Source organism: Microbacterium sp. Cr-K20, assembly GCF_000708325.1.
GTDB lineage: Bacteria > Actinomycetota > Actinomycetes > Actinomycetales > Microbacteriaceae > Microbacterium.
The window spans coordinates 1-44,004 of record NZ_JARE01000013.1 but is presented as its reverse complement, the minus strand read 5'-3'; the positions used below and the strand labels follow the sequence as shown (position 1 = coordinate 44,004).

The 44,004-nt window shown below is 69.5% G+C and carries 39 protein-coding genes and 1 pseudogene; 23 read left to right on the top strand and 17 right to left on the bottom strand.

What is annotated here, in order from left to right:
• The 5 genes and pseudogenes from GZ67_RS0102395 to GZ67_RS0102375 all read left to right on the top strand — a co-directional run.
• The coding region (locus tag GZ67_RS0102395) for a BadF/BadG/BcrA/BcrD ATPase family protein (RefSeq protein WP_029273748.1) at window positions 1-568 on the top strand (568 nt) is incomplete at its 5' end.
• Window positions 558-1,493: an N-acetylmuramic acid 6-phosphate etherase gene (gene murQ, locus GZ67_RS0102390; RefSeq protein WP_029263042.1), complete on the top strand. Its 936-nt coding sequence runs from the start codon at window positions 558-560 to the stop codon at window positions 1,491-1,493. The genes GZ67_RS0102395 and murQ, both read left to right, overlap by 11 nt.
• Window positions 1,494-1,578: 85 nt before the next feature.
• A pseudogene (locus GZ67_RS0102385) lies at window positions 1,579-2,136 on the top strand (SDR family oxidoreductase); the annotation flags it as partial.
• A 205-nt stretch (window positions 2,137-2,341) separates the two neighbouring features.
• Window positions 2,342-3,790 (top strand): glyceraldehyde-3-phosphate dehydrogenase, encoded by a 1,449-nt coding sequence (locus GZ67_RS0102380; RefSeq protein WP_029263040.1) that lies wholly within the window; start codon window positions 2,342-2,344, stop codon window positions 3,788-3,790.
• A gap of 43 nt (window positions 3,791-3,833) precedes the next feature.
• Window positions 3,834-4,880, top strand: coding sequence for a winged helix DNA-binding domain-containing protein (locus GZ67_RS0102375; protein WP_029263039.1), 1,047 nt, complete (start codon window positions 3,834-3,836; stop codon window positions 4,878-4,880).
• A gap of 24 nt (window positions 4,881-4,904) precedes the next feature.
• Here the strand turns inward: GZ67_RS0102375 and hisC are convergent, their stop codons facing one another.
• Window positions 4,905-6,014: a histidinol-phosphate transaminase gene (gene hisC / locus GZ67_RS0102370; protein ID WP_036303823.1), complete on the bottom strand. Its 1,110-nt coding sequence runs from the start codon at window positions 6,012-6,014 to the stop codon at window positions 4,905-4,907.
• Window positions 6,015-6,161: 147 nt separating this feature from the next.
• On the opposite strand from hisC, the gene GZ67_RS0102365 reads away from it, so the two are divergent.
• From GZ67_RS0102365 to GZ67_RS0102345, 5 genes are read left to right on the top strand one after another with little or no spacing between them, the layout of a single operon-like run.
• A complete protein-coding gene (locus GZ67_RS0102365) occupies window positions 6,162-7,130 on the top strand; it encodes a PDR/VanB family oxidoreductase (protein WP_231481673.1) in 969 nt (322 codons plus the stop codon).
• 22 nt (window positions 7,131-7,152) lie between these two features.
• Window positions 7,153-8,355: an aromatic ring-hydroxylating dioxygenase subunit alpha gene (locus GZ67_RS0102360; protein WP_051662281.1), complete on the top strand. Its 1,203-nt coding sequence runs from the start codon at window positions 7,153-7,155 to the stop codon at window positions 8,353-8,355.
• A 1-nt stretch (window position 8,356) separates the two neighbouring features.
• Window positions 8,357-8,893, top strand: coding sequence for a hypothetical protein (locus tag GZ67_RS0102355; protein ID WP_029263035.1), 537 nt, complete (start codon window positions 8,357-8,359; stop codon window positions 8,891-8,893).
• The gene (locus GZ67_RS0102350; protein ID WP_029263034.1) at window positions 8,890-10,071 is read left to right on the top strand and encodes an amidohydrolase; all 1,182 of its coding nucleotides are present in this window, start codon (window positions 8,890-8,892) and stop codon (window positions 10,069-10,071) included. The genes GZ67_RS0102355 and GZ67_RS0102350 overlap by 4 nt, the downstream gene beginning before the upstream one ends.
• The gene (locus GZ67_RS0102345) at window positions 10,068-11,249 is read left to right on the top strand and encodes a M20 metallopeptidase family protein (RefSeq protein ID WP_029263033.1); all 1,182 of its coding nucleotides are present in this window, start codon (window positions 10,068-10,070) and stop codon (window positions 11,247-11,249) included. The genes GZ67_RS0102350 and GZ67_RS0102345 overlap by 4 nt, the downstream gene beginning before the upstream one ends.
• Before the next feature lie 37 nt (window positions 11,250-11,286).
• Here the strand turns inward: GZ67_RS0102345 and GZ67_RS0102340 are convergent, their stop codons facing one another.
• Window positions 11,287-12,015 (bottom strand): FadR/GntR family transcriptional regulator, encoded by a 729-nt coding sequence (locus tag GZ67_RS0102340; protein ID WP_051662280.1) that lies wholly within the window; start codon window positions 12,013-12,015, stop codon window positions 11,287-11,289.
• A gap of 159 nt (window positions 12,016-12,174) precedes the next feature.
• On the opposite strand from GZ67_RS0102340, the gene GZ67_RS0102335 reads away from it, so the two are divergent.
• The 7 genes from GZ67_RS0102335 to GZ67_RS0102305 all read left to right on the top strand — a co-directional run bounded on the left by GZ67_RS0102335 (window position 12,175) and on the right by GZ67_RS0102305 (window position 21,894).
• A complete protein-coding gene (locus GZ67_RS0102335) occupies window positions 12,175-13,842 on the top strand; it encodes a thiamine pyrophosphate-dependent enzyme (RefSeq protein WP_036303820.1) in 1,668 nt (555 codons plus the stop codon).
• A 1-nt stretch (window position 13,843) separates the two neighbouring features.
• Window positions 13,844-15,283 carry an aldehyde dehydrogenase family protein gene (locus GZ67_RS0102330; protein WP_051662279.1) on the top strand — a complete coding sequence of 480 codons (1,440 nt, stop codon included), beginning with the start codon at window positions 13,844-13,846 and terminating at the stop codon, window positions 15,281-15,283.
• A 102-nt stretch (window positions 15,284-15,385) separates the two neighbouring features.
• Window positions 15,386-16,960: an ABC transporter substrate-binding protein gene (locus tag GZ67_RS0102325; protein ID WP_029263029.1), complete on the top strand. Its 1,575-nt coding sequence runs from the start codon at window positions 15,386-15,388 to the stop codon at window positions 16,958-16,960.
• Between the two features lie 4 nt (window positions 16,961-16,964).
• Entirely contained in the window at window positions 16,965-17,987 is a 1,023-nt protein-coding gene (locus GZ67_RS0102320) for an ABC transporter permease (protein WP_081859849.1), read from the top strand.
• Window positions 17,984-19,909 carry a dipeptide/oligopeptide/nickel ABC transporter permease/ATP-binding protein gene (locus tag GZ67_RS0102315; RefSeq protein ID WP_029263027.1) on the top strand — a complete coding sequence of 642 codons (1,926 nt, stop codon included), beginning with the start codon at window positions 17,984-17,986 and terminating at the stop codon, window positions 19,907-19,909. Before GZ67_RS0102320 ends, GZ67_RS0102315 begins: the two co-directional genes overlap by 4 nt.
• The gene (locus GZ67_RS0102310) at window positions 19,906-20,709 is read left to right on the top strand and encodes an ABC transporter ATP-binding protein (protein ID WP_197021063.1); all 804 of its coding nucleotides are present in this window, start codon (window positions 19,906-19,908) and stop codon (window positions 20,707-20,709) included. The genes GZ67_RS0102315 and GZ67_RS0102310 overlap by 4 nt, the downstream gene beginning before the upstream one ends.
• The gene (locus GZ67_RS0102305; protein ID WP_029263025.1) at window positions 20,710-21,894 is read left to right on the top strand and encodes a M20 metallopeptidase family protein; all 1,185 of its coding nucleotides are present in this window, start codon (window positions 20,710-20,712) and stop codon (window positions 21,892-21,894) included.
• 21 nt (window positions 21,895-21,915) lie between these two features.
• On the opposite strand, the gene GZ67_RS0102300 is transcribed toward GZ67_RS0102305, so the two are convergent.
• From GZ67_RS0102300 to GZ67_RS0102290, 3 genes are read right to left on the bottom strand one after another with little or no spacing between them, the layout of a single operon-like run.
• Window positions 21,916-23,307 (bottom strand): S10 family serine carboxypeptidase-like protein, encoded by a 1,392-nt coding sequence (locus GZ67_RS0102300; protein ID WP_029263024.1) that lies wholly within the window; start codon window positions 23,305-23,307, stop codon window positions 21,916-21,918.
• A complete protein-coding gene (locus GZ67_RS0102295) occupies window positions 23,304-24,770 on the bottom strand; it encodes a S10 family peptidase (protein WP_051662278.1) in 1,467 nt (488 codons plus the stop codon). Before GZ67_RS0102295 ends, GZ67_RS0102300 begins: the two co-directional genes overlap by 4 nt.
• A 45-nt stretch (window positions 24,771-24,815) precedes the next feature.
• Window positions 24,816-26,258, bottom strand: a complete 1,443-nt coding sequence (locus GZ67_RS0102290; RefSeq protein WP_029263022.1) for an XRE family transcriptional regulator — start codon at window positions 26,256-26,258, stop codon at window positions 24,816-24,818.
• 112 nt (window positions 26,259-26,370) lie between these two features.
• Here GZ67_RS0102290 and GZ67_RS0102285 point away from each other — a divergent pair, with 112 nt between their 5' ends.
• Window positions 26,371-28,233: a phosphoenolpyruvate carboxykinase (GTP) gene (locus GZ67_RS0102285; RefSeq protein ID WP_029263021.1), complete on the top strand. Its 1,863-nt coding sequence runs from the start codon at window positions 26,371-26,373 to the stop codon at window positions 28,231-28,233.
• 127 nt (window positions 28,234-28,360) lie between these two features.
• On the opposite strand, the gene GZ67_RS0102280 is transcribed toward GZ67_RS0102285, so the two are convergent.
• Together GZ67_RS0102280 and GZ67_RS0102275 are read right to left on the bottom strand one after the other, a co-directional pair.
• Window positions 28,361-30,247, bottom strand: a complete 1,887-nt coding sequence (locus GZ67_RS0102280; RefSeq protein ID WP_029263020.1) for an ABC transporter ATP-binding protein — start codon at window positions 30,245-30,247, stop codon at window positions 28,361-28,363.
• 97 nt (window positions 30,248-30,344) lie between these two features.
• Window positions 30,345-30,551, bottom strand: a complete 207-nt coding sequence (locus tag GZ67_RS0102275; RefSeq protein ID WP_029263019.1) for a hypothetical protein — start codon at window positions 30,549-30,551, stop codon at window positions 30,345-30,347.
• Between the two features lie 74 nt (window positions 30,552-30,625).
• Here GZ67_RS0102275 and GZ67_RS0102270 point away from each other — a divergent pair, with 74 nt between their 5' ends.
• From GZ67_RS0102270 to GZ67_RS0102260, 3 genes are all read left to right on the top strand, one after another.
• The gene (locus GZ67_RS0102270) at window positions 30,626-31,657 is read left to right on the top strand and encodes an LD-carboxypeptidase (protein WP_029263018.1); all 1,032 of its coding nucleotides are present in this window, start codon (window positions 30,626-30,628) and stop codon (window positions 31,655-31,657) included.
• Between the two features lie 81 nt (window positions 31,658-31,738).
• Window positions 31,739-31,990 carry a FitA-like ribbon-helix-helix domain-containing protein gene (locus GZ67_RS0102265; RefSeq protein ID WP_029263017.1) on the top strand — a complete coding sequence of 84 codons (252 nt, stop codon included), beginning with the start codon at window positions 31,739-31,741 and terminating at the stop codon, window positions 31,988-31,990.
• Complete coding sequence (locus tag GZ67_RS0102260) at window positions 31,987-32,364, top strand: type II toxin-antitoxin system VapC family toxin (RefSeq protein ID WP_029263016.1); 378 nt, start codon at window positions 31,987-31,989, stop codon at window positions 32,362-32,364. The genes GZ67_RS0102265 and GZ67_RS0102260 overlap by 4 nt, the downstream gene beginning before the upstream one ends.
• Window positions 32,365-32,419: 55 nt before the next feature.
• Here the strand turns inward: GZ67_RS0102260 and GZ67_RS0102255 are convergent, their stop codons facing one another.
• Window positions 32,420-33,880, bottom strand: coding sequence for an MFS transporter (locus GZ67_RS0102255; RefSeq protein WP_029263015.1), 1,461 nt, complete (start codon window positions 33,878-33,880; stop codon window positions 32,420-32,422).
• Between the two features lie 146 nt (window positions 33,881-34,026).
• Between GZ67_RS0102255 and GZ67_RS0102250 the strand changes: the two genes are divergently transcribed.
• Complete coding sequence (locus tag GZ67_RS0102250; RefSeq protein ID WP_029263014.1) at window positions 34,027-34,524, top strand: metallophosphoesterase family protein; 498 nt, start codon at window positions 34,027-34,029, stop codon at window positions 34,522-34,524.
• 39 nt (window positions 34,525-34,563) lie between these two features.
• On the opposite strand, the gene GZ67_RS0102245 is transcribed toward GZ67_RS0102250, so the two are convergent.
• The 4 genes from GZ67_RS0102245 to GZ67_RS0102230 all read right to left on the bottom strand — a co-directional run bounded on the left by GZ67_RS0102245 (window position 34,564) and on the right by GZ67_RS0102230 (window position 39,606).
• On the bottom strand, window positions 34,564-36,303 hold the full coding sequence (locus GZ67_RS0102245) for a glycoside hydrolase family 35 protein (RefSeq protein ID WP_029263013.1): 1,740 nt from the start codon (window positions 36,301-36,303) through the stop codon (window positions 34,564-34,566).
• Between the two features lie 66 nt (window positions 36,304-36,369).
• A complete protein-coding gene (locus GZ67_RS0102240; protein ID WP_029263012.1) occupies window positions 36,370-37,731 on the bottom strand; it encodes an ABC transporter substrate-binding protein in 1,362 nt (453 codons plus the stop codon).
• A gap of 65 nt (window positions 37,732-37,796) precedes the next feature.
• Window positions 37,797-38,687, bottom strand: a complete 891-nt coding sequence (locus GZ67_RS0102235; protein ID WP_051662277.1) for a carbohydrate ABC transporter permease — start codon at window positions 38,685-38,687, stop codon at window positions 37,797-37,799.
• 1 nt (window position 38,688) lies between these two features.
• Window positions 38,689-39,606, bottom strand: a complete 918-nt coding sequence (locus tag GZ67_RS0102230; RefSeq protein WP_029263010.1) for a carbohydrate ABC transporter permease — start codon at window positions 39,604-39,606, stop codon at window positions 38,689-38,691.
• Window positions 39,607-39,765: 159 nt separating this feature from the next.
• Between GZ67_RS0102230 and GZ67_RS0102225 the strand changes: the two genes are divergently transcribed.
• Window positions 39,766-40,752: a LacI family DNA-binding transcriptional regulator gene (locus GZ67_RS0102225; RefSeq protein ID WP_029263009.1), complete on the top strand. Its 987-nt coding sequence runs from the start codon at window positions 39,766-39,768 to the stop codon at window positions 40,750-40,752.
• Window positions 40,753-40,762: 10 nt separating this feature from the next.
• On the opposite strand, the gene GZ67_RS0102220 is transcribed toward GZ67_RS0102225, so the two are convergent.
• The 5 genes from GZ67_RS0102220 to GZ67_RS0102200 form a co-directional block, all read right to left on the bottom strand.
• Window positions 40,763-41,116 (bottom strand): hypothetical protein, encoded by a 354-nt coding sequence (locus tag GZ67_RS0102220; RefSeq protein ID WP_029263008.1) that lies wholly within the window; start codon window positions 41,114-41,116, stop codon window positions 40,763-40,765.
• 71 nt (window positions 41,117-41,187) lie between these two features.
• Window positions 41,188-41,661: a 6,7-dimethyl-8-ribityllumazine synthase gene (ribH, locus tag GZ67_RS0102215; RefSeq protein WP_029263007.1), complete on the bottom strand. Its 474-nt coding sequence runs from the start codon at window positions 41,659-41,661 to the stop codon at window positions 41,188-41,190.
• A complete protein-coding gene (locus GZ67_RS0102210) occupies window positions 41,658-42,926 on the bottom strand; it encodes a bifunctional 3,4-dihydroxy-2-butanone-4-phosphate synthase/GTP cyclohydrolase II (protein ID WP_029263006.1) in 1,269 nt (422 codons plus the stop codon). Before GZ67_RS0102210 ends, ribH begins: the two co-directional genes overlap by 4 nt.
• Window positions 42,923-43,552, bottom strand: a complete 630-nt coding sequence (locus GZ67_RS0102205; RefSeq protein WP_029263005.1) for a riboflavin synthase — start codon at window positions 43,550-43,552, stop codon at window positions 42,923-42,925. The genes GZ67_RS0102210 and GZ67_RS0102205 overlap by 4 nt, the downstream gene beginning before the upstream one ends.
• A partial coding sequence (locus GZ67_RS0102200) for a RibD family protein (protein WP_036330061.1) occupies window positions 43,552-44,004 on the bottom strand: 453 nt, incomplete at its 5' end. The genes GZ67_RS0102200 and GZ67_RS0102205, both read right to left, overlap by 1 nt.

The window sequence follows — 44,004 nt, the reverse complement described above, 5'->3', positions numbered from 1 at the left end:
CGGAGTGCTGCTGATCGCGGGCACCGGCGCTGCGGCACTCGGCGCCGACGCGGACGGCATCCGTCTGATCGACGGCTGGGGGCCCGACATCGGCGACCTCGGCAGCGGATCCTGGCTCGGCCGCGAAGCGGCCAGGGCCGTGCAGCGGGCGACCGCCGGGCTCGGACCCGATACGCGACTGAGTGAAACAGTCGCCGCGAGCATCCTTCCTGCCGACGACGTGGTCACCTGGCTCGCCGAGGAGGGATCGGTCGCTCGGCGTCTCGGCTCCCTGGCGCCTCTCGTGCTCGACGCCGCGGAGACCGGTGACGACGTCGCCCACCGGATCGCGACGGAAGGTATCCGCCTGCTCACCGCCACGGCCGTCGCCGCCTCGTCACTGACTCGCGACATCGCACTGCACGGCGGCCTCACGGATCACGCCTGGTTCCGTGACAGCCTCATCTCCTCGCTGCACGCTGCCGGACGCCGGGTGATCCCCGCCGCCGGCGACGCCCTCGACGGCGCGCTGCTGATCGCACGCCGCACCGATCTCCCTCACGAAAGGTTCGTCCACCGTGCCGAATGACGATTCCCGCCTCGCCTCCCTCCTCTCCGTACTGGAAGGCCTCGGCACCGAGGCGTCCACGACCGAGCGCGGGGATCTCGACCTGTTGAGCACGACCGAGCTCGTGCATCGGATGAACGACGAGGACCGGCGGGTCCCCGAGGCGGTCGCCGAACGGGCGGACGAGATCGCGGCGGTCGTCGACGCGATCACGGAGCGGTTCCGGCGCGGCGGTCGGCTCATCTACATCGGGGCCGGCACGGCCGGCCGCATCGGCGTGCTGGATGCCAGCGAGTGCCCGCCCACCTTCGGCACGGACCCCTCGATGGTGGTCGGGCTGATCGCCGGCGGCGAGATCGCGATCCGCTCGGCCGTGGAGAATGCGGAGGACGACGCGGAGGCGGCAGGTGGATCCCTGCGTGAACTCGGACTCTCGGCCGACGACACGGTGGTCGGCATCTCGGCTTCCGGCCGGACGCCGTATGTCGTCGGCGGGCTGAACTACGCCCGCAGCGTCGGCGCGTTCACGGCGGCGATCGCCTCGAACGCGGACTCCGAGATCGGTGCCGCCGCGGAGGTCGCCATCGAGGTCGTGACCGGACCGGAGTTCATCTCCGGATCGACGCGCCTCAAGGCCGGCACCGCGCAGAAGCTCGTCGTGAACATGCTCACGACCCTGTCGATGATCAAGCTCGGCAAGACCTACCGCGGGGTGATGGTCGATCTCCTCGCCACGAACGAGAAGCTCCACGCGCGCTCCATCCGTACCGTGTCGCAGCTCGCCGGCGTCGACATCGACGTCGCGGCCGCCGCGCTGCAGGGGGCGGACGGCTCGGTCAAGCGCGCCCTGCTGATGCTGGCGGTCGACGCCACACCGCAGGCCGCGGCATCCGCGCTCGATGAGGCCGACGGGGTGCTCCGCGACGCGATCGCCGCTCTCGCCTGAGGGGAGTGGCCGGTGCCGTCGTGACGTGCCTCGGCCCCTGCGCGGGCCGCGCCGAGCCCGGGAGTCGGTCCGGTAGCGTGGCCGGATGCCCCTCGCCCTGATCACCGGCGCCGCGCGCGCGAACAGCATCGCCGCCGGCATCGTTCCCCGCCTGCGCGCGGCCGGATGGACCGTCGTGACCAGCGACCTCCGCGACGCCGACCACCCCGCTGACCTGTCGACCGCGGGTGGACCGGAGGCCCTGATCGCCGAGGTGGTGGCGGCGCACGGTCCGATCTCCGCGCTCATCCTCAGCCATGCGCACGACGTGCAATCCGGCATCCTCGACACCACGGCCGAGAGCTTCGACCTGCACGTCGCCGTGAACGCACGGGCGAGCCTGCTGCTGATCGCGGCGTTCGCGCGACAGGTCGGCGACGACGGGGGAGCGATCCTCGCCCTCACCAGCGACCACGTGACCGGAAACCTCCCCTACGGCGCATCCAAGGGCGCTCTCGACCGGTTGGTCATCTCGGCTGCCCGCGAGCTCGGTCCGCGGGGCATCTCGGCGAACGTGCTGAACCCCGGACCCATCGACACCGGCTGGATGGACGACGAGACGCGCACGGAACTGGCCGGGATGACGCCGCTCGGGCGACTCGGACGGGGCGTTCTCGGCGCAGTACTGACCGAGCGTGGCGGGGTGCGGATCTCCAGGACGAGGGGAGACCGCCGGCGATCCGAAGCCGGTGCGCGCCACCGATTCGGCTCGCCATCTCGCGGCTTGTACGCTGGTGGCATCCCCCGATCCACCCGGCACATTCGCGCGCCGGCGATCTCGGCGCGCGCTCACACATGCAAGGACGCAGATGAACGATTCCGCGGCACACCGCGACGACTGGGCTGAGAGCGAAGAGCTGGCGGAGCGGATGATCCCGCTCATCGGGGCGCTTCGACGCGAACACGATGTGGTCACCTCGCTGCACGGGCACCGACTGCTCGGGCTCTCGGCGACGGGACTGGTCGAGGTGCACGAGCGCGTCGCCCAACTCGGGCACGAGCGGCTCCCGATCGAAGACACGCTCGCCGTGCTCGAGGCGATCCACGCCCTCGCTCCCGGCGCCTCGTCGCTCGACGTCGCGCGCCTGGTCGCGGGGCACGCCGAGAGCGGCCGGCCTCTGGACGACTACCTCGCCGAGGAACTCGCACCCGCCATGGGGGCCGTCGCCGCCGAGCCCACCGACGTGGTGCTCTACGGCTTCGGGCGCATCGGTCGCCTGCTCGCCCGCATCCTCATCGCCCACACCGGCGGCGGCAGCGGACTGCGGCTGCGCGCCATCGTCGTCCGCCGCGGGGCGGAGAACGACCTCGCCAAGCGCGCCTCTCTGCTGCTGCGCGATTCGGTGCACGGCCGCTTCGCCGGCTCCGTCACCGTCGACGAGGAGGCCAAGCAGATCATCGCGAACGGCACCCGCATCCAGGTGATCTACTCCGACGACCCGGCATCCATCGACTACACCGCCCACGGAATCCACGACGCGATCGTCGTCGACAACACCGGACGCTGGCGCGACGAGGAAGGCCTCTCCCAGCACCTGCGCTCGACGGGCGTCGCGCGCGTGCTGCTCACCGCACCGGGAAAGAGCCCGCTCAAGAACATCGTGCACGGCATCAACGACGAGACGATCGCCGCCTCCGACCGCATCCTCTCCGCGGCCTCCTGCACCACGAACGCCATCACCCCGGTGCTGGCGGCGATCGACGAGGCGTACGGCGTCGTCAAGGGGCATGTCGAGACCGTGCACTCGTTCACGAACGACCAGAACCTGATCGACAACTTCCACAAGGGCGACCGCCGCGGTCGCTCGGCGGTGCTCAACATGGTCATCACCGAGACCGGAGCCGCGAAGGCCGTCGCCAAGGCGCTCCCGCAGCTGGAGGGCAAGCTCACCGGCAGCTCGATCCGTGTGCCCACGCCCGATGTGTCGCTCGCGGTGCTGCACCTCACCATCGAGCGCCCGGCCACCAAGGAGCAGGTCAACGACTACCTGCGCCGCGTCTCGCTGCACTCCAAGCTGCGCCAGCAGATCGACTACGTCGAGAGCCCCGACGTCGTCTCCACCGACTTCGTCGGCTCGCACCGCGCCGGCATCGTCGACGGCCTCGCCACGATCGCCGACGAGGACACCCTGATCCTCTACGTCTGGTACGACAACGAGTTCGGCTACTCGTGCCAGGTGATCCGCGTGCTCGAGGTCATGGCGGGGTCGCACCCGATCGTGCTGCCCGAGCGCCGCGAAGTGACGCTGCAGGGCTGAGCGTCTCCTGCGCCGCGTCGGTGGCGCCCGGCATGATGGGGGCATGAAGACCGCGACCCTGCTCACCGAGCGTCTCCGATCGCATCGGCTGAGCGCGCCGGCGCGCACGGTGACGGATGCCGCGCACCACATGCTCGCGGTGCAGAGCCAGGACTTCACCGCGGGGCGCTGGGCGCTCGCCGCGCGTACCCGCGGGCCGGTGCGTCTGCGCGACGTCGACCGTGCGTTCGACCGCGGCGACCTCGTGCGGGCGTGGACCATGCGCGGCACGCTGCACACCGTGCCGGCACGCGACCTGGGCTGGATGCTCGAGGTCACCGCCGCCCGACAGCGGCAGCAGGCGGTCTCCCGTCACCGTCAGCTGGGCATCGACGACAGCATGGTCGCGACGGCGGTGCGCGCGCTGACGCCGCAGCTGCGCGACGGTGGCCGCACCCGCGCCGAGGTGTTCGAGATCCTCGAGGGCGTCGGCATCGACCCGACGGGGCAGCGCGGCATCCATCTGCTCTTCACCCTCACGGTCGACGGCCTCATCTGCCAGGGGCCGGTCGCCGCGCGGGCGGGCATCACCAGAGACCAGCGGTTCGTGCTGGCCGAGGAGCACATCCGCGAGCACACCCGCCCGGCAGACCCACTCGCCGAGCTGTTCGTGCGCTACATCGACGGGCACGGACCGGCGGGCGTCGCCGACTTCGCGTGGTGGTCGGGACTCACGCTCGGACAGTCACGCGAGGCGGTCGAGCGCGCGGCAGGGCGGGTCGACGAGGTGGACGAAGGGCTGTTCGTGTCGCTCCAGCGTCCGCGGCGCGCGACGGACGCGACGACGGTCCACGCCCTCCCCGCTTTCGACGAGTACTACATCTCCTACGCCGACCGCACGACCGTGTGCGCGCCCGAGCACCTGGCCACCGTCGGCCCGGGCAAGAACGGCATGGTGCGCGCCACGCTCATCGAGCAGGGACGCGTCATCGGATGCTGGACGCACGCGAGCGCGACCCGCGACGCGCCGCCGGAGCTGTTCGCGGAACCCGCCGAACCGGCAGCCGTGGAGGCCGCGCTGGCGCGATTCGCGCACTTCGCCGGCGACTGAGCGCGTCGCCGGCGAAGAAAACGGTCACCGCGAGGCGAGCACAGCCTCCGCGGGGGCGACGAGTGCGGCGATCTCGGGTGCCAGCGCGATGAGCCGTTCGTTGGCCTCGGGCTCGGCGACGGTCGCCCGGAGCCCTTCGCCCGGGAACGGCCGCACGAGCAGGCCGTGACGTTCCAACAGCTCGGCGGCAGCGGCCGTGGCATCACCGAGGGGAAGCCAGACGAAGTTGCCCTTGCTCTCGGGAAGCGCGAGGCCGGCGGTGGTGAAGGCGGCGACGACGCGCTCCCGCTCGACGACGAGCTCGGCGACCCTGGCCTCGAGCTCGTCCTCGGCGGCGAGGGAGGCGATCGCGGCCGTCTGCGCCAGGTCGGTCACGCCGAACGGGATGGCGACCTTGCGCAGCGCGATGCCCAACTGCTCGGGGGCGATCGCGTACCCGATGCGCATGCCGGCCAGGCCGTAGGCCTTCGAGAAGGTGTGCGCGACGGCGACGTTCGGGTAGCGGCGGAAGCACTCGATGCCGACGGGGGAGTCGTCGCGGTCGTTGAACTGCACGTACGCCTCGTCGATCACGACGACGATGTGCGGCGGGACCTGGGCGAGGAATCGATCGAGCTCGGCGTCGCCGATGGTGGTCCCGGTCGGATTGTTGGGGTTGCACACCAGGATCAGGCGCGTGCGGTCGGTGATGGCCGCCCGCATCGCGTCGAGGTCGTGCCGGTGGTCGTCCGTGAGGGGGACCATGACGGGCACGGCTCCGGCCGCGCGAGCGAGCATCGGATACGCCTCGAACGACCGCCAGGCGAACAGGACCTCATCGCCCTCACCGGCCGTCGCGCGCATCAGCTGCGACACGACCTCGACCGATCCGCTGCCGAGCACGACGTTCACCGGCTCGACGCCGAACCGCTCACATAGCACCGCGGTGAGGGCCGTCGCCGCGGTCTCGGGGTAGCGGTTGATGTGCGCGAGCCGGTCGGCGATGGCAACGGTCACCGACGGGAGCGGGGGATAGGGGTTCTCGTTCGACGACACCTTGAAGACCGGCCCGGTGGTCTCCGCCTGCGGCGCGGCCTTTCCCGGCGTGTATCCGGGGATCGCGTCCAGGTCCTCCCGCAGTCTCAGCTCCGACATCCGTTCCGCCTCTCTCATCATCCGCTCGTGCGGCACCCGTCCGTCCGTTTGACAGTGCCGGGCATCATCCATACTATCGCAATTGAATATATCGAATGTGGTCAATTCGGTCGGTGCGGCCGGAAGGACGGAAGGAGCGGAGCGACGGTGCCCCAGTCTGCGGTGGATTCCCCGGAAGCGCCGCTCGCCCTGCGCGTGCGGGCGATGCGGTGGGAGGCGCGGGACGTGCTGTCCCTCGAGCTCGACGACCCGACGGGTGCGCCCCTGCCCGCGTGGGAGCCCGGTGCGCACATCGACCTCCGCTTCGCGAACGGAGTGGAGCGCCAGTACTCGCTGTGCTCCGACCCCGCCGACCGCACTGCCTGGCGCGTCGCGATCCTGGCCGAGAGCCCGAGTCGCGGCGGCTCCCGCTATGTGCACCAGAGTCTCCGGGTCGGCGAACTCGTGACCGTCTCCGCCCCGATCAACCACTTCGCGCTCGCCCCCGCAACGGAGTACGTGTTCGTCGCGGGCGGCATCGGCATCACGCCGATCCTGCCGATGCTGTCCGAGGCCGTCCGCCGCGGGATCCCGTGGCGCCTGGCGTATCTCGGCTCGACGGAGGAACGGATGGCGTTCCTCCGCCACCCCCAGCTGGCCGGGGGCGAGACGCTCCTGGTCCGTGGCGACGCCGACGAGCGACTCGACCTCGCCGCGTGGATCGGCGTCCCCTCCGCTGGGACCGCCGTGTACGCGTGCGGCCCCGAACGCATGCTGGATGCCCTCGAGCAACTCAGCCTCGACTGGCCGCACGGCGCGCTGCACCTCGAGCGCTTCCAGCCGAAGACGTTCGGCGAGTCGCAGGGCGCCGACACCTTCGAGGTCGTGGCGGCCAGGTCCGACCTCGTCGTCACGGTCGACCGCGGCTGCAGCATCCTCGAGATGCTCGAGAACGCCGGGATCGGGGTGCCGAGTTCCTGCCTCGAGGGCGTCTGCGGCACCTGCGAGACGACCGTGATCGACGGCGCCCCCGAGCACCGGGACTCGATCCTCACCCCCGACGAGCGCGAGAGCAACGAGGCGATGATGATCTGCGTGTCCCGCTCTCTCGGCGAGCGTCTCGTCCTCGACATCTGACCCCCGCACGAACGGAGCGAACATGGACACCGGAACCGCATACGGCCTACGCCTCGGGCAGCCGCTCAACGAGCTCGCCCAGGTCGGCCCCGGCACCCCCTACGGCGAGGTGCTTCGCCGCTACTGGCACCCGGTCGCGAAGGTCGAGGATGCGACGACGCGCCCGATCTCGCTGCGGGTGCTGGGCGAGGAGCTCGTGCTCTTCCGCACCCGCAAGGGCAAGGCCGGCCTGCTGCACCCGCGGTGCATCCATCGCGGCGCCTCGTTGTTCTACGGCGGCGTCGAAGAGGAGGGCATCCGCTGCTGCTACCACGGGTGGGTGTTCGACACCGAGGGGCACTGCCTCGAGCAGCCGTGCGAGCCCGAACTGGGCCTGCACCGCGATCGTGTGCGCCAGCCCTGGTATCCGGTCGAGGAGCAGTACGGCCTGATCTGGGCGTACCTGGGCCCGCCCGAGAAGAAGCCCGTGCTTCCGCGCTACGACACCCTCGAGGAGCTCGCCGACGACGAGCAGCTGATCGTCAACGACCAGGGCGTGGGCGGCGGCGGACCAGCCCAGCTCGACTTCAACTGGCTGCAGCACTGGGAGAACGTGATGGACCCGTTCCACGTGCCGATCCTGCACGCGCGCTTCAGCGGCAACCAGTTCACTCCCGAGATGGCGCTCATCCCCGAGGTCAGCTACGAGTACACGCCGCTCGGCGTGCGCAGCATCCAGATGCGCGAGCTCGGCGACGGTCGTCAGCTGCGCCGCGTCACCGAGGTCATCTTCCCGAACCTGCGGGTCGTGGCCAGCCCGAAGCTCAGCTCGGGGCAGACGAACATGATCGGCTGGGTCGTGCCGATGGATGACACGAACTTCCGCATCTTCACCGTGGCGCGCGATGCCGATCCCGACTTCCTCGCGAAGCTCCGCTCCACGCACGAGGGCAAGCCGTGGAAGGAGCTCACCGACCTCGAGCATCAGCGCCTGCCCGGTGACTACGAGGCGCAGAAGTCGCAGGGTGCCATCTCGCTGCACTCCGAGGATCACCTCACGACCACCGATCAGGGCATCGCGATGATCCGGCGGATGATGGCCAAGCAGCACCGCGCGGTCGCAGCCGGCGACGACCCGGTGGGCGTGAGCTTCGATGAGGCGGAGCGGCTGGTGCGCATCGAGGGCGGCAACTACTTCGAGGGTGCCGCAGACGCGCCGCTGCTCGCCGACGCGGTGGACGACTGACATGGCGAAGTACACGGCGCGACCGCCGCGCGGAGACCGCCCGGTCCTCGTGCTCGGGATCAGCGACGTGTTCGTGATCGAGGGCGAGCCCTCGGTCCCGGTGAGCATGCACCACCTCTCCGCCTGGGGCCGGTGGGTTCGCGACGTCGCCATCCCGGACTCGGCGGCCCGACGCCTGCACGAGCTGGCCGAGCACTTCGACATCGTCTGGGCATCCGAGTGGGGACACAACGCGCACACGGCGTTCCGCGGGCCGCTCGAGTTGCCGGAGGAGCCCTGGCCCTTCTTGCCCGTGCAGTTCGACAAGCTCGCGCACATCCGCCGCTATGCCGATGGTCTGCCGTGGGTCTGGGTCGACGATCCTCTCGTGGATCTCAGCGGAGAGCCGCCGGAGTGCGAGGACGGGATCGTCGTGCGGGTCGACCCCGCTGCCGGCATCCTGAGCCTCGATCTCGATGATCTGCTGACACGGACGCGCGCGCTCGTCGAACGGCGCACGGGAGGGAACACGATGCACACGAGCGAGGAGCAGGGATGAGCGCTGACGTCGCGATCGTCGGCGGACGCGTGGTCACCGGCCTCGGTGAGGAGCTCGACGGCGGCACGGTGCTCGTGGCGGGCGGCCGCATCGAGGCGGTCGGTGTCGGCATCGCGGTGCCGGACGGTGCGCGGGTGATCGATGCGACGGGATGCTGGGTCCTGCCCGGACTCATCGACCCGCACAGCCACATCGGCGTGCACGAAGAAGCCAACGGCCCCGCGGGCTTCGACGGCAGCGAGGTGTCGTCGCCCGTGACCGCCGGCGTGCGGGCGATCGACGCGATCAACATCGAGGATATGGCGTTCGCCGACGCGTTGGCAGGCGGCATCACGGCGGTCGTCGTGAAACCGGGATCGGGGAATCCGATCGGCGGGCAGAGCGTGGCGATCAAGACCGCCGGTGGACGCTCGGTCGACGAGCAGGTCATCCGCGCGGCGCTCGGCATGAAGTCGGCGCTCGGCGAGAATCCGAAGCAGGCCTATGGGGAGCGCAAGCAGCTGCCGTCGACCCGTCTCGGCATCGCGCTCGTCATCCGGCAGGCGCTCCTGGATGCGCGCGACTACGCCGAACGGCGGGATCGCGCCCGCGCCGAGGGCACACCGTTCGCGGTCGACCTGGGAAAGCAGGCGCTCACCGAGGCCCTCGACGGCGCGCTCTCCTGGGAGCAGCACGCGCATCGGCACGACGACATCGCGACGGCGCTGCGCATCGCCGAGGAGTTCGGGCTGCGTCTCGTGCTCAACCACGGAACCGAGGCCCACAAGCTCGCCGACGTGCTCGCGGAGCGCGATGTGCCCGTCATCTTCGGCCCCATCCTGTCGAGCCGATCCAAGATCGAGGTGCGCGAGGCCGATCCTGCGAACCTCGCGACCCTCGCCGCGGCGGGAGTGCGCGTCGCCCTGACCACCGATCATCCGGTGGTTCCCATCGGGCTCCTCGCTCTGCAGGCTGCCGTCGCCGTGCGTGCCGGCCTTCCCCGCGAGACCGCCATCGCCGCCATGACCTCCGCCGCGGCCGACATCGCCGGCATCGGCGACCGCGTCGGTGCGCTGGAGGTCGGCCGCGACGCGGATGTGGTTCTGTGGACCGGAGACCCGCTCGACGTCGCCTCGACCGTGCGGGAGGTGCTCATCGACGGACGGACCGTCTACACCACGAAGAAGGAGAACTTGTGACGCTGCGCGACGATGCCGCCCGCCTGCTGCCCGAGCTGGTCGATCTGCGACGCCGCCTGCACCGCATCCCCGAGGTCGGTTTCGACCTGCCGCAGACGCAGGCCGTCGTGCTCGCAGAACTCGCCGACCTCGGCCTCGAGATCACGACCGGCACCGACCTGAGCTCGGTCACCGCGGTGCTGCGCGGGGCGGGGGACGGCCCGTCGGTGCTGCTGCGGGGCGACATGGACGCGCTGGCGATCGTCGAGGAGACCGGGCTCGAGTACGCGTCCTCCAACGGCGCCATGCACGCGTGCGGTCATGACCTCCATGTGGCCGGACTCGTCGGCGCCGCCCGGCTTCTGGCGGCACGGCGGGAGAGCATCGCGGGGTCCGTCGTCTTCATGTTCCAGCCGGGCGAGGAGGCCGGCGGAGGCGCGCCGCTGATGATCCGCGACGGCGTGCTCGAGGCGTCAGGCGCGAGGGTCGAAGCGGCATATGGCATCCATGTCGGTCCGGGGGAGTGCGGCACGTTCCAACTCAAACCGGGCACGATCATGGCCGGTGCGAACGTGCTGAAGGTCAGCGTGCACGGCCGGGGCGGCCACGGCTCCCGCCCGCATCAGGCGGTCGATCCGGTGCCCGCGGTCGCCGAGATCGTGCTGGCGCTGCAGAGTTGGGTCACCCGGCGCGTCGACGTGTTCGACCCCGTGGTGCTCTCGGTGACGAAGCTGTTCGCGAGCGAGGTCGTGAACGTGATCCCCGAGCAGGCCGGGCTCGCCGCGACGCTGCGCACGCTGTCCGAGGCCTCGATCGCACAGGCCAAGGCGGAACTTCCGCCCCTCATCGAGCGCATCGCGGACGCGCACGGGTGCACGGCCGATGTCGAGGTGATCATCGGCTATCCGGTGACCGTCAACACGGCCCCGGAGACCGCGGCGGCGACGGCGGTGCTGCGCGAGGAGTTCGGCGACGAGCGGGTCGAAGAGCTCGCCGTGCCGTGGATGGCCTCGGAGGACTTCTCGTTCGTGCTCCGCGAGGTTCCCGGGACGTTCCTGTTCCTCTGTGCCACGCCGCCGCACGTCGATCCGGACGACATCCCGATGAACCATTCACCGCACGCGGTCTTCGACGATGCGGTGCTCGGCGATCAGGCCGCGGCGCTGGCCGCGCTCGCTCTCCGGCACGTGTCCCGCTAGGCGCGGGCGCCGTTCGGTCGCGGTGCCGAGACCGCGGTCAGCGGCCGAGCGTGCGGTGGTCCAGCACGGCCTTGCGCCCGGCCTCGACGTCGCTGCTGCGGATCGCATCGATGAGTGCCTCGTGGATGTGCAGGCGCTCGTCCGTGTCCTGGCGGAATCCGGGGACGGCCAGTGCGTCCTCATCCGCCGCGCCGGCGGTCTCGCCCTCGATGTAGTCGACGAGGTTGAGGTAGAACGTCCGCAGCACCGCGTTCGGCGAGATCTCGGCGATGCGGCGATGCAGCCGCCAGTTGCCGTGCAGCCCCTCGATCGGGTCGTGCCAGTGGTCGGCGAGGTCGGACATGACCGCGTCGAGGTCGGCGATGTCCGCATCGGTGCGGTTCAGGACGGCGTCATGCATGACCGCCTCGTCGAGCGCATCGAGCACCTTGATCACGTCGTTGACCGGAGCGCCGGTCTGGCGCAGACGGAGCACGCTGTGGGCGAGGCGGATGAGCGGCGACTGGTCGGCGACGAAGATGCCGCCGCCCGGGCCCGGGCGCAGGTCGACGGAGCCGCGGGCGCGCAGCACGCGCAGCGCTTCGCCGAGTGTGGCCGGCGCGACGCCGAACTGCTCGCACAGGTCCTGTCGCGTGCCGATGCGGTGGCCGGGGGCGAGGCCCTCGGACTTGATCATCGCTTCGACCTCGGTCACGACCCGGTCGGCGACGGACTGTGCGGGCGCGACACGCTGGAAGGTGCGCGCGTCATCCTGGGTGCTGGCCACGGGAATCCTTCGGTCGGGGCAGTGTTGTGCAGCGGATCTCTCACATCCTAGGGACGCCCCGCCGCCGGGGAGCGGCGGCTCAGGGCGATTCTCCTATTTGCAGTAATTGAATGTATCTAATACAGTCAATCACGCAATGCTGCTCACGAGAGGAAACAGATGACCGACCACACCGGTGGCGATCTGCTCGCCGACTCCCTCATCAACCAGGGAGTCTCACGGATCTTCGGCATTCCGGGCGTTCAGCTCGATGCCGCCGCAGACGCCCTCCATGCCCGCGCCGACCAGGTCGACTTCATCTGCGCTCGCAACGAGCAGGCAACGACCTACATGGCCGACGGGTATGCGCGCAGCACCGGAGACGTCGGTGTCGCCATGGTCGTTCCCGGCCCGGGAGTGCTCAACGCCCTCTCCGGTGTGGCGACGGGCTACTCCGCGAACTCGCCGATGCTGCTCATCGCCGGACAGATCGATTCGAAGGCCATCGGCCGCGGACTCGGCGCCCTGCATGAGATCCCGGACCAGACGGGCATCCTCGAACGGCTCACCAAGTGGACCGGCATCGCCCGCTCCGCCGACGAGATCCCCGGACTCGTGCGCGAGGCCTTCGTGCAGCTGCGCAGCGGCCGCCCGCGTCCCGTCGCGATCGAGGTGCCGCCGGACGTGCTCGCCGCCACCTCGCGCATGGCGGCGGCCGAGATGGTCGCCGACGCCCCGCTCGTTCCCGACGAGCAGCAGATCCGCGACGTGGCGGCCCGGCTCCTCGCGGCTCAGCGCCCGATGATCGTCGTCGGCGGTGGAGTGCTCGCCTCGAACGCGTCCGTCGCGCTGCAGGCGCTCGCCGAGGCACTGGAGATTCCCGTGCTGATGACCGAGAACGGCCGGGGAGCGCTCGACGCCCGGCACCGCCTCGCGTTCGACTCGCTCGCGCTCCGCGCCTTCCGTGAGGACGCCGATCTCGTACTGGCGGTCGGAACCCGCTTCGTCTCCACCTTCGGAACCCAGGTGGACACCCATGGTGCACCGGTGATCCTCGTGAACGCGGAAGAGGCGGACCTCGGCGGCCCGCGCGCCGCTGTGCAGACCCTCCACGCCGACGCCCGGCTGGCGCTCGCCGCGCTCGCCGCCGAGGTGGGGTCCCCGCAGCGGGACTCCAGAGAGAGCGAGTTCGTCCGCGTCCGCTCCTGGCTCGCCGAGCAGTTCGACGACATCGCCCCGCAGCGCGAGTACCTCGCGGCGATCCGCGGCGCGCTGCCCGAGGATGGTGTCTTCGTGAGCGAGTTCACCCAGGTCGGCTACGCGGCCAGTGCCTGCTACCCCGCGTATCAGCCGCGCACCTACATCGGCCCCGGTTACCAGGGCACGCTGGGCTACGGCTTCGCGACGGCTCTGGGCGTGAAGGCCGCGGATCCGGCCCGCTCGGTGGTCTCGGTCAACGGCGACGGCGGATTCTCCTGGACGCTGCAGGAGCTGTCGACGGCGAAGCGCTACGGCCTCGGACTGGTGACGATCGTCTTCCACGACGGGTTCTACGGGAACGTGCGCCGCATCCAGAAGAACCGCTACGGCGCGCGCTACTTCGCCAGCGACCTGACGAACCCCGACTACGGCAAGCTGGCCGACGCGTACGGCATCCGCTCCGCGCGGGCGTACACGCCGCAGGAACTGGCGGGTGTGCTCGCCGATGCGGTCCCCGCGAACGAGCCGATCCTCATCGACGTGCCGGTGGGGGAGTTCCCCTCGCCGTGGCACCTCATCCATGAGGGCGTCCCGCGTCCCGTGCCGCTCGCGCCCGACGCGCACCTCGTGCAGCGGGCAGGGGTCTGACATGACCATCGGGCACGACATCGCAGGCATCAGGGAAGATGTCGATGGCCTCAGGGCGATCGATGTCGTCAGCCCGGCCGACGGCACCGTCATCGGCGCCGTCGTCGCAGGCGGCCCCGCGGACGTCGATCGCGCGGTGGCCGCGGCCGCGGACGCGTTCGGCAGCTGGTCCACGACGCCGATGGCGCAGCGGATTGCTTACGTAGAGGCGCTCGCCGAGGGGTTGGCGCGCCACCGTGAGCTTCTCGCCGCGACCCTCAGCGCCGAGATGGGCTCGCCGATCGCGTTCGCGCGTTCCGCTCAGGTCGGGGTCGCGATCGCCGACCTGAACATGCTCGCCGATGCTGCCCGCGCGCACGTCGAGCGGGAGGCGGTGTCGAACTCCCTCGTCGTCTCGGAGCCGGTCGGCGTCGTCGCCGCGATCACCCCGTGGAACTTCCCGCTGCACCAGATCGTGCTCAAGGTCGGCGCCGCCCTTCTCGCGGGCTGCACGGTGGTGCTCAAGCCCAGCGAGGTCGCCCCTCTCAACGCCGCGATCATCGGGGACATCCTCCGCGAGATCGGATTGCCGGGCGGTGTCGTGAACATCGTGCACGGCGACGGCGCAGGAGTCGGCTCGCCCCTCGTCGCCCACCCGGGCGTCGACATGGTCACCTTCACCGGCTCACGCCAGGTGGGGGAGCAGGTGGCTCGCGCCGCGGCGGCGACCATCAAGAAGGTCGCTCTCGAGCTGGGCGGCAAGTCCGCCGCGATCGTGCTCGACGACGCACCGCTCGACGAATCGGTGCGGGGAGTGCTCGCCTCGTGCTTCGCGAATGCCGGCCAGACCTGCGCCGCGCAGACCCGCGTCCTGGTGCCCGAGAGCATGCGGGATGCCTGGCAGAATGCCGCGCTCGAGGTCGCCGCAGGCTGGGCCCCCGGGGATCCGCGCGAGGAGGGGACCGCGACCGGACCCCTGGCCTCCGCTCTGCAGCGCGACCGCGTCCGCGCGCACATCGCCACGGCGATCGACGAGGGCGCGCAGGTGCTGACCGGCGGTCTCGATATCGTCGAACCGACGGCAGGCGGCGCCTACGTGCAGCCCACGATCTTCACCGATGTGACGCCGGACATGCGGATCTTCCACGAGGAGGTCTTCGGTCCGGTGCTCACGATCACCCCCTACGGCACGGTCGATGAGGCTGTCGACCTGGCGAACGACAGCGTCTACGGACTGTCGGGCGGCGTGTGGTCGAGCGACCCTCGACGCGCCCTCGACATCGCTCTGCGCATGCGCACCGGGACCGTCGGCATCAACGGCGCAGGCCTCGATGTCGGTGCGCCCTTCGGCGGATACAAGCAGTCGGGCGTCGGTCGGGAGTGCGGTGTCCACGGGTTCGAGGAGTTCCTCGAGCTCAAGTCGGTGATGGGCGCCGCTGCCCTCATCGACGATCGCTCGTGAAGTTACATACCCGAAACACCGGCGACACGAGCCAATAAAGAGTAATTCATAACATTCAATTGGGTTGACCCGCACCGTGCGGAACCCGTGAGAGAGGACACCATGAGACGCAGCATTGTCGCCGCGGCCGCCGTCGGCGTGACGGCCCTCGCCCTGTCCGGCTGCGCCGGTACGGCGGAGCCCGGGGGAGGAGAAGCACAGACGATCAAGATCGCCGTGCAATCGGATCCCGGAACGCTCAACCCGATCACGAACGCGACGAACGCGAGTGAGTCCGTATCCACGTTCGGGTACGAGTCGCTGCTCTTCTACCCGACCGGGGAGGAGCCCCGAGGGCTGCTCGCGGATTCGTGGGAGTCGACCACGACCGGCGTGGAGTTCACGCTCAAGGACGGCATCCTCTGCGCCGACGGCACGCCGTTGACCGCGACCGATGTCAAGTCCACATTCGAGTACGCCGCGGCCGACGAGACGGGCTCGCCGTACAAGGGCGTGTACTTCCCGGCCGAGGGCCTCACGATCGAGGCGGACGACGATGCCCGCACGGTCACCTTCACCAGCGCGAACGCCCAGAGCTTCCTCGCCGAGACGATCGGCGCCCTGCCGATCGTGTGCGCGTCCGGTCTCGCCGACCCGGCCGTTCTCGACACCGAGTTCCACGGCACCGGCGCCTACGCGTTGAAGGCGTCCTCCCCGGGGCAGTCGTACACGTTCACGCTGCGTGACGACTACACCTGGGGTCCCGACGACACGACCAGCGAGACGGCAGGGCTGCCCGGCACGGTGGAGGTCTCGATCATCGAGAGCGATTCGACCGCCGCCAACATGCTCCAGACCGGCGAGGCCAACGTCGCCGAGGTCGGCGGCAGCGAGCGCGACCGGCTCGACAAGACCGAGTTCGCGAAAGAACTCGAGGTGCCGCTGCGCCCGGGACTGATCTTCTTCAACCAGGCGGAGGGCCGGGTCGGCCACGATCTCGCCGTCCGTGAAGCTCTCGCCCAGGCTGTGGACCGCGAAGCCGTCGGGCCTGTCGCCTCCGCCGGTCGCGGCGAGCAGATCACGACACTCGTGTCCGAATTCGGCGCCGCGTGCACCGCCATGGACAGCTCCGGCGCCATCCCCGACTACGACGTGGATGCTGCTGCTGCCGCACTCGACGCCGCGGGCTGGGTCGAGGGTGCCGACGGCATCCGCGCGAAGGACGGCAAGCCGCTGTCCATCCTGATGCTCTACCCGGCATCCGAGAGCCAGGGCGTCACCGCCGCGATCGAACTGCTGCAGACCGAGTTCAAGAAGATCGGTGTGGATGCTGTGCCCACCCCGTCCGCGTCCTACACCGACGTGATCTTCTCCGGCGGCGACTGGGACATCGTGTGGGCCCCGATCTTCACGAGCCTCCCGAGCGACTGGGCCGGCATCCTGGGCGGCGAGTTCCCGCCCAACGGCGGTAACTGGACCTACAACAGCAACCAGGAGTACTTCGACCTGGTGGGCGAGGCGCAGGCGCTGGCCGGAGCCGACTCGTGTGACGCCTGGCAGGCTGCTCAGGACTCCCTGTTCCGCAACCTCGAGGTGCTGCCCGTCTACTCGTCGACGTCGACTTTCTACGGTGTCGGTGTGGAGTTCGGCATGTCGAAGAGCATCCTCGCTCCGACCACGATCCGCGTGACAGAGTGACAGGATGACGTCGCAGATCGTGACGCGGCCGAAGACCGTCGTGGTGGCCACCCCTCGGGGTGGTCGCCACGGCGGCGGCCGCTGGATCCCCTTCCTCCTCCGGCGCATCGGCCGGATGCTCATCGCGATGTTCGTGATCGTGACGGCGGCATTCGTCGTCCTCCGCGCCGCCGGGGGAGACCCGGTCCGTGCGGCTCTCGGACCGACCGCACCGGCATCCGTGGTGGCGGAGCGCCGGGCGCAGCTCGGGCTCGATGATCCGCTCATCGTGCAGTTCTGGAACTATCTGACGGGCATCGTGTTCCGCGGTGATCTCGGCGTCTCCCTGATCACCGGACGATCGGTGAACGAGCTGGTGGAATACCGGCTCCCCGCCACCGTGCAGCTCGCCGGCATCGCGTTCGTCGTGATCCTCCTCATCGCGATCTCCCTCGGGCTCGCCATCGCGATCCTCACCGCCGGTAACCGCCGTCGCCCCGTCGAGGTCGCCTTCACCTCGGTGACGGGCTTCTTCGCCGCCGTGCCGGAGTACCTGATCGGTGTCGCACTGCTGACGCTGTTCGCGATCACGATCCCGCTCCTTCCGGTCGCCGGCATCAGCGGCCCGCAGTCGTACATCCTGCCCGTCCTCGCGCTCGCACTCGGTGCGTCGGCGTCGCTGTCGCGCATCGCCCGCGTCGAGGCGCTCAACGTGCTCAGCGACGACTACATCCGCACCGCGCGCTCCAAGCGGCTCCCGGCCGCGATGGTGTACTTCCGGCATGCCCTGCCGAACATGCTCACCGCCACCCTGACCCTCGGCGGCGCCCTGCTCGCGACGATGATCGCCGGCAGCGTCCTGGTCGAGCGGGTCTTCAACTGGCCGGGCATGGGCAGTGCCTTCGTGCAGGCGATCATCACCAAGGACTACGGCATCGTGCAGGGGCTCGCGATCGTCTACGCGGCGATCATCCTCGTCGTGAACCTGCTGGTGGATGTGGTGCTCGCCATCCTCGACCGTCGTACGACCATTCTGGAGACCGCATGACCTCCTCGCACCGGCGGCGCTCCTGGCTGCTGCAGTCCCCGATGGCGCTGATCTCGCTGACCTTCATCGCGATCTTCGCCCTCCTCGCCGTGTTCGCCCCGATGTTGTGGGGTACGCAGGCCGAGACCCCGTCGCCCGCTGACCTCCTCCAGCCGCCGAGTGCCGAGCACCCTCTCGGCACCGACGCACTCGGGCGGGACCTGCTGCTGCGCACGCTCGTGGCCACGCGGCTGTCGCTCGTGATGGCGCTGACCGCGACCGCTCTGGGTGCCGTGGCCGGGCTGATCCTCGGTGCGCTGCCGGTCGTCGCCGGTCCGCGCGTGCAGCGCATGTTCGGCTCGGTCATCAACACCTGGCTCGCCTTCCCGGTGCTGCTGGTGGCGATGCTCACGGTGATCCTGCTCGGCACCGGCTCCACGACGGCCGTGATCGCGCTCGCGCTGACCATGACCCCCTCGTTCGCCCGCCTCGCACAGACCCTCTCCTCGCGCGTCGGGGGTTCGGAGTACCTGGCCGCGGCCCGCCTGCTCGGGGTGTCGAAGACGCGTCAGTTCACCCGCTACATCCTCCCCAACATCGCCGAGCCGGTGATCGTCAACGTCACGATCTCGATCGGCGGGGGACTCCTCGCCCTGTCGAGCCTCAGCTTCCTCGGCGTCGGCGTGCAGCCGCCCGAGTACGACTGGGGCCGCCTGCTCAGCGAGGGCTTCGAGCAGGTCTACAGCCAGCCGTCCGCGATCGTCGGGCCGGGTGTGATGGTCGTGCTCGCCGGAATCATGTTCGGCATGTTCGGCGAGGCGCTGGCCTCCCACATGCGCGGCCGGGGGCGCACCCGCACGCTCAGCGTCCGCGAGCTCGGCGATCCTGACCGCGTCTCCTCGACCACTGCCGTCGAGGAGCGGAGGGACGACGTGGAACCGCTGCTGGACGTTGCGGGCCTCAGCGTCTCCTTCCCCGGTGAGCACGGCTGGGTGCGCCCCGTGCAGGACGTCTCGTTCCGCGTCGCACCCGGCGAGATCGTCGGCGTGGTCGGCGAGTCCGGCAGCGGCAAGAGCGTCACGATGATGGCGATCGCGCAGCTGGCTCCGGCCGGGGCCGCCGTCAGCGCGCAGCGCCTCACCTTCGCGGGAGAGGAGCTGTCCGGACTGTCGAGCGAGCGTGCGGCGAAGAAGCTCGGCACGAGGGTCGGTGTCGTGTTCCAGGACTCGCTCACCGCGCTGAACCCGGCGCTCCGCGTGGGCACGCAGCTCGCCGAGGTGCCGCGCGTGCACCAGAAGGCGACGCGGCGGGAAGCGGATGCCGCGGCCGTCGACGCTCTGGCTGCCGTGTCGATCACCGATCCGGCGCGTCGGGCCAAGCAGTTCCCGCACGAGTTCTCCGGTGGCATGCGGCAGCGTGCGCTCATCGCGATGTCGCAGATCGGGAAGCCGCGGCTGATCATCGCCGACGAGCCCACCACGGCGCTCGACGTCACGGTGCAGCAGCGGGTGCTCGCCCTGCTCCGCCGCGAGTGCGAGGAGACCGGGGCAGCGGCGATCGTCGTCTCGCACGACATCGCGGTGTTGGCCGAGCTCTGCCAGCGCATCCTGGTCATGTACGGCGGCCGCATCGTCGAAGACGTCGACGTCCGCCACCTTGCAGAACCCGAACGGCTGGCGCATCCGTACACCCGCGCGCTGGCGGAGTCGCTGCCGGATCTCGACACCGACCGCACGGCACCGCTCGCGACGATCCCCGGCGAGCCGCCGGACCTCGCGCAGCCGGTGGTCGGCTGCGCGTTCGCCCCGCGCTGTGCGTTCGCCACCGAGCTCTGCCGCACCGAGACCCCTCAGCTCGTCGCGCACGGCTCCGGCCGCGTGGCGTGCTGGCACCCGCAGGACGTGGGCGTGCACGAAGACGAATTCGCGAAGGCGGGTGCATGATGGCCGATCTCGTCATCGAGAACCTCGTGGTCACATTCGGCCGCGGGCCCCACGCCGTGAATGCGGTGGACGACGTGTCGCTCACGGTGCCGCACGGCACGACGGTGGGGCTGGTGGGCGAATCCGGATCGGGCAAGTCCACGGTCGCACGCACGGTCGCGGGGCTTCAGAAGCCGACGTCGGGGCGGATCCTGCTCGACGGCAAAGACCTCGCGGTCGGACGCCGTGATCGCCGGGCCCACGCCCGAGACGTGCAGATGATCTTCCAGGATCCGTACTCGTCGCTGAACCCGCGCATGTCGGTGGGCGAGACCCTGGACGAGGCGCTGGCCACCCACGGCTCCGGCAACGCCAAGGCTCGTGCGGCCGGCGTCAAGGAGCTGCTCGAACTCGTGCGGCTGAAGCCCGGTGTGTCGGAGTTGCATCCGTCGAGCCTGTCCGGCGGCATGCGGCAGCGCGTCGCGATCGCCCGCTGCCTCGCGGTGAAGCCGCGCCTGATCATCGCGGATGAGATCACGTCCGCCCTCGACGCCTCGGTGCAGGGCGCGGTGCTCAACCTGATGCGCGACCTGCAGCGCGAGCTCGAGCTCTCGGTGCTGTTCATCACCCACAACCTCGCCGCGGTGCGCTACATCGCCGACACCACGGCCGTGATGCGCAGCGGCGAGATCGTCGAGCACGGCGATGCCGACGCGATCGTCACGAACCCGCAGCATCCCTACACACAGGCGCTCGTGGCGGCCATCCCGCGCATCCAGAACGCCGGCACTGACAGCCTCCTCCACTCGATCGGATCCTGAATGACCCTGCTCGACGACGCTCAGGTCCTGCTGCCCGAGCTCGTGGCCCTGCGCCGCGCCATCCACGCCGACCCCGAGCTGGGTCTCGAGCTGCCGCGCACCCAGCGACGGGTGCTCGACGCGCTGGAGACCCTCGGACTCGAGGTGGTCCTCGGTGAGGGCCTGAGCTCGATCGCCGCGGTCGTGCGCGGCGCGCATCCCGGACCGACCGTGCTGCTGCGTGCCGACATGGACGCGCTTCCGCTCGTCGAGGACACGGGGCTCGACTACGCGGCGACGGGGGAGCGGATGCACGCCTGCGGGCATGACCTGCACGTCGCCGGTCTCGTCGGAGCCGCGCACCTGCTGGCGGGGCGTCGCGAGGAGCTCCACGGCGATGTCCTGCTGATGTTCCAGCCCGGCGAGGAGCTCGGCGACGGCGCGAAGCGGATGCTCGCCGAGGGGCTCCTCGAGACCACCGCGTCCCGGCCGGTCGCGGCCTTCGGCATCCATGTCGTTCCCGGCGAGTACGGCGTGTTCTCGACCCGTCCCGGCGCGCTCATGGCCGGCGCGATCGAGGTCGAGATCACCGTCACGGGCGCCGGCGGCCATGCGTCGGCCCCGCACCTGACCCGCGATCCCGTGCCCGTCGCCGCCGAACTCGTCACCGCGCTGCAGACCTTCGTCACCCGCCGTTTCGACGTGTTCGATCCGGTCGTCCTCAGCGTCACGCAGCTGCATGCCGGGGGACCGGCCCGGAACATCATCTCCGACACCGCCACGCTCGTCGCCTCGGTGCGGGTGCTGTCGCACGAGTCGAGTGCGCGCGTGCAGGCGGAGCTCCCCGTGCTCGTCCGCGAGATCGCGGCCGCCCATGACTGCACGGCCCAGGTCGATGTGAGCGTGCTGTGCGCGCCCACCGTGAACGATGCCCGCGCGGTGGAGCGGGTGCGCTCCACGCTGCAGGGCCTCTTCGGCGAAGAGTGCGTGTGGGAGACCGCACACCCCGTGATGGGATCGGAGGACTTCTCCTTCGTGCTCGAACAGGTGCCGGGGGCCTTCCTGTTCTTGCGGGCGACGCCGGCAGAGGTCGACCTCGAGTCGGCGTCTCCGAACCACTCTCCGACGGTCGTGTTCGACGATGCGGTCCTCGCCGATCAGGCCGCGGCGCTCGCGGCGTTCGCGCTGGAGACGCTCACGGCCTGATCTGCAGCCTCGTCGGACTCCTCAGCGGGTGAGGAAGGCGCGGAGGTCGGCGTTCAGGCGCACCGCGACCTCGGGGTCGCTGTACATCATGTGCCCGGCGCGATACCAGTGCGTCTCGGTGCGCTCGCGCGGCAACCCCCACTGCCGCAGCAGGTGGTCGGCCGCGCCGACGGTCGTCAGCGAGTCGTACACGCCGGTGCCGATGAACAGCCGTCCGCGCGGTGTCTGCTTCATCCAGCGTGACAGCCGTGCCGGGTACGGGTACGTGCGGAACGGGGAGGGGCGTCCGTAGGCGACGAATTCCGCGCCGCCCTGCTCGTCCCACTCCCAGTCGCGGCCCGCCTCCGGGTCGACCACGCGATACGGCTGCGCGGGGGCGGTGCCGAAGACGTGTCGCATCAACTGCTGCAGTCCCGCCACGTACCGCGGGGAGAGTGCCACATCGGAGGGGTCGTGGTCGAGCTCACCGGAGCGGCGGTCGGCCGCCGGTGCGGAGTACCGACTGTCGGTCACTCCGAGCACGCGTCCGGGGAGCAGGCGCGAGCGGAAGTCCTGCTTGCTGACCCAGAGTCGATCGTCGGCGAGCTCGCCCGTGGGAATCCCGATCATCAGCGAGAGGCGCTCCGAGATCCCGGCACGCTCGTCGGCCGGCAGCTGGTCGCCCTGCAGCATCGCGAGGGCGAGGTCGCCTCGAGCGAAGTCCAGTGCCGCGGCGATCGCGTCCTCGACCGTCTCGTGTTCGCGGGATCCGACGCCGTGATACCAGGCCGTCGCCGCCTTGTACGGCAGGTTCGCGAGCGCTCCGACCACGTTGCCCGGACGATCCAGCGTCTCCTGGATGTTGACGGCCTGCCCCAGCAGCACCATGCCGTCCAGCGGCGCGGTGTCCATGCTGTGCGATGAGGTCGCGAGGAATGCCGCACGCAGGGTGCCGTAGCTCTCTCCGAGGAAGAACTTCCGGGAGTTCCAGCGACCGTGCCTGTCGACCCAGTCCGAGATGGCGGCGGCGATGGCGTCGGCGTCTCCCTCCACGGAACGGAAGTCCGACGCATCGGCATCGTCGGCGAAGCCCCCGAACCCGGTACCGGGTGCGTCGAGGAACACCAGATCGGCGACGTCGAGGATCGTCGACGGGCTCTCCTCCACGCCGTACGGGGGATGCCCGGCATCGGCGAGGTCGACGGGGACGTGCGCGCGCATCGGCCCGATCCCGCTCAGGTGTAGATAGAGCGTCGACACCCCCGGACCGCCGTTGGTGAGGAACAGCACGGGGCGATCCGGCCCGTCCACCGTGTAGCTGAAGACGGACAGGGTCCCGTGTGCAGAGCCGTCCGAGCGCCGCAGCGGGAGCTCCTCGAGGCGGGCGGTGTAGGCCAGGTCGCCGACCCGACCCGCGGCCTCGAGCCCGATCATCCGTGCGTCGTCGCGTCGCGGTAGAAGTCGTCGAGATCGCTCTTCATGCGCTCCACCGCGCGTTCGTCCACGAAGGTCATGTGACCGGACTCGTAGAACGTGAAGCGGATGTTCTCGCGCAGGCTCGGCGCCAGGTAGAGGTGCGCCACGTCGACTTCGGGTCCGAAGAACGGGGTGGCCAGGTCGTAGAAGCCGCCCATCACGAACACCTTCAGGTTCGGGTTGCGGCGCACGGCGGCCGACAGGTCGATGGAGACGTCGGGCACCAGCTGCGGGGCATCCACGCCCGGTGCCTTGTGCTTCCAGTCCCACGCGCGGGAGATCGGCATGTTGTGCAGGTGGCGGTAGTGCAGGTCGCTGGTGAAGCCGATGTCGTCCACGAGGTGCGCGCGGTACGTCGAGAGGTGTGCGCTGTTGACGCCCGCGGTGGCCGCGTCGTCGGTGGCCGGGTCGTGCGAGCCGTTGCCGACGACGTACTGGTGCTCGGCGGTGAAGCGGGTGTCGAAGCGGCCGATCACGCGCCCTTCGTCGGCGAGCAGGGCGTAGCGGTACTGCTCCATCCCGATGCGGAAGTGGTGCTTCTTCAGGTAGTCGGCGTCGAGCCCGATGAAGGCGCTCATGCGCTCGGCGACGGTCTCTTCGAGGTCGGCGGGCAGCAGATCGCCGCGCAGCAGCGCCTCCGCGAACGCGCCCTGTGCGAACTCTCGCGCCTCCGCCAGGAGCGGTTCGAGCTCGGTGTGTGCGGTGCGGGCCTTGCCGTGGTACCAGGCGGTCGCCGCGTACGAGGGGAGCAGGTTGATGTACTCGCGCGGGCCGCCCAGGTTGCTCTCGCCCCAATTCAGCACGGTCGACAGAAGCACGACACCGTTGAAGTCGAGGCCCTGGTTCTGCAGCCGATGCACGAGCGACGCAGCGCGCGTGGTGCCGTACGACTCGCCGAACAGGAAGCGCGGCGCATTCCAGTTGTTCGTGATCGTGAGCCAGCGCGTGATCGCCTTTGCGAACGCGGCCACGTCCTGGTCGACGCCCCACAGCTCTGCCGGGGTCGCATCGCCGAGGAGACGTGAGTATCCGGTGCCGGGCGCGTCGATGAACACGAGGTCGGAGGCGGTGAGCAGCGTGTGCGGGTTGTCGCCGCTCGCGTAGGGGGCGGGCGGCGTCGCGAGGGGTGTGTTCGTGGGCGTGCGCTTCGGTCCGAAGCCGCCGATGTTGAGCCAGAGGCTCGCCGAACCGGGGCCGCCGTTGAACAGGAACGTCACGGGGCGCACCGGGGCGCCCTCCTCGCGGTCGGCGATGTACGAGGTGTAGAACACGCTCGCGAGCGGGCGGTGCTCGTCGTCGCGGACGATCACGGTGCCGGCTCCGGCGGTGTAATCGAGCGAGCGGCCGCCCGCGGTGATGCGGTGGCGGCGCGAGGTGAAGGTCTCCGTGTCAGGTGCGTCTGCGGGGGTCGGCTCGGTCACAGGTCTCCCTCGGGAAAATGAATGAGTGAATTGAATATATCTTAATCACTCGCTCGCGTGCCGACCGAGGAAGTTGTAGACCTCGTTATCGTCCACGCCGGGGAACGCGCCGCGGGGGAGCGGCGAGAACATGTGCGTGTGCACGCGGGCGCTCGGCCAGGCCCTGCCGTTCCAACGTTCGGTGAGCTCGGCGGAGGGCCGACGGCAGCAGGATTCGTCGGGGCAGGTCGACACGGCGCGATCGCTGGTCTCGCGCCCGCGCCACCAGCGCGCGTCGTCGAAGGGGACCCCGACCGTGATGGAGAACTCTCCGTCGGTCGACGCCCCGGTCTGTGTCGAGCACCAGAACGTGCCCGAGGGCGTGTCGGTGTACTGGTGATGCTCCGTGGTGCGGTTCTGCTGCGTGAACGCCGCGCGCGCCTGGAACTTGCGGCACACCCGCTGTCCCTCCACCGCGCCGGTGACGTCCATGGGCAGCGGCAGGTCGTCGTTCTCGTAGACCCTCGTGATCGCGCCCGTGGCGTCCACGCGGAGGAAGTGCAGCGACATCCCGAGGTGCTGGGTGAGCAGGTTCGTCATGCGCATGCCGGCTCCCTCGTGCGTCACCCCGAACGCGTCGCGGAAGTCCTCGACCGCGAGGTTGCGATCCTTCTTGGCCTGCTGCAGGAACGCGACGGCGGCCGTCTCCGGCATCAGGCAGCACGCGGCGAAGTAGTTGATCTCCAGCCGCTGCTGCAGGAAGTCGGCGTAGTCGGTCGGGGGCGTGTGCCCCAGGTAGCGGTGGGCCATGGCCTGCAGGGCCATCGAGCGGAGGCCGTGACCGCCGGGGATCGATGCCGGCGGCAGGTAGATCCGCCCGTTCTCGAGGTCGGTGACCGATCGCGTGGAATGGGGCAGGTCGTTGACGTAGATCAGCTCGAAGCCGAGCTTCTCGGCCATGATGCTCACCGTGCGGTGGGTGAGCGCGCCCTGCACGTGCCCGGCGGCCTTCAGGTGCTTCTCTGCGAGCTTCTCGATCTCGGGGAGGTAGTTGTTCTGCGCGCGCATGCGCAGCCGCATCTCGGTGTTCGCGCGCCGCGCCTCCTCCGGCGTGGCGATGGCTTCGCGCTCGCGACGCTGCAGTTCGCGGTGCAGTCCGAGCACCGACTCGATCGTCTCGTCGCTCATGCCCTTGGTCACGCGCACGGGCGCGACGCCGAGCTGCCGGAAGACGGGGCTCTCCTGGGCGCGTTCGAGTTCGATCTCCAGGGCGGCGCGACGGTTCGGCGGCTCGCCCGAGATGAGGTCGGTCACCTCGGTGCTCGTGGCGTGCGCGATCGCCTGCAGCAGCGACAGCTTGGGTTCGCGCTTGCCGTTCTCGATCAGGCTGAGCTGCGACCCGGCGACGCCGACCAGCGCGCCGAGCTCGTCGAGGGTGAACCCCTTCTCGAGCCGGTGGTGACGGATGCGATGACCGAGAGTCGTGAGGTGTATGCCGGAGGACGCCATTCCTTGAGTGTAGCGAAAGAATTGCAGTTCTTATCGCTCGATTTGTCCGAAAGTCCGGTCGGAAGCGGAAGAAGATAGGTGCAACGCCCCACAATTCAAAGGAGCACACGTCATGGCCTTCGCCGAAGTCTTCACCCCCCGCACGTCTCCCGTCGCACCGACGCGTACGTTCGGCGCGGCTCCGACGTATGACACCCCCGCCATGGCCGAGCTGGCCGCGTGGGTCGAGGAGATCCGCGCTCTCACCCAGCCCGACTCCGTGCACTGGGTCGACGGCTCGCGCGCCGAGAACGACTGGCTGCTGCACGGCCTCGTCGACGAGGGCAAGCTCATCAAGCTCAACCCCGAGTGGCGTCCCGGCTCCTACCTCGCCCGCTCGCACCCCAGCGACGTCGCCCGCACCGAGGGACGCACGTTCATCGCCTCCGAGCGCGAAGAGGATGCCGGCCCCACGAACAACTGGGCCGACCCCGCCGAGATGCACTCGAAGATGGACGAGATCTTCGAGGGATCGATGCGCGGCCGCACGATGTACGTCGTGCCGTTCTCGATGGGACGCGTGGGCGGCCCGCTCTCGCACATCGGCGTGCAGATCACCGACAGCGCCTACGCGGTCGCGTCGATCGGCATCATGACGCGCGTCGGCGATGCCGTCACGCGTCAGATCGCCGAGGGGGCTCCGTGGGTCAAGACCGTGCACACGGTCGGCGCGCCCCTCGCCCCGGGCGAGAACGACGTCGAGTGGCCCTGCAACGACGACAAGTACATCGTCCACTTCCCCGAGACGCTCGAGGTCTACTCCTACGGTTCGGGCTACGGCGGCAACGCGATTCTCGCCAAGAAGTGCTTCGCGCTGCGCATCGCCTCGGTGATCGCCCGTGACGAGGGCTGGCTCGCCGAGCACATGCTGCTCATCCGCGTGATCGACCCGCAGGGCAAGGCGTACCACGTCGCGGCCGCGTTCCCCTCGGCGTGCGGCAAGACGAACCTGGCCATGCTCCGCCCCACGATCCCGGGGTGGAAGGTCGAGACCCTGGGTGACGACATCGCCTGGATCCGTCCGGGCGAAGACGGTCGCCTGTGGGCGATCAACCCCGAGGCCGGCTTCTTCGGCGTCGCGCCGGGCACCGGCGAGTCGACCAACGTCACGGCGGTCGAGACGCTGTGGGGCAACACGATCTTCACCAACGTCGCGCTCCGTCCCGACGGTGACGTGTGGTGGGAGGGCCTGACCGACGAGGCGCCCGCGAACCTGATCGACTGGGAGGGCAACGAGTGGACGCCCGACTCCGGTCGACCGGCGGCGCACCCCAATTCCCGCTTCACGGTGTCGGCGGCGCAGTGCCCGCAGATCTCCGACGACTGGGAAGAGGCCGTGCCGCTCGACGTCATCCTCTTCGGCGGACGCCGCGCCAGCAACGTCCCGCTCGTGGTCGAGGCCACCGACTGGACGCACGGTGTCTTCCTCGGCTCGAACATCTCGTCGGAGCGCACGGCTGCGGCCGAGGGCACGGTCGGGGAGCTGCGCCGTGACCCGTTCGCGATGCTGCCCTTCTGCGGCTACAACATGGCCGACTACTTCGGCCACTGGCTGAAGGTCGGTCGTGGTCTGCGCTTCGACCGCGCACCGCGCATCTTCCAGGTGAACTGGTTCCGCCGCGGTGACGACGGCCGGTTCCTGTGGCCCGGCTTCGGCGACAACTCGCGCGTCGTCGACTGGATCATCCGCCGCATCGCCGGCGACGTGCCGGCGGTCGACAGCCCGATCGGACGCCTGCCGTGCGTGGAAGACCTCAACCTCGACGGACTCGACATCCCCGCCGCCGACCTCGACGAGCTGTTCGCCGTCGACGCCGCGGCGTGGCAGACCGAGGCCGACCTGACCGAGGAGTTCTACGACACCTTCGGCGACAAGGTTCCGGCGGCGCTGCGCGCCGAGCTGGCATCGCTGCGCTACCGCCTCGCCAAGGCGTAGCCCCAGACCGGTGCCGGTTCGGGGGAGCCGGCACCCTCACACCCGCGAAGGCGGGACATCAGAGACGAACCCATGGCTGAGTGGTCTCCGACGTCCCGCCTTCGTGTCGTCCGGGAACGGACGTGAATCAGGTGAGCAGCTGATGCCGGGCGAGGTCGCGGTAGAGCGGCGTCGTCTCGACGAGCTCCTCGTGCGTGCCCTGGCCGACCACGACGCCGTCCTGCAGCACCACGATCAGGTCGCTGTCGACCACGGTCGACAGGCGGTGCGCGATCACGATGAGCGTGCGGTCGGTCGAGACGGCATCGATGGCTTCGCGCATCCGCTGCTCGTTCACGCCGTCGAGCGATGACGTCGATTCGTCGAGCAGCAGGATCGGAGCATCGGTGAGCAGGGCGCGGGCGATCGCGAGACGCTGACGCTCGCCGCCGGACAGCATGACGCCGTCCTCGCCGACGGGCGCGTCGATGCCCAGCGGGTTGCGTTCGAGCACGTCGCCGAGGTTCACGGCACGCAGCACGCGTTCACAGTCCGCGTCGGAGGCATCGGGTGAGGCGAGACGCAGGTTCTCGGCAAGCGTGCCGGCGAGGGTGGGAGCATCCTGCTCGACGTACCCGAACTGGGCGCGCAGCTCGTCGCGCGGGTAGGTGCGCGCGTCGTGGCCGTGCAGGCGGATGGACCCGCCGGTCGGGTCGTAGAACCGCTCGATCAGCGACAGGATCGTGCTCTTTCCCGCACCGCTGGGGCCGACGAGGGCGACTCTGGCGCCGTGAGGCACGGCGAATGACACCCCGCGGAGCACTTCGTGGTCCTGCGCGGCCGGTGCCGCATCTTCGACCGATTCCAGATGCGCGTCCGCGAGGAGAGTCCGCGCTGCCTTCGCTGCGGCCTGACGGGCTGCCACCACGTTCGCGGGGTAGTGAAAGCGCACGTCGCGGAACTCGATGGCCGGTGCGCCGGGGGCTGCGTCCTCGTGAGGGAGGGCGGCGGCGATGGCTTCGTCGTCCTGCGATTCCGTCGGCAGGTCGAGCACCTCTTGGATGCGACCGAGTGCGCCGAGTGCCTGGTTCACCGAAGTGATCGCGCCGAAGGTCGTGGCGAGCGGCATCACGAGGAGGAACAGGAACATGATGAACGAGATCAGCGACGCGATGGTGATCGCGCCGGCGGCCACCCGGAACCCGCCGACGCCGAGGACCACGAGCAGCGACAGCTGCAGCGCGATGCCGGAGACGGGCACCACCATCGACGAGATCTTGGCGATGCGCACGCCGATGCCGTACGCGTCGGTGGCGAGCTCCGACACCGCGGCCGTCTCGCGCTCGGTGGCGCCCGAGGCGCGGATGGTGCGGATCGAGCCGACCGCACGCTCCACGCCGGAGGCGAGTTCGCCGACTTTCTCCTGCTGCGCGGTCGAGGCGGTGCGGATGCGGCCGCTGAGCAGCACGACGACCGTGACGGAGATGCCGATCACCACCACGATGAGCAGCAGGAGGATCGGGTCGATCAGAAGCATCGCGATCAGCGCGCCGAGGAAGAGCACGGCGCTGCCGACGGCATCCGCGAGGCCCTGCGTGAGCACGGCGTAGAGGAGGGTCGTGTCGGTGCCGACGCGGGAGACGAGGTCGCCGGTGCGGCGGGCATCGAACTCGGAGGTCGGCAGGTGCAGGATGCGGGCGATCAGCTTGCGGCGGCTCGAGTGCACGACCGCGGTGCCGGTGCGCTGGAGCAGATAGTGCTGAAAGCCCGAGATGACGGACGACACGATCACGAAGCCGACGAGCAGCCACACGAGGATCCCGATCCCGGTGTCGGACTGCACCGCCTCGATGACCTGGCCGACGAGCAGGGGTTGCACGAGAGACGTGGCGGCACCGACGACGCTGAGCACGGCGACCACGATCAGGGTTCGCTTGTGTTCGAAGAGGAAGGGGAGGAGCTGGCGGAAGGTGGCGCGCGGGCCTTCGGGCTGTGCGCCACGTCCGCGGCGGCGTGCTGTCGCCGAACCGGACATGCGGGACCTCGATCTGGAGATGGTACTTCGACCGTACTTCGTTCGCGGCCGAATCCTATGGGCGGGCTGTAAGGGTGCGCGGTGTCGGGGCCGGGCGTCAGGAGCGACCGAACCGCCGGTGCGCGGCCTGCTTGCTCACGCCGAGCGCGCTCGCGATCGCCTGCCACGAGTATCCGAGGTTGCGGGCGCGGCGCACATTCGCCTCCTCGGCGCGTGCGATCTCCTTACGCGTCTCGGCGAGCCTGTGCAGCGCGGCCAGGGGCTCGCTACCGTCGTCCTGTGCGATCGCGGTCGGCGTTGTCATGATGCACCTCCTGCGTCAATAGTTGTTGACTTCCGCACGGATGTCAATTTTTGTTGACGTGTGAGACTGGAGGGATGCTGACCGCTCCGAAGCTCGTCCCCGGCGATCGTGTTGCCGTCCTCTCGCCCGCGTTCGCGGCGCCCGCTGTGGCGCCGGAACTCCACGCACAGGCGCTGCGCCGTCTCGAGGAGCACACCGGCCTGATTCCGGTGGAGTACCCGACCACGCGTGAGCTCGACGCGAGCCCGCAGGCACGCGCCGCCGACGTGAATGCGGCTTTCGCCGATCCCACAATCCGGGCGATCCTCGCCACGATCGGCGGGGATGACCAGATCCTCGTCGTCCCGCACCTCGACCCCACGCTTCCGGTGGTCGATCCGAAGCCCTTCGTGGGCTACAGCGACAACACGAACATCCTCAACTGGCTCTGGGGGCTCGGGGTGCAGGGCTACTACGGCGGATCGACAGCCGTGCACCTCGGCCCCGGACCGCAGGTGGACAGCATCCACCTGCGGTCGCTGCGCGCGCTGCTGTTGGACGGCGGCGCGCTGGAGATCACCGAACCGGGGGAGTCGGAGGACGTCGGTCGGCGATGGGCAGACCCTCGAGCACTCGTGGAGTTCGGTGACCGCATCCCGACCGAGCCGTGGACGTGGGCCGGGCCCGCCGTGCGCGTCGAGGGCACGACCTGGGGCGGATGCCTCGAGGTGATCGATGGTCTCGCATTCGTCGGCCGACTCCCGGCGGCGGAGCAGCTCGAGGGCGCGATCCTGCTGCTCGAGACGAGCGAGGAGCGGCCGCCCGCCGGCTGGGTCGCCCGGTGGCTGCGAGGGCTCGGCGAGCGAGGGATCCTCAGCGCGGCCTCCGCGGTCGTGGTGGCGCGTCCGCCGGTGAGCGACTTCGAATTCCGCCCCGGTCTTGCCGAGGCTGCGGCGCTCCGTGCGGCGCAGCGGGACGCGGTCGTCGACGTCGTGACCCGTTACAACTCCGAGGCAGTCATCTGCGTCGGTCCGCCGTTCGGGCACACACGTCCGCAGTGGATTCTGCCGTACGGCGGCACCATGGTCATGGACGGTGCCGCCCGCACGATCACCGCCGCGTATTGATCTGAGCCGGTCGTTCCGGGTTATCCACAGATCCTTCTTTCGCGCATGTGCAACACATGCGATCCTGGAAGAGTGGGTCGGATGCTGCAGGTACGAAATCTCCCGGACGATGTTCATGCACGCCTCAAGGAACGCGCCGCCGCGGAGCGCATGTCGCTGTCCGACTACGTGGCCCGCGAACTCGCGGACCTCGTGCAGTACCGGACGAACACGGAGATCATCGCCGCAGCCCGCGCGAGGGCGGTGGGTGACGGAGCCTCGCTCACGCGTAGTCAGATCCTCGCCGCGCGTGACGCGGCTCGTGCCGACAGGGACGACGAGCTCGCCCCGTGAGCACCGCGGTCGTGCTCGATGCCTCAGCGGCGATCGATGCCCTGCTGGGCACGAGTGACTGGGTGAACGGCGACGACTTTCACGCACACGCCGGGCTCGACATCGAGGTGCTGTCGGTGTTGCGGCGTCAGACGCTCCACGATGGCCTGCCGGCTCACCGCGCGCGGGAGGCGCTCGACCTCTTCGGCGAGCTGCAGATCACGCGGCACCCGCTGCGTCGACTGATACCGCGCATCTGGATGCTGCGGGACGAGGTCAGCGCCAATGACGCCGGCTATGTCGCACTTGCCGAGGCCCTCGGCATCCCGCTTCTGACGCTCGACCGCAAGCTCGCGAAAACGGCGGCGCGCTACTGCGAGGTCATCGTCCTCTGACGGACGTCCCGATGCAGAGAAGCGGCCTCCTGGTGGGGAGGCCGCCTCTCAGCGATCAGAGCTCGACGGCGGCGGCGACCCCGAGGTCGTCGTCGTAGTCGTGATCTTTCGTCTCCGGGGAGAGAAGCAGTGCGACGAAGGTCAGCACACCCATCGCGGACAGGTAGAGGCCCACCAGCCACGGGGCGCCGTCTCCGAGCGACCACAGCCAGAGCGCGATCAGAGGTGCCACAGCTGCGCCGAGGATCGACGACACGTTGTAGGCGATCGCCGACCCCGTGTATCGCACGTTCGTCGGGAACAGTTCGGGGAGCAGGGCGCCCATCGGTCCGAACGTCGCCCCCATCAGCATGAACCCGAACACGAGGAACGCCTGGGCGAGTGCACCGGTGAACTTCGGGTCGACGGCGGGCAGCAGGAACGTGTTGAACGTGAAGCCGAACACGATGATCGCGCCGGTGACCCAGAGCAGCAGCTTGCGTCGACCGATAGCGTCGGCGATCGGGCCGGACAGTAGCGTGAAGATGCCGAAGAACACCACGCCGATGATCTGCATCAGCACGAAGTCGGTGTAGCCGAATCCGAGGCCGGGGTAGAACTGTGCCGCGAACTTGGTCGGGTCGAACGGTGCGCCCGTCGCTTCGGCTGCGGCTTTCGCGGCGGCCGAAGCGGTCTCGAGCGACGCGGGCTTGGTGCCGTAGGCGAGCGTGAAGTTGGTCATCAGATAGAACAGCACGTAGGTCGCCAGCATGATGAACGTGCCGAGGATCAGCTGCTTCCAGTGGTGACGGAACACCGTCGCGAGCGGGAGCTTGCGGATCACGCCCTTCGTCTCGGCCTTCTTGAACGTGTCGGACTCGACGAGCTTCAGTCGCACCCACAGGCCGATGATCACCATGACGGCCGAGAAGAGGAACGGGATGCGCCAGCCCCAGGAGAGGAACGCCTCGGACTTGAGGACCGGGTTCTCGGCGTGCGGCAGCAGCCAGTTGATCGAGAGGAAGAGGAAGTTGGCGATGATGAAGCCGAGCGGTGCACCCAGCTGCGGGAAGGTGCCGTACCAGGCGCGCTTGCCTTTCGGGGCGTTCTCGGTGGCGACCAGCGCGGCACCCGACCACTCGCCACCGAGCGCGAAGCCCTGGGCGAGACGCAGGATCAGCAGCAGGAGCGCTGCCCACCAGCCGATGTCCTGGTACGTGGGGAGCAGACCGATCACGAAGGTCGCGATTCCCATGGTCAGCAGCGATGCCACGAGGGTGGCCTTGCGGCCGAACTTGTCGCCGAAGTGGCCGAAGACCACGGCGCCGATGGGACGCGCGACCATCGCCGCACCGAAGACGGCGAACGACGACAGGAGCGAGGTGGTGTCGTCTCCGGTCGGGAAGAACAGCACGGGGAACACGAGAACGGCCGCCGTCGCATACGCGTAGAAGTCGTAGAACTCGATGGTCGTGCCGACCAGACTCGCGGTGATGACGCGCGAGCGCGGGTTCGCGGGCGCAGTGGCAGTACTCATGAGGCTCCTCCGTTCAGCCCCTTTGGTATACCGGGGACTCGGCGAGTTTACGCCTTCCTGAGTGTTGGCTGTGTACGCGTTTCGCGTGTCATCCGGCGCGCGATCCGGATGCGTAGAGTCGAGGGCGGCGAAAGGCGGGAGGAACGATGACCACGAGGATGCTGCTCCTGGCCGACACCCACGTGCCGAAGCGAGCGAGAAGGCTGCCGGATGCGGTGCTGCAGGCGGTGGACGATGCCGAGATCGTGGTGCACGCGGGCGACTGGGTCGACGAAGCCACGCTCGATCTGCTCGAGTCGCGGTCACGGGTGCTGCACGGGGTGTACGGGAACAACGACGGCCCCGAGCTGCGGGCACGCCTGCCGGAGGTCGCCCGGTTCACGGTCGAGGGCGTCGATATCGCCGTCGTGCATGAGACGGGGGAGTCCCGCAGGCGCGAGGAGCGGATGGATGAGGCGTACCCGGGCATCGATCTCCTCGTATTCGGGCACTCGCACATTCCCTGGGACACCGTGTCGCCCGCCGGCCTGCGACTGCTCAACCCCGGGTCGCCCACGGACCGCCGTCGGCAGCCGGCGTGCACCATGATGTGGGTCACGATCGAGGGGACGAATGTGGACGCGACGCTGGTGCCGCTGCCGTGAACCATCCGCCCGTCTCCCGCGCTCCGATGCGCTCCCGCGTCACTCCTCCGTGACGCCGAGTGCCGGCGCCTCGACGAAGCGGGCGAAGGGCTCCAGGATCTGCTCGAGCTCGAGCACGACGAGCCGGTTGCCGCCGGTGCGTGTCGCCGGGGCCGGCACGTAGAGCGTGCGCTGCGGCCCGTTGCGCCAGTAGCGGCCGAGGAAGAAGCCGTTGACGAACGCGTATCCCTTGCTCCACGGTGCGGTGTCGAGAAAGAGGTCGCTCGCGGTGTCCAGATCGAACTCGGCGGTCCAGGCGAGGGGGCTGCCGGGCACCTCGTCGCGCGCGGTGAGCGCGGCGGCGATGGTGCCGGCGATGGCGGCGACGTCGAGCGGTGTCGAGCGCCACCCGGTCACGACTGTGCCGTCGAGAGTGACCGCGCCGATCAGACCCTTCTCCTCGCCGAGACGGTGGTCGTAGTTCACCCGGCCCTGGTCCTCGACCAGGATGCTGAGGGTGCGGCCGGCCGGAATGCGGATCGCACGGTCATGCCGCGTGCGGGAGAGCGTGCCGACGGCGACGCCATCAACGCTCACCCAGGCGAGGTCGCGCACCTCGTCGATGAGCAACTGGCCGCCCTTCCCGTCCGGGAGGTCGACGTCGTATCGCACCAGCGCGCTCAGATGCCCGAGGGCGTCGAAGCTCTGCGGCTGTGCGGCGACCGCACCGGATCCGGCAGCATCCGTCCACGCCCCGACGGGGGAGAGGGAGACTTCGAGCGCCGGTGCCGCGCTCGCGAAGGCTGGCACCTCTTCCGGCACCGGGGCGTACTTCGCGATCACCTCTCGGAAGGCGAAGAACTTCTCCGTGGGGCTGCCGGCCTCGTCGAGCGGCGCGTCGTAGTCGTAGGAGGTCACGAGCGGCAGGTAGCGGCCTTTGTCGTTCGCGCCGTTGGTGAGCCCGAAGTTCGTGCCGCCGTGGAACATGTAGATGTTGACCGATGCTCCGGCGGCGAGCAGGGCGTCGAGGTCGGCTGCGGCAGCGGCGACGTCGGTCGTGTGATGCACTCCGCCCCACCAGTCGAACCAGCCGTCCCAGAACTCCGAGCACATCAGGGGGCCGGTCGGCTGGTGCCGGCGCAGGGTCGCGAGGCGTTCCGCGCTGCGGGATCCGAAGGAGCCGGTCTTGTGCAGCTCGGGGAGGCTGCCGTCGCTCAGCATCTGATCCACGGGTTGATCCACGGTTGTCAGCGGCACCGTGATGCCGGCGTCCCGCGTGACGGCGACCAGTGCCTCGAGGTAGGCCTTGTCCGCTCCGTAGGCGCCGTATTCGTTCTCGATCTGCACGAGCACGACGGGTCCGCCCCGGTCGATCTGGCGCGGCGCGACGATGTCGTACACGCGTCGCAGGTAGGCGCTCACCTCGACGAGGAAGTCGGGAGCCGACGATCGCAGGTTCTCCATGCTCCCGGTCAGCCACACCGGCAGACCGCCGTTGTGCCACTCGGCGCAGATGTAGGGACCCGGGCGCACGATCGCATCCAGACCCTCGGCATGAACGAGGTCGAGGAAGCGTCCGAGATCGTTCCACCCGGTCGTGTCCCACTCGCCGCGCCGCGGGGCGTGCGCGTTCCAGGCGACATACGTCTCGATCGTGTTCAGGCCCATCAGCCGTGCCTTGCGGATGCGGTCCTGCCACAGGTCCGGGTGCACCCGGAAGTAGTGGATGGCGCCGGAGATCACCTGATGCGGCTGACCGTCGCGGAGGAAGTCGGTGTCGCCGAGAGAGAACGTGGTCACGTGTCGGAGTGCTTTCGATCGAGGAGCTGAGCCGGCCCCGCTCTGGGGCCGGCTCAGCCACGGGTGTTACTTGTTGACGGTGAAGCCCTGCGCGTTGCCGTACTCGACCAGCGCGTCCTGCCAGGCCGTCAGGCCCTCGTTCAGGTCGGTGCCGTTCTGGTACGACTGGCCCACGGTGTCGCCGAAGATGCTGTTCGCGTACACCTGGTAGGGCAGGTAGCTCCAGTCCTCGACCACGTCGTCGGCTGCGGCCGCGAGGACCTCGTTGATCTTCTGGCCGCCGAAGTACTCCGGAGCATCGGCGAGGAACTCTTCGCTGGAGAGCTCGGCGGTCGTCGACGGGAAGCCGCCTGACTCGAGGAAGATCGAGATGCTTTCCTCCGAGTTGTTCAGCCACCACAGGAAGCCGGCCGCGAGCTCCGGGTTCTTGCTCTGCGTCGTGACGGCCTGACCGCCACCGCCGTTCTCGGCGCTCGCCGGAGTGCCGTCGTAGGTCGGCATCGGCGCGACGCGCCAGTCGCCTGCGCCGTCGGGGGCGCCGGTGATGAGGTTGCCGGGCATCCAGGCGCCGATCACGAGGGTGGCGAGGCTGCCGTCACCGAGGCCGCGGAACCACTCGTCGCTCCAGCTGCCGTAGGGCGCGACGAGGTCCTCCTCGACGAGGCGGTTCCAGTTCTCGGTCCACTTCTTCGACCCTTCGTCCTGCAGGTCGATCGTGACATCGGTGCCCGAGGTCTCGAACGGCTTGCCTCCGGCCTGCCAGATCATGGAGGTCGCGAAGCCGGCGTCGCCGGTGTCGTTGGTGATGTAGGCGTCGGGGTTCGCGGCGTGGATCTTCTTCGCCGCCTCGTAGTACTCGTCCCAGGTGGTCGGCACTTCGACGCCCGCGGCGTCGAACACGGCCTTGTTGTAGAACAGTGCCATGGGGCCGGAGTCCTGCGGCAGGCCGTAGATGGCGTCGCCGCTGGTGACGGAGTTCCAGGTGGATGCGGTGTAGTCGTCCTCGAAGTCGGCGAAGCCGTACTTCGACAGGTCGGCGAAGGCGTCGGTCAGTGCGAACTGCGGGAACGCGTAGTACTCGATCTGTACGACGTCGGGCGCGCCGGAGCCTGCCTTGATCGCGTTCTGCAGCTTCGTGTACTCCTCGTTGTTGGTGCCGGCGTTGACGAGGTTGACCTTGACGTTCGGGTATTCCTTCTGGAACGCCTCGACCTGAGCCTCGGCAGACGGCGTCCACGACCAGTACGTGATCTCGCCGCCCTTCTCGAGCGCGGCCTCGACGGAGTCGAACGAGCCGGAGCCGGCGTCGGAGCCTGAGCCGCTGCCGGCGTCGCTGCCGGTGCTGCAGCCGGCCAGCGCCAGTGCTGCCACGGTTCCTGCGGCGAGCACCGCGAGGGCGCGCCGTGTCGGTGAGGGAAGGTGCTTCATTGCTGTGTCCTTTCGGGGGTGCGATCCAGCATCGGATCGCGAGGGGGTGAGGAAGGAGTGCGGGGCTACTGCTTGACGCTTCCCGCGGTGAGACCTGACTGCCAGAAGCGCTGCAGCAGCAGGAAGGCGATGACGATCGGGATGATCGTGAGCAGAGAGCCCATGATCACGAGGTTGTAGATCGGCTGGGAGCCGGCGCCGATGGCCTGGGCGCTCCACTGGTTCAGACCGACCGTGAGCGGATACCAGGCGGGATCCGACAGCATGATCAGGGGGAGGAAGTAGTTGTTCCAGGTCGCCACGACCGTGAACAGCGCGACCGTCACGATGCCGGGCGCGAGCAGGCGCATCGAGATCGTGAAGAACGTGCGGAACTCTCCGGCGCCGTCGATGCGCGCGGCCTCCAGCAGCTCGGTCGGCACGGACTCGGAGGCGAAGACCCAGATCAGGTACAGCCCGAAGGGGCTGATGAGAGACGGGATGATCACGGCCCAGGGGGTGTTGGTCAGGCCCAGCTCGCTGAACAGCAGGAACGTCGGTACGGCGAGTGCCGTGCCGGGAACGGCGACTGCTCCGAGGACGACGGCGAAGACCGCGCGCCGACCCGGGAAGCGGAACTTCGCGAGGCCGTAGCCGGCCAGTGTGGCGAGCAGAGTCGCGCCGCCCGCGCCGACCACGACGTACAGGAGCGTGTTGCCGAGCCAGCGCAGGAAGATGCCGTCGCGGTAGGAGAACGTGGCGACGAGGTTGTCGAAGAACGCGAAGTCGTCCGAGAACCAGAGCCCGAAGGAGCTGAAGAGTCCTGCCTGCGTCTTCGTCGAGCTGAACAGCAGCCAGACCAGGGGCACGAGCGTGTACAGCGCGTAGACGATCATGACGATCAGCAGCGTGTTGGACTTGCGCGGGTTCAGCGGATCGTGACGTCGGCGCGAGGGGCGGGCGAGGGGGAGTGCCATGTCAGCGCACCTCCGACTTCGAGCCGCGCAGCTGCACGACGTAGGCGATGACCGCGGTGATGATGCCCATGATGATGGCGATCGTGGCGGCGTAGTTGAACTGCTGTCCGGCGAACGACAGGTTGTAGGCGTACATGTTCGGCGTGAAGAACGTGGTGATCACGTTCGGAGCCAGGGGCCGCAGGATGTTCGGCTCGTTGAAGAGCTGGAAGCTGCCGATGATCGAGAAGATCGTCGCGATCACGAGCGCGCCGCGCACGGAGGGGATCTTGATCGAGAAGATCGTGCGCCATGCCCCCGCTCCGTCGAGGGAGGCGGCCTCGTACATGTCGGTCGGGATGGTCTTGAGTGACGAGTAGAAGATCAGCATGTTGTAGCCGACGAACTCCCACGTGACGATGTTGCCGATCGAGACCAGCATCCACTCCTTGGCGAACGGCGTGATCGCATCGACTCCGAGGAAGTCGTTGATGTTGCTCGTGAGTCCGAACTGGTCGCCGTAGATGTAGCCCCACATCAGCACCGCGACGACCGCGGGCACGGCGTAGGGAAGGAAGATCAGGATGCGGAAGAACGATGCTCCGCGCAGACGTGCGCTGTCGATGGCGAGGGCGGCGCCGAGGGCGAGGACCAGCATGATCGGCACCTGCACGACGAGGAAGATCAGCACGCGGCCGAACGCCTCCCAGAACTGCGGGTCGGTGAGCGCGCGGACGTAGTTGTCCAGGCCGACGAAGGCGTTGCCTCCGATGAGCTTCTCCTGGAAGAAGCTCAGGTACAGCGCGTAGGCGAGCGGTGTCAGGAACACCAGGGCGAAGACGACCATGAACGGGCCGACGAAGGCCCAGCCCTTCCAGTCGCGCTTGTCGCGGCGCCGGAGGCCGGGGGCGCCCAGGGCTGCGGGGGTTTCAGTCGTCATCGACGATTCCTTCTTACGGTTCCGGCGCACCGTGCGCCGTGTGTCAACGTCAACATATGCGATCCGCTGCTAGTGTGTCAACGTCAACATATGAGGGGATGGGTGATCGTGACCCCAGAGCATCCGACAGAGACGTCGGCGCGTCGTCGTGAGCCTTCGATGGAAGACGTCGCCCGCGAGGCCGGCGTCTCCGGACAGACGGTCTCCCGCGTCGTGAACGCCAGGGGATACGTCGGTGCCGCCACTCGCGAGCGAGTCGAAGCCGCGATGCAGAGCCTCGGCTACCGCCCCAACAGTGCAGCCCGCGCGTTGCGGTCAGGGCGATTCCGCACGATCGGCGTCGTGATGTTCTCGTTCAGCTCCTACGGCAACCAGCGCACGCTCGACGCGATCGCGGTGCGCGCCGCCCAGCTCGGCTACGCGCTCACCCTCATCCCCGTGGAGTCGAGTGCCGGCGAGACCGTGGCCGGTGCGTTCCGGCGCCTGGAGGAGCACGCGGTCGACGGGATCATCATCGTGATCGAGGCACACCAGCTCGACGAGGCCGATATCGAGATCCCCGATGCCCTGCCCGTGGTGTTCGTCGATTCCAACCGCGGCGAGACGCTGCCGTTCGTCGACACCGACCAGGCGCAGGGTGCGCGACTGGCGACCGAGCATCTGCTCGAGCTCGGACACGACACGGTGTGGCACGTCACGGGTCCCGCGCGCTCGTACTCCGCGGAACGGCGTCGCGATGCCTGGCGGGAGACCCTCGAGAAGCACGGGCGACCCGTGCCCGAGCCGCTCCAGGGCGATTGGTCCGCCGCGTCGGGGTATGCGGCGGGGATCCGGCTCCGCGAGATGGACGGCGTCACCGCGGTGTTCGTCGCGAACGACCAGATGGCGATCGGCGTGCTCCGCGCGTTCCGGGAGGCCGGATGCGAGGTGCCGGGCGATGTGAGCCTCGTCGGCTTCGACGGCTTACCGGATGCCGCGCAGCTGTGGCCGCCACTGACCACGGTGCAGCAGCATCCGGAGCGGGTCGGCGCACTCGCGGTGGACGCGCTGCTCGCCGAACTCGACGGCAGCGGGCGTCAGCAGACGCCGCTCGTGAGCACCGAGCTGGTCGTGCGGGAGAGCACGGCGGCGCCGCGAAAGCGCTGAGCGCTCGCGCTCAGCGCCAGATCGCGGCGATGGCGGCGTTGGCAGCGGTGAGGATGCCGACGAGCCAGAACACCGCCGGCGGGATGGCTGCTCCGCGGCGCTGACGGCCCAGGCCGATTCCGAGCAGCGCGCCGATGACGAGCAGGATCACGAGCTTGACGCCGATCTTGACGTAGTTGAGCTCATACGAGATTCCCCAGGGGGCGGCGAGGGCGAGCCCGGCGACCGCGGCGATCGCCATACCGATGTTCATCAGACGCGTGAACTCGCGCTTGCCGCCGAACGCCTGAACCGCCCACGCTCCGAAGAGCACGGCGAAGCCGATGAGGTGGACGAACAGCACGATGTGGCGCAGAGTCTCCATGCCCTCACCGTAGGAGGTGCGGGGCGGTCTGCGCTAGCAAGGCCAGGCTGACCTGCGCGGTGGGGCCCGCCTCAGCCGCGCAGTTCCCGGACGACGAGGGCGGTGCGCAGTGCCGCGTCCGCCGCCTCGGCGCCCTTGTCCTCCTTGGAGCCTTCCAGGCCCGCGCGGTCGAGCCCCTGCTGCTCGTCGTCGAGGGTCAGCACGCCGAACCCGACCGGCTTGCCGGCGTCGAGCGCGACGCGGGTGAGGCCGTCGGTGGTCGCGGCCGACACGTACTCGAAGTGCGGAGTGCCGCCGCGGATGATGACGCCGAGTGCGACGACTGCGTCGGCGCCGCCGGCGAAGGCGGCCTGCGCGGCGAGGGCGAGCTCGAACGAGCCGGGCACCCGCACGAGGCGGTGCGAGGCCTGCGCCTCGTTCAGCACGCGCTCCGCGCCGGCGATCAGGCCGTTCGAGATGGTCTCGTGCCAGGTGCCGGCGACGATCACGACGTTCAGACCGCGTCCATCGATGTCGCCGGTCTCGGGTGCTCCTGCGCCGCTCATTTCTCGTCCTTCCCGTGGGCGAGCGCCTCTGCGAGTTCCGCTTCGCCGATGATGTGACCCATCCGGTCACGCTTGGTCTCCAGGTACTGATGGTTGTTCGGTCCGACGCCCACGATCAGGGGGACCTGCTCGATGACGTCGAGTCCCAGCTCGCGCAGCTGCTCCACCTTGTCGGTGTTGTTGGTCAGCAGCCGCACCTTCGACACACCCAGATCGGCGAGGATGCCCGCTGCTGCGGCATAGTCGCGCGCGTCGGCGGGCAGGCCGAGGGCGAGGTTCGCGTCGACCGTGTCGAGGCCCTCCTCCTGCAGGCTGTATGCCCGCAGCTTGTTGATGAGGCCGATGCCGCGTCCCTCGTGACCGCGCATGTAGATGACGACGCCGCCCTGCTTCTCGATCGCGTCGAGCGCCGAATCCAGCTGCGGGCCGCACTCGCACTTCAGCGAGCCGAACGCCTCGCCGGTCAGGCACTCTGAGTGCACGCGGACGAGAGCCGTCTCGCCGAGTTCTCCCGAGACGACGGCGATGTGGTCGGTCCCGGTGACGCGGTCCTTGTAGGCGAGGAATCGGAAGGTCCCGTGGGTCGTCGGCACCGTGGCGTCGGCACGCAGGCTCACTCGGCGCCCGCGATGCGCCGAGGGCGTGGCGCCTTCGGGGTCGATCTCGTTGAGGTGCGCGATGAGCTGCTCGATCGTGATGACCGGCACACCGTCGCGAGCACCCAGGTCGATCAGGCCGGGCAGGCGCATCATGCTGCCGTCCTCGGCGACGACCTCGGCGATCGCGCCGACCGGCCGCAGGCCCGCGAGCTTCATCAGCTCGACGGCGGCCTCGGTGTGACCGCTGCGCTCACGCACGCCGCCGTCGACGGCGCGCAGCGGCAGGACATGGCCCGGACGGATGATGCTGGTCGCCGTCGAACCCGGGTTCGCCAGCACGTTCAGCGTGTGCGCGCGGTCGTGGGCGCTGATGCCGGTGGTCACGCCCTCGGCCGCGTCCACACTCACGGTGTACGCCGTCGAGCGGGCGTCTTCGCTGGCGGCCACCATCGGCGGCAGGTTCAGGTGGTCGGCGAGGTCGGTCGGCATCGGGGCGCAGATGAAGCCGGACGACCAGCGCACCGTCCAGGCCACCCACTCGGGCGTGGCGAGCTCGGCCGACAGGATCACGTCGCCTTCGTTCTCGCGGTTCTCGTCGTCGGCGACGAGCACGGGCCGCCCGGCGCGCAACGCCTCCAGGGCCTCGGGAATGGTGGAAAGGCTCATCGCGAGCCTCCTTCCGGTGCGGCGCGGAACGCGAGCAGGCGCTCGACGTGGCGGGCGAGGATGTCGGTCTCGAGGTTCACGCGGTCTCCTACGGCACGGCTGCCGAGGGTCGTCGCGGCGAGGGTCTCCGGGATGAGCGAGACCTCGAACCAGGGGGAGGGGTCGGCGGGCTCGCTGACGGCGCTCACGGTCAGTGACGTTCCGTCGACGGAGATGGATCCCTTGTCGACCACGAGCGGGGCGAGGTCGGACGGCAGGCTGATGCGCAGGACGCTCCACTGGGCACCGGGTCGCACCTCGAGCACGTCGCCGACTCCGTCGACATGACCCTGCACGATGTGTCCGCCCAGTCGTGCACCGACCGGCATGGCCTTCTCGATGTTGACGCGGGTGCCGACCGTCGCCGACCCGATCGCGGCGACGTCGAGCGTCTGCTTCATCACGTCGGTGTCGAAGGTGTCGGCAGTCGAGCCGACGACCGTGAGGCACACACCCGAGACGGCGATGGACTCGCCGTGCACGGCATCCGCTGCGGCGCGCGGGGCCCGCACGGTCAGGCGCCAGCCGTCTCCCGCGGGCGCGATCGCGGTGATCTCGCCCATCTCCTCGATGATTCCGGTGAACATCAGGCGGCTCCTTCGTTCTGAGGGTCTGTCGGTGCTGCGGGGCGTGCGACGGCGAGCAGGTCGCGTCCGAGCGGGACCCACTCGTCGATCGTGAGGCGGCGCGCATGGTCGATCGACGCCACGCCGATGTCGCCGAGAGCGAGCTTGTCGCCGCCGAGCAGCACCGGCGCGATGTAGGCGAGCACCCGGTCGGCCAGGCCCGCCTCGATGAAGGCGCTGGCCAGGGTCGGCCCGCCCTCGACGAAGACGCTCTGGATGCCGCGCGCGTGCAGATCGGCGGTCACCGTGCGCAGATCACGGGTGTCGTAGAAGAGCGGGGAGTGCGGATGGCGGTGCACCGCGGCGTCCGTCGGCGTCGGGCGCGAACCGATGACGACCGGGACGGGCTGGTGCGGCAGCAGATCGTCGCCGTCGCGGGCGGTGAGCGCCGGGTCGTCGGCGAGCACGGTGCC

Bases quoted from the DNA above. Each gene is read 5' to 3' on its own strand.
- GZ67_RS0102380 (WP_029263040.1), top strand. From the start codon at position 2,342: ATGAACGATTCCGCGGCACACCGCGACGACTGGGCTGAGAGCGAAGAG.
- GZ67_RS0102375 (WP_029263039.1), top strand. From the start codon at position 3,834: ATGAAGACCGCGACCCTGCTCACCGAGCGTCTCCGATCGCATCGGCTG.
- hisC (WP_036303823.1), bottom strand. From the start codon at position 6,014: ATGTCGGAGCTGAGACTGCGGGAGGACCTGGACGCGATCCCCGGATAC.
- GZ67_RS0102360 (WP_051662281.1), top strand. From the start codon at position 7,153: ATGGACACCGGAACCGCATACGGCCTACGCCTCGGGCAGCCGCTCAAC.
- GZ67_RS0102355 (WP_029263035.1), top strand. From the start codon at position 8,357: ATGGCGAAGTACACGGCGCGACCGCCGCGCGGAGACCGCCCGGTCCTC.
- GZ67_RS0102350 (WP_029263034.1), top strand. From the start codon at position 8,890: ATGAGCGCTGACGTCGCGATCGTCGGCGGACGCGTGGTCACCGGCCTC.
- GZ67_RS0102335 (WP_036303820.1), top strand. From the start codon at position 12,175: ATGACCGACCACACCGGTGGCGATCTGCTCGCCGACTCCCTCATCAAC.
- GZ67_RS0102330 (WP_051662279.1), top strand. From the start codon at position 13,844: ATGACCATCGGGCACGACATCGCAGGCATCAGGGAAGATGTCGATGGC.
- GZ67_RS0102325 (WP_029263029.1), top strand. From the start codon at position 15,386: ATGAGACGCAGCATTGTCGCCGCGGCCGCCGTCGGCGTGACGGCCCTC.
- GZ67_RS0102320 (WP_081859849.1), top strand. From the start codon at position 16,965: ATGACGTCGCAGATCGTGACGCGGCCGAAGACCGTCGTGGTGGCCACC.
- GZ67_RS0102315 (WP_029263027.1), top strand. From the start codon at position 17,984: ATGACCTCCTCGCACCGGCGGCGCTCCTGGCTGCTGCAGTCCCCGATG.
- GZ67_RS0102310 (WP_197021063.1), top strand. From the start codon at position 19,906: ATGATGGCCGATCTCGTCATCGAGAACCTCGTGGTCACATTCGGCCGC.
- GZ67_RS0102305 (WP_029263025.1), top strand. From the start codon at position 20,710: ATGACCCTGCTCGACGACGCTCAGGTCCTGCTGCCCGAGCTCGTGGCC.
- GZ67_RS0102300 (WP_029263024.1), bottom strand. From the start codon at position 23,307: ATGATCGGGCTCGAGGCCGCGGGTCGGGTCGGCGACCTGGCCTACACC.
- GZ67_RS0102290 (WP_029263022.1), bottom strand. From the start codon at position 26,258: ATGGCGTCCTCCGGCATACACCTCACGACTCTCGGTCATCGCATCCGT.
- GZ67_RS0102285 (WP_029263021.1), top strand. From the start codon at position 26,371: ATGGCCTTCGCCGAAGTCTTCACCCCCCGCACGTCTCCCGTCGCACCG.
- GZ67_RS0102280 (WP_029263020.1), bottom strand. From the start codon at position 30,247: ATGTCCGGTTCGGCGACAGCACGCCGCCGCGGACGTGGCGCACAGCCC.
- GZ67_RS0102275 (WP_029263019.1), bottom strand. From the start codon at position 30,551: ATGACAACGCCGACCGCGATCGCACAGGACGACGGTAGCGAGCCCCTG.
- GZ67_RS0102270 (WP_029263018.1), top strand. From the start codon at position 30,626: ATGCTGACCGCTCCGAAGCTCGTCCCCGGCGATCGTGTTGCCGTCCTC.
- GZ67_RS0102265 (WP_029263017.1), top strand. From the start codon at position 31,739: ATGCTGCAGGTACGAAATCTCCCGGACGATGTTCATGCACGCCTCAAG.
- GZ67_RS0102255 (WP_029263015.1), bottom strand. From the start codon at position 33,880: ATGAGTACTGCCACTGCGCCCGCGAACCCGCGCTCGCGCGTCATCACC.
- GZ67_RS0102250 (WP_029263014.1), top strand. From the start codon at position 34,027: ATGACCACGAGGATGCTGCTCCTGGCCGACACCCACGTGCCGAAGCGA.
- GZ67_RS0102240 (WP_029263012.1), bottom strand. From the start codon at position 37,731: ATGAAGCACCTTCCCTCACCGACACGGCGCGCCCTCGCGGTGCTCGCC.
- GZ67_RS0102235 (WP_051662277.1), bottom strand. From the start codon at position 38,687: ATGGCACTCCCCCTCGCCCGCCCCTCGCGCCGACGTCACGATCCGCTG.
- GZ67_RS0102230 (WP_029263010.1), bottom strand. From the start codon at position 39,606: ATGACGACTGAAACCCCCGCAGCCCTGGGCGCCCCCGGCCTCCGGCGC.
- GZ67_RS0102225 (WP_029263009.1), top strand. From the start codon at position 39,766: ATGGAAGACGTCGCCCGCGAGGCCGGCGTCTCCGGACAGACGGTCTCC.
- GZ67_RS0102220 (WP_029263008.1), bottom strand. From the start codon at position 41,116: ATGGAGACTCTGCGCCACATCGTGCTGTTCGTCCACCTCATCGGCTTC.
- ribH (WP_029263007.1), bottom strand. From the start codon at position 41,661: ATGAGCGGCGCAGGAGCACCCGAGACCGGCGACATCGATGGACGCGGT.
- GZ67_RS0102210 (WP_029263006.1), bottom strand. From the start codon at position 42,926: ATGAGCCTTTCCACCATTCCCGAGGCCCTGGAGGCGTTGCGCGCCGGG.
- GZ67_RS0102205 (WP_029263005.1), bottom strand. From the start codon at position 43,552: ATGTTCACCGGAATCATCGAGGAGATGGGCGAGATCACCGCGATCGCG.